Origin of the sequence: Larkinella soli (assembly GCF_003703975.1) — a bacterium.
In the GTDB taxonomy this organism is placed as follows: Bacteria; Bacteroidota; Bacteroidia; order Cytophagales; family Spirosomataceae; genus Larkinella; species Larkinella soli.
In genome coordinates, this window is the sequence record NZ_QTJY01000001.1 from 690,556 (window position 1) to 748,226 (window position 57,671).

The 57,671-nt window shown below is 57.2% G+C and carries 52 protein-coding genes (2 of these 52 only partly in view); 38 read left to right on the forward strand and 14 right to left on the reverse strand.

Annotation, left to right across the window (positions count from 1 at the left end; genetic code table 11):
* Together DX909_RS04900 and DX909_RS04905 are read left to right on the forward strand one after the other, a co-directional pair.
* Window positions 1–457, forward strand: partial view of a penicillin-binding protein 1A gene (locus DX909_RS04900; RefSeq protein WP_128543988.1) — the final stretch only. Its footprint begins 2,108 nt before the window's first position; 457 of the gene's 2,565 nt are visible here — the last part of the coding sequence; its start codon lies off the left edge, out of view; it ends in the stop codon at window positions 455–457.
* 113 nt (window positions 458–570) lie between these two features.
* Window positions 571–903, forward strand: a complete 333-nt coding sequence (locus DX909_RS04905; protein ID WP_128543989.1) for a hypothetical protein — start codon at window positions 571–573, stop codon at window positions 901–903.
* Window positions 904–964: 61 nt separating this feature from the next.
* Here the strand turns inward: DX909_RS04905 and DX909_RS04910 are convergent, their stop codons facing one another.
* On the reverse strand, window positions 965–2,725 hold the full coding sequence (locus DX909_RS04910; RefSeq protein WP_128543990.1) for an ABC transporter ATP-binding protein: 1,761 nt from the start codon (window positions 2,723–2,725) through the stop codon (window positions 965–967).
* Window positions 2,726–2,773: 48 nt separating this feature from the next.
* Between DX909_RS04910 and DX909_RS04915 the strand changes: the two genes are divergently transcribed.
* Window positions 2,774–3,391: a DUF4126 domain-containing protein gene (locus DX909_RS04915; RefSeq protein WP_229310955.1), complete on the forward strand. Its 618-nt coding sequence runs from the start codon at window positions 2,774–2,776 to the stop codon at window positions 3,389–3,391.
* Here the strand turns inward: DX909_RS04915 and DX909_RS04920 are convergent.
* The 5 genes from DX909_RS04920 to DX909_RS04940 form a co-directional block, all read right to left on the reverse strand.
* Window positions 3,388–4,467, reverse strand: coding sequence for a dipeptidase (locus DX909_RS04920; protein ID WP_128543991.1), 1,080 nt, complete (start codon window positions 4,465–4,467; stop codon window positions 3,388–3,390). The genes DX909_RS04915 and DX909_RS04920 overlap by 4 nt on opposite strands.
* A 63-nt stretch (window positions 4,468–4,530) precedes the next feature.
* Window positions 4,531–5,493: a phytanoyl-CoA dioxygenase family protein gene (locus tag DX909_RS04925; protein WP_128543992.1), complete on the reverse strand. Its 963-nt coding sequence runs from the start codon at window positions 5,491–5,493 to the stop codon at window positions 4,531–4,533.
* Between the two features lie 225 nt (window positions 5,494–5,718).
* The gene (locus DX909_RS04930) at window positions 5,719–6,441 is read right to left on the reverse strand and encodes a DUF4488 domain-containing protein (RefSeq protein WP_128543993.1); all 723 of its coding nucleotides are present in this window, start codon (window positions 6,439–6,441) and stop codon (window positions 5,719–5,721) included.
* Window positions 6,438–8,675, reverse strand: coding sequence for a xanthine dehydrogenase family protein molybdopterin-binding subunit (locus DX909_RS04935; RefSeq protein WP_128543994.1), 2,238 nt, complete (start codon window positions 8,673–8,675; stop codon window positions 6,438–6,440). The genes DX909_RS04930 and DX909_RS04935 overlap by 4 nt, the downstream gene beginning before the upstream one ends.
* 29 nt (window positions 8,676–8,704) lie before the next feature.
* Complete coding sequence (locus DX909_RS04940; protein WP_128543995.1) at window positions 8,705–9,193, reverse strand: (2Fe-2S)-binding protein; 489 nt, start codon at window positions 9,191–9,193, stop codon at window positions 8,705–8,707.
* Window positions 9,194–9,363: 170 nt separating this feature from the next.
* Between DX909_RS04940 and DX909_RS04945 the strand changes: the two genes are divergently transcribed.
* Both DX909_RS04945 and DX909_RS04950 read left to right on the forward strand, forming a co-directional pair.
* The gene (locus tag DX909_RS04945) at window positions 9,364–9,675 is read left to right on the forward strand and encodes a GNAT family N-acetyltransferase (protein ID WP_128543996.1); all 312 of its coding nucleotides are present in this window, start codon (window positions 9,364–9,366) and stop codon (window positions 9,673–9,675) included.
* A gap of 110 nt (window positions 9,676–9,785) precedes the next feature.
* Window positions 9,786–10,556, forward strand: a complete 771-nt coding sequence (locus tag DX909_RS04950) for an NYN domain-containing protein (protein WP_128543997.1) — start codon at window positions 9,786–9,788, stop codon at window positions 10,554–10,556.
* Between the two features lie 10 nt (window positions 10,557–10,566).
* On the opposite strand, the gene DX909_RS04955 is transcribed toward DX909_RS04950, so the two are convergent.
* Window positions 10,567–11,442, reverse strand: a complete 876-nt coding sequence (locus DX909_RS04955) for a sterol desaturase family protein (RefSeq protein ID WP_128543998.1) — start codon at window positions 11,440–11,442, stop codon at window positions 10,567–10,569.
* Between the two features lie 245 nt (window positions 11,443–11,687).
* On the opposite strand from DX909_RS04955, the gene DX909_RS04960 reads away from it, so the two are divergent.
* From DX909_RS04960 to DX909_RS04970, 3 genes are all read left to right on the forward strand, one after another.
* Window positions 11,688–12,716 carry a threonine aldolase family protein gene (locus tag DX909_RS04960; RefSeq protein ID WP_128543999.1) on the forward strand — a complete coding sequence of 343 codons (1,029 nt, stop codon included), beginning with the start codon at window positions 11,688–11,690 and terminating at the stop codon, window positions 12,714–12,716.
* Window positions 12,717–12,727: 11 nt separating this feature from the next.
* A complete protein-coding gene (locus DX909_RS04965) occupies window positions 12,728–14,323 on the forward strand; it encodes a bifunctional GNAT family N-acetyltransferase/carbon-nitrogen hydrolase family protein (protein ID WP_128544000.1) in 1,596 nt (531 codons plus the stop codon).
* 140 nt (window positions 14,324–14,463) lie between these two features.
* Entirely contained in the window at window positions 14,464–15,132 is a 669-nt protein-coding gene (locus tag DX909_RS04970; RefSeq protein ID WP_128544001.1) for a DUF1345 domain-containing protein, read from the forward strand.
* 25 nt (window positions 15,133–15,157) lie between these two features.
* Here DX909_RS04970 and leuS read toward each other — a convergent pair whose 3' ends face one another.
* From leuS to DX909_RS04985, 3 genes are read right to left on the reverse strand one after another with little or no spacing between them, the layout of a single operon-like run.
* Window positions 15,158–17,986: a leucine--tRNA ligase gene (leuS, locus tag DX909_RS04975; RefSeq protein WP_128544002.1), complete on the reverse strand. Its 2,829-nt coding sequence runs from the start codon at window positions 17,984–17,986 to the stop codon at window positions 15,158–15,160.
* A 42-nt stretch (window positions 17,987–18,028) separates the two neighbouring features.
* Window positions 18,029–19,567, reverse strand: coding sequence for a PQQ-dependent sugar dehydrogenase (locus DX909_RS04980; RefSeq protein ID WP_229310956.1), 1,539 nt, complete (start codon window positions 19,565–19,567; stop codon window positions 18,029–18,031).
* Complete coding sequence (locus DX909_RS04985; protein ID WP_128544003.1) at window positions 19,564–20,640, reverse strand: plastocyanin/azurin family copper-binding protein; 1,077 nt, start codon at window positions 20,638–20,640, stop codon at window positions 19,564–19,566. Before DX909_RS04985 ends, DX909_RS04980 begins: the two co-directional genes overlap by 4 nt.
* Before the next feature lie 318 nt (window positions 20,641–20,958).
* Between DX909_RS04985 and DX909_RS04990 the strand changes: the two genes are divergently transcribed.
* Window positions 20,959–22,188 carry a S8 family serine peptidase gene (locus DX909_RS04990; RefSeq protein ID WP_128544004.1) on the forward strand — a complete coding sequence of 410 codons (1,230 nt, stop codon included), beginning with the start codon at window positions 20,959–20,961 and terminating at the stop codon, window positions 22,186–22,188.
* On the opposite strand, the gene DX909_RS04995 is transcribed toward DX909_RS04990, so the two are convergent.
* Complete coding sequence (locus DX909_RS04995; RefSeq protein ID WP_128544005.1) at window positions 22,175–22,834, reverse strand: NADPH-dependent F420 reductase; 660 nt, start codon at window positions 22,832–22,834, stop codon at window positions 22,175–22,177. The genes DX909_RS04990 and DX909_RS04995 overlap by 14 nt on opposite strands.
* A gap of 296 nt (window positions 22,835–23,130) precedes the next feature.
* Here DX909_RS04995 and DX909_RS05000 point away from each other — a divergent pair, with 296 nt between their 5' ends.
* From DX909_RS05000 to DX909_RS05050, 11 genes are all read left to right on the forward strand, one after another.
* Window positions 23,131–24,195, forward strand: coding sequence for a sulfite exporter TauE/SafE family protein (locus tag DX909_RS05000; protein ID WP_128544006.1), 1,065 nt, complete (start codon window positions 23,131–23,133; stop codon window positions 24,193–24,195).
* 76 nt (window positions 24,196–24,271) lie between these two features.
* Window positions 24,272–25,474 (forward strand): trans-sulfuration enzyme family protein, encoded by a 1,203-nt coding sequence (locus tag DX909_RS05005; RefSeq protein WP_128544007.1) that lies wholly within the window; start codon window positions 24,272–24,274, stop codon window positions 25,472–25,474.
* A 1-nt stretch (window position 25,475) separates the two neighbouring features.
* A complete protein-coding gene (locus tag DX909_RS05010; RefSeq protein WP_128544008.1) occupies window positions 25,476–26,579 on the forward strand; it encodes a Gfo/Idh/MocA family protein in 1,104 nt (367 codons plus the stop codon).
* Between the two features lie 4 nt (window positions 26,580–26,583).
* Complete coding sequence (locus DX909_RS05015; protein WP_128544009.1) at window positions 26,584–27,297, forward strand: phosphoadenylyl-sulfate reductase; 714 nt, start codon at window positions 26,584–26,586, stop codon at window positions 27,295–27,297.
* A 19-nt stretch (window positions 27,298–27,316) separates the two neighbouring features.
* Window positions 27,317–28,228 (forward strand): sulfate adenylyltransferase subunit CysD, encoded by a 912-nt coding sequence (gene cysD / locus DX909_RS05020; protein ID WP_128544010.1) that lies wholly within the window; start codon window positions 27,317–27,319, stop codon window positions 28,226–28,228.
* A 9-nt stretch (window positions 28,229–28,237) separates the two neighbouring features.
* Entirely contained in the window at window positions 28,238–28,531 is a 294-nt protein-coding gene (locus DX909_RS05025; protein ID WP_128544011.1) for a nucleotidyltransferase family protein, read from the forward strand.
* Window positions 28,515–28,919 carry a HepT-like ribonuclease domain-containing protein gene (locus DX909_RS05030; RefSeq protein WP_128544012.1) on the forward strand — a complete coding sequence of 135 codons (405 nt, stop codon included), beginning with the start codon at window positions 28,515–28,517 and terminating at the stop codon, window positions 28,917–28,919. Before DX909_RS05025 ends, DX909_RS05030 begins: the two co-directional genes overlap by 17 nt.
* A 42-nt stretch (window positions 28,920–28,961) precedes the next feature.
* Window positions 28,962–30,215, forward strand: coding sequence for a sulfate adenylyltransferase subunit 1 (locus tag DX909_RS05035; protein WP_128544013.1), 1,254 nt, complete (start codon window positions 28,962–28,964; stop codon window positions 30,213–30,215).
* Window positions 30,216–30,390: 175 nt separating this feature from the next.
* Window positions 30,391–32,529 (forward strand): ferredoxin-like domain-containing protein, encoded by a 2,139-nt coding sequence (locus DX909_RS05040; RefSeq protein WP_128544014.1) that lies wholly within the window; start codon window positions 30,391–30,393, stop codon window positions 32,527–32,529.
* A gap of 28 nt (window positions 32,530–32,557) precedes the next feature.
* The gene (cobA, locus tag DX909_RS05045) at window positions 32,558–33,307 is read left to right on the forward strand and encodes a uroporphyrinogen-III C-methyltransferase (RefSeq protein ID WP_128544015.1); all 750 of its coding nucleotides are present in this window, start codon (window positions 32,558–32,560) and stop codon (window positions 33,305–33,307) included.
* A gap of 16 nt (window positions 33,308–33,323) precedes the next feature.
* Window positions 33,324–33,890 carry a precorrin-2 dehydrogenase/sirohydrochlorin ferrochelatase family protein gene (locus tag DX909_RS05050; protein ID WP_128544016.1) on the forward strand — a complete coding sequence of 189 codons (567 nt, stop codon included), beginning with the start codon at window positions 33,324–33,326 and terminating at the stop codon, window positions 33,888–33,890.
* A 21-nt stretch (window positions 33,891–33,911) separates the two neighbouring features.
* Here DX909_RS05050 and DX909_RS05055 read toward each other — a convergent pair whose 3' ends face one another.
* On the reverse strand, window positions 33,912–34,223 hold the full coding sequence (locus DX909_RS05055) for a hypothetical protein (protein ID WP_128544017.1): 312 nt from the start codon (window positions 34,221–34,223) through the stop codon (window positions 33,912–33,914).
* A gap of 78 nt (window positions 34,224–34,301) precedes the next feature.
* Between DX909_RS05055 and DX909_RS05060 the strand changes: the two genes are divergently transcribed.
* Both DX909_RS05060 and DX909_RS05065 read left to right on the forward strand, forming a co-directional pair.
* Complete coding sequence (locus tag DX909_RS05060; RefSeq protein WP_229310957.1) at window positions 34,302–34,772, forward strand: OsmC family protein; 471 nt, start codon at window positions 34,302–34,304, stop codon at window positions 34,770–34,772.
* A gap of 154 nt (window positions 34,773–34,926) precedes the next feature.
* Complete coding sequence (locus tag DX909_RS05065; protein WP_128544018.1) at window positions 34,927–35,721, forward strand: thymidylate synthase; 795 nt, start codon at window positions 34,927–34,929, stop codon at window positions 35,719–35,721.
* A 90-nt stretch (window positions 35,722–35,811) separates the two neighbouring features.
* Here the strand turns inward: DX909_RS05065 and DX909_RS05070 are convergent, their stop codons facing one another.
* Window positions 35,812–36,093, reverse strand: a complete 282-nt coding sequence (locus DX909_RS05070; protein WP_128544019.1) for a 2TM domain-containing protein — start codon at window positions 36,091–36,093, stop codon at window positions 35,812–35,814.
* 163 nt (window positions 36,094–36,256) lie between these two features.
* On the opposite strand from DX909_RS05070, the gene DX909_RS05075 reads away from it, so the two are divergent.
* From DX909_RS05075 to DX909_RS05150, 16 genes are all read left to right on the forward strand, one after another.
* Window positions 36,257–37,972: a helix-hairpin-helix domain-containing protein gene (locus tag DX909_RS05075; RefSeq protein WP_128544020.1), complete on the forward strand. Its 1,716-nt coding sequence runs from the start codon at window positions 36,257–36,259 to the stop codon at window positions 37,970–37,972.
* Window positions 37,973–38,082: 110 nt separating this feature from the next.
* The gene (locus DX909_RS05080; RefSeq protein ID WP_128544021.1) at window positions 38,083–40,485 is read left to right on the forward strand and encodes a TonB-dependent receptor; all 2,403 of its coding nucleotides are present in this window, start codon (window positions 38,083–38,085) and stop codon (window positions 40,483–40,485) included.
* Between the two features lie 3 nt (window positions 40,486–40,488).
* Window positions 40,489–41,574: a DUF4249 domain-containing protein gene (locus DX909_RS05085; RefSeq protein ID WP_128544022.1), complete on the forward strand. Its 1,086-nt coding sequence runs from the start codon at window positions 40,489–40,491 to the stop codon at window positions 41,572–41,574.
* Window positions 41,575–41,600: 26 nt separating this feature from the next.
* Window positions 41,601–42,680: a DUF4249 domain-containing protein gene (locus DX909_RS05090; RefSeq protein WP_128544023.1), complete on the forward strand. Its 1,080-nt coding sequence runs from the start codon at window positions 41,601–41,603 to the stop codon at window positions 42,678–42,680.
* Window positions 42,681–42,781: 101 nt separating this feature from the next.
* Window positions 42,782–43,777, forward strand: coding sequence for a glycosyltransferase family 9 protein (locus DX909_RS05095; RefSeq protein WP_128544024.1), 996 nt, complete (start codon window positions 42,782–42,784; stop codon window positions 43,775–43,777).
* Between the two features lie 107 nt (window positions 43,778–43,884).
* Complete coding sequence (locus DX909_RS05100; RefSeq protein WP_128544025.1) at window positions 43,885–44,757, forward strand: carbon-nitrogen hydrolase; 873 nt, start codon at window positions 43,885–43,887, stop codon at window positions 44,755–44,757.
* A gap of 8 nt (window positions 44,758–44,765) precedes the next feature.
* Window positions 44,766–46,394, forward strand: coding sequence for a hypothetical protein (locus DX909_RS05105; protein WP_128544026.1), 1,629 nt, complete (start codon window positions 44,766–44,768; stop codon window positions 46,392–46,394).
* A gap of 186 nt (window positions 46,395–46,580) precedes the next feature.
* Window positions 46,581–47,300, forward strand: coding sequence for a hypothetical protein (locus DX909_RS05110; protein WP_128544027.1), 720 nt, complete (start codon window positions 46,581–46,583; stop codon window positions 47,298–47,300).
* A 59-nt stretch (window positions 47,301–47,359) separates the two neighbouring features.
* Window positions 47,360–48,382 (forward strand): hypothetical protein, encoded by a 1,023-nt coding sequence (locus tag DX909_RS05115; protein ID WP_128544028.1) that lies wholly within the window; start codon window positions 47,360–47,362, stop codon window positions 48,380–48,382.
* Window positions 48,383–48,534: 152 nt separating this feature from the next.
* Complete coding sequence (locus tag DX909_RS05120) at window positions 48,535–49,581, forward strand: Ppx/GppA phosphatase family protein (RefSeq protein WP_128544029.1); 1,047 nt, start codon at window positions 48,535–48,537, stop codon at window positions 49,579–49,581.
* Window positions 49,582–49,811: 230 nt separating this feature from the next.
* Window positions 49,812–50,885 (forward strand): agmatine deiminase family protein, encoded by a 1,074-nt coding sequence (locus DX909_RS05125; RefSeq protein ID WP_128544030.1) that lies wholly within the window; start codon window positions 49,812–49,814, stop codon window positions 50,883–50,885.
* Window positions 50,886–50,900: 15 nt separating this feature from the next.
* The gene (locus tag DX909_RS05130; protein WP_128544031.1) at window positions 50,901–51,236 is read left to right on the forward strand and encodes an avidin-fold protein; all 336 of its coding nucleotides are present in this window, start codon (window positions 50,901–50,903) and stop codon (window positions 51,234–51,236) included.
* A gap of 11 nt (window positions 51,237–51,247) precedes the next feature.
* Window positions 51,248–51,925, forward strand: a complete 678-nt coding sequence (locus tag DX909_RS05135) for a hypothetical protein (protein ID WP_128544032.1) — start codon at window positions 51,248–51,250, stop codon at window positions 51,923–51,925.
* A 104-nt stretch (window positions 51,926–52,029) separates the two neighbouring features.
* A complete protein-coding gene (locus DX909_RS05140) occupies window positions 52,030–54,345 on the forward strand; it encodes a peptidylprolyl isomerase (RefSeq protein ID WP_229310958.1) in 2,316 nt (771 codons plus the stop codon).
* A gap of 93 nt (window positions 54,346–54,438) precedes the next feature.
* Window positions 54,439–55,800 (forward strand): peptidylprolyl isomerase, encoded by a 1,362-nt coding sequence (locus DX909_RS05145; protein WP_128544034.1) that lies wholly within the window; start codon window positions 54,439–54,441, stop codon window positions 55,798–55,800.
* 47 nt (window positions 55,801–55,847) lie between these two features.
* A complete protein-coding gene (locus DX909_RS05150; protein WP_128544035.1) occupies window positions 55,848–56,813 on the forward strand; it encodes an AAA family ATPase in 966 nt (321 codons plus the stop codon).
* 59 nt (window positions 56,814–56,872) lie between these two features.
* Here the strand turns inward: DX909_RS05150 and DX909_RS05155 are convergent, their stop codons facing one another.
* A protein-coding gene (locus DX909_RS05155) for a hypothetical protein (RefSeq protein WP_128544036.1) crosses the window boundary here: on the reverse strand, window positions 56,873–57,671 show its final stretch. Its footprint extends 869 nt past the window's final position; the window shows 799 of its 1,668 coding nt (coding positions 870–1,668); its start codon lies beyond the right edge, outside the window; it ends in the stop codon at window positions 56,873–56,875.

Consider the following 57,671-nt stretch of genomic DNA (forward strand, 5'->3'; position numbering starts at 1 on the left):
GGGCGGCACGTCGCAGAACCTGTGGTCGTACGACCTGTTCAAAAACAAAAATCAGGTGGGCGGCAAAACCGGAACCACCTCCAACAACTCCGACGGCTGGTTCATGGGCGTCACGCGTGACCTCGTGGTGGGAGCCTGGGTCGGTGGGGACGACCGGAGCATTCACTTCCGTTCGACCGACCTCGGAGAGGGAGCCAAAACCGCTCTGCCGCTGGTGGGCCGGTTCCTCGAACAGGTGTATAAGGACAAGTCCCTGGACGTGTATCAGGGGCCTTTTGCAAAACCCACCTTTACCATTTCGAAAAATTACCTGAATTGCCCCGGTGGGTATGAGGAGGAAGAAGACATGTCGGAGGAAGCCGACAGCACCGGCATCGAACCCCAGTCCGACTCTCTGGAGTTCGAACCGCCCACGCTGCCGGTCGAGCCGCCGGACACGACCCGGGCTTCCCAATAATTTCCTCTAAAGAAGCAGGCGGCTCCATGACCGGGCCGCCTGCTTCTTTTGGGTCGAATAAACACCTCGCCCCCGAATCGGGTTTTATTACTTTAACAATCAGCTCAACGATTATGACGCCATCACAAAATCCGAATCTCCATCCCCTGAAGGGGGTTCCGTCCGGGATGGACAATGACCCGAATGCTGATGAGGAGATCATCGACCAGACCGCCGTTACTCCCAGCAGTGAAGAAACGGAATTGGAGGCCAACGACCAGGCAGTAGGGAGAATTCCTTCTCAGCAAACCAGCGATCCGTCCAGTGATGAGTTTTTAAGTGAAAAGATCGCCTACGCGCTGGCGGGTGCCGAGCCTCCCATCGGCGACCCCGAACCCCGGAAGGTTACTCACGAAGGGATAACGGGAGCCTCTCCGGAAGATGAAGAAGAGGCCCTCAAAAGCTAAAAGAACGGGGCTGATTCGACCGGTTTTGGTCGAATCAGCCCCGTGAGTATATTCCTTCCGGTTAAACGACTTCCTTGTACTGCATCCGGTACAGGTTCGAGTAGAATCCCTCCTTCTGGAGCAGCTCCTCGTGCGTTCCCTGCTCCACAATCCGCCCTTTGTCGACCACGATGATCTTGTGCGCTTCCCGGATCGTGGAAAGCCGGTGGGCGATGACGATGGCCGTCCGGCCGGTCATCAGTTTCCGGATGGCCTGCTGAATCATCTCCTCGGTCTCCGTGTCTACGGAGGAGGTGGCTTCATCCAGTACGATGATGCGGGGATTCTGAACGATGGCCCGAACAAAGGAAATCAACTGCCGCTGGCCCACCGACAGCGTAGAACCGCGTTCCATCACATTGTAGTCGTAGCCGCCCGGCAGCCGTTCGATGAAATCGTGAACGCCGACCAGTTTGGCGGCTTCCACGATGCGTTCCCGGGTGATGGTTTTATCGCGCAGGTTAATGTTGTTTTCGATGGTGTCGGAAAACAGGAAAACGTCCTGCAAAACCACTCCGATGCTCCGGCGGAGGGCTTCCAGCCTGTACTCGTGGATTTTAACCCCGTCGATCAGGATTTCGCCCTTGTTGATGTCGTAGAAGCGGCTCAGAAGGTTGATGATCGAGGATTTTCCGGCCCCGGTGGCACCCACAAAAGCCACGGTTTCCCCTTCCTTCACCGAAAAGTTGATGTCCCGCAGAACGTATTCTTCCTCATTGTAGGCAAACCAGACATTTTTGAAGTCCACGTTGCCGCGGAAAGCCGCCGGTTCGTAGGTGCCGTTGTTGGGCGTAAAATCGTCGGAGTCGAGGAGTTTCAGAATCCGGTCGGTGCTGACGATCCCCATCTGTAGGGTATTGAAGCGGTCGGCGAGCATCCGGATCGGGCGAAAGAACAGGTTGATGAACATGATGAAGGCAGTGACGGTGCCATAGGTGACCTCCTGGTTCAGAATTTCTTTGGCCCCGTACCAGACCACCAGCCCGGTGGCGGCCGCCGAAAGAATATCGGCAACGGGATAGTAAACGCTGTAATACCAGATGGAGCGAATATTGGCTTTCCGGTGTTCGTGGTTGATCTGCCGGAACTTGTCGGCTTCGATCTGCTCACTTCCGAAAATCTGGACGATGCTCATCCCGGTGATATGCTCCTGGACGAAGGAGTTCAGATTGGCGACGGCCGTGCGGACTTCGTTGAACGATACCTTGATCTTTTCCTTGAAAATATACGTGCTGAGCAGCATCAGCGGGATCATCGACAGGCTGATGGCCGAGAGCCGCCAGTCGGTATAAAACATGACGCCGATAATCAGCACCAGCTGGAGAATATCCCCGGCGATGGCGGCCATGCCTTCACTGAATACGTCGGCCAGGGTTTCCACGTCCGAAATGGTCCGGGTAACAAGCCGGCCGATGGGCGTGTTATCAAAAAATTTCAGGCGAAGCTGAAGAATTTTTTCATACACCCGGACCCGGATATCCCGGATCACATTCTGTCCCAGCCAGCCCGACAGGTAGGTGTTGAGAAACTGGATCAGGCCCTGCAGTACCAGCACCCCGATCATCAGGGAAAGCATCCCGGTCAGACCGCCATAATCGCCCGCAGCTACCTCATTATCAATCGTATACTTGATCAGTAAAGGCAGCACCGGCGCCAGACACGCACTTAGAAGAATGACGAAGATCAGTAAATAAAATCTGGCCTGATATGGCTTTACGAAGGCATACAGCCGTCGCAACGTGACCCAGTCAAAGATTTGACCGCTCTTGGTTTCGTTACTCACAGGGGCGAATCGGTTGGAAGGTTTTTGTTGTAACAGAAAAAAACAATTATGAGTTTAGTAGACGGGGTCTTTTCACTCATCGTCCCCGGGTCCTTTATGGAATGGCTGGTTAGTCTTTGTCTCGGCCTCGGTCTGAGCGCCTGTTGCGGTTTCCGTATTTTTGTACCGATGCTGGTCGCCTGCCTGGCCCTCAAAGCCGGCTGGATCGATGCCACCCCCGGCTTCGAATGGCTGGGCAGCTGGACGGGCCTGTTTGTCCTGGCGACGGCCACGATCGCTGAAATCGGCGCTTATTATATTCCCTGGCTCGATAACGCGCTGGATACGGTGGCGACACCGGTGGCTTTCGTAGCCGGCACCATAATGACCACTTCTTTCGTGGACATCGACGCTCCGCTCCTGCGGTGGGGGCTGGGTATCATTGCCGGCGGGGGAACGGCGGGTCTGATTCAGGCCGGAACCAGCCTGCTTCGCATCGGTTCGACCGCCACCACCGGCGGCCTGGGCAACCCGGTAGTGTCCAGCGCCGAAAACATTCTTTCCTTCGGGCTGTCCTTCCTGACGGTCTTTCTGCCTCTGATTGCCGGATTTCTGGCTTTGGTGGTGGTCGTGTTCTTCATCCGCCTGCTGATCCGGCGCAGGCGGGTTCCGGCTCCGAAACCTTAGCTCCAGGCATTCCGGAGGAAGCGAAGCCAGTTTTTGTAGAATATATTTTCGATGTCTTCGGCGGAATATCCCCGAGTAGTCAGAATATCCTGCAACTTCTGCAGGTCGGCGATGGTATCGAGATCCGTGGGTGACTGCTCGGTACCGTACGTTCCATCGAGGTCACTTCCGACGGCGATATGCAGGCTGTTACCGGTCATCTGGCAGATATGATCGTAGTGATCCACGATGGTTTCGATGGTAATGCCGAAGTCGGCGGGGTTGCTTTTCCGCTGGGTAAATCCGGGCTTCATCATCCAGGCGTCGAAACAGCCGCCGATTACTGCGCCCCGCTCCACCAGCTGCCGGATCTGGTCGTCGGCGAGCTGCCGCTGGTGGGGTACCAGCGTTCGGCAGTTGTGATGGCTGGCCCAAACCGGCCCATGATACAGGGAGAGTGCTTCCGAGAAGCCTTCGTCCGTCAGGTGCGTCACGTCCAGAATGATTCCGAGCCGGTCCATTTCCTTCACCAATTCGCGACCCAGCGGAGTCAGCGGTCCGCTCAGGCCCGTTCCCGGGGCATACCGCCCGGTGCTGTAGTGGGCCGGGCCGAGTGCCCGCAGGCCATAGCCGTAGGCTTTTTCCAGGTAGGAAAGATCGATGAGCGAATCGGCTCCTTCCAGACTGAGAATGTAGCCTACCGGTTTTTCAGCATCCGAAACGGACGCATCGAGCCAGAGCCGGACATGATTTTCCAGCCCCGCGGCATCCTGGATCTGCACCATCTGACCGTCGGCTTCCATGGCCTGATACCACGCCAGCTGGGCCTGCGTGACCGCCCAGGCCTGATGCGGGGAGTTCCATCCGGCACCCGGCAGGTTGTCGTTGGTCTGATTGAATCGGGCAATCTGCGTCGCCACGACCAGCCCGATTTGACCCCGGCGAAGGTCCGGCAGGGACACCGTGCCGCGACCCCGGTCGATTTTGTCGGTCATGCCGCTTTCCGACTCCCGGATCTGGTGGGCCGAAAGGCGGTAGTCGCGGTTCCATTCGATGGCATTCAGGGCAATATCCAGGTGGGCGTCGATCAGAAACATGGAAGGGCGGTTTGAGGAAAAGCAGTTGGAAATTTCCTGCAAAAGTAACCCTTCCCGCCGAGATCAGAACGGTTTAAAACCGATCATTTTCCGTACCATGCCCTTCATCAGCGTCCAGAGACTGAAATTCTGGCTGATGGCATAGCGAAACTCCCCGGTGTTGATGGTTTCGATGGGGCGCCCGTTGAAGGTGTGCCGCACCTTCTCCCCCGTTCCGATGTGGATGACGTTCCGGAGGTTGAGGTTGTTGGTCAGCATGTCGGAGAAGCGCGGAGAGTAGTAAAGGCAGTCCCGGAAGTAATAATGGGTCACCTGCGACCAGCGGGTCGAATTTTCGACCCGAATGGGCATTCCGCCGTGGATCAGGTTCGAGGACCAGATCATGACGTCCCCCTTTTCGAGGTAAATCTCCTGTTTGGAAAACCCTTTGGCGGCCATGAACTCCTCGATGTAATCTTCGTAGCGGTCGTATTCCTCCTCGACGGACTTGCCCTGGATGCCCAGGTCGAAGTAATTGTATTCGGCCAGTTTATGGGATTTCGGGTAATAAAACAGAGGGCCGTTGCCCGGGTGGGTCGGTTCGAAGGCTACCCAGACGCCACACATATACCGGGCCGGGACACTGCTGAAGTGAATGGTGTCCGAATGGCCCCGCTGCTGGGTGCCGTACTTGAAATTCAGAGTCTGGAAGGGAATCGGGTCACGGCCGTAAAGAAAGGCGAGGATGGTTTGGACCGGCTCCAGGACGGCTATCTCCCGAACGGTATCGTATTTTTTCCAAAGGTCCTGATGCCGGATCGGCGGGACGTTCATCCGGTCGGGATATTCATGGCCGATCTGGGCGACGGCGCGGTCGATGAGGTCGTGGCTGACGGCCCCTTTCAGAATCAGAAAACCGTCCTCATGATACCGGATGGCCTGCTGCTTTAATGCTTCAGTGGGCGCTTTTTCGGTTAAAACCTCATAAAAAAAGGGTGACTCGATCCAGGGTAGAGTCATCGAATGGGCAACGGTATCGGTTTTCATAGCAGGATATAGTTTTCCGGTGTTGGATGGGCCGATTCGGCCGGAAACGCGCAAGTATACTCATTATTTGTATGTAAAAATAAATAAACAAAAAAAGAGGCCGCACAGAGGATCCGGCAACGGCTGAATCACTTGCTGCGCGGCCTCCTGCGGGTTTTGATTCTATCGAACCAATATACCTGGAAGTCCGGAAGATGAAAATAGTATTTTATGTACCGGTAAGACTTACTTCTCCCGGGTCCAGACTTCGCTGACCTTCCCGCCGGTGGAGCTTTCGCCCCGGTGGTGCCATTCGTCGGTTCCCTTCAGCTCGTCGGTGAACGTCAGTGACTTGCCGACCCGGCTGTTGTCGCGGGAAAAGAATTCGATGGTTTCGACGTATTTTCCGTCCTTAAAGGTGTAGGTTCCTCCCCCGGTGCCGGAGAACTGTTTGGTCTCGGGGTTGATGGCCGCCCACTGAAACCGGCCCGCCGTCAGCAGTTTGAGCGTTTTCCGGGGGCCGCGCTGCATCGGACTCATCTGCCCGTTGTTGCCTTCCCGGGCCGTAATCCGCCACAAACCGGCCAGCGGGGTCTGGGCCGTCGGCTGGTCGAACCGTTCGAACGTCTGTTCTCCGCCGTCGGTGCGCAGCACCATCCGGTTTCCGCTGAGGGAACCAATGGTATAGGTCTGGGTCCGGCCGACCTGCGTGCTGTCGTCGGTGGAAAATTCGAGGGTGATGCTGAGCGTTTTGCCGTCGGTTTTATACGTACCGCCCTGGGTCCCCATGAAGGAATTGCCCTGGTAAAAGGCCCCCATCATGTAGCCGTCCGACAGCACATACACCACCGGAGGGCCATCCCCTCCCACCGGCTTCCAGGCCCCCGCCAGCGAAGGCGCCGACTGGCGGCCGGCCGCACAGAAAATGCACACCAGTGCAGTCAGAATCAGGCTTTTCAAGGTGTTCATGACGGAAGATTGTTAAGGTCGAAAGGCAAGGTACGAATGCGTTTACCGGTCGCGGCAAAAATGGCATTGCAGAGAGCCGGAGCCACCGCAGGCAGACCGGGTTCGCCCACCCCGCCCGGCGCTTCCTCGTTCTCGATCAGGTGAATCTCGACCGCCGGCATTTCGTCCAGCCGGAGAACCTGATAGTCATGGAAGTTGGTCTGGTCGGCCTGGCCGTTCGTAAAGGTGATCCCGTTCTTGACGGCGGCCGTCAGACCGTACACGATATTCCCCTCGGTCTGCGCCCGGACATTATCGGGGTTGACGTACATCCCGCAGTCCATGACCGAAACCACGCGGTCGATTTTAACCCCGTTGCCTTTTTTGGTCACAAAAATGGCGTGGGCGCACTGGCTTCCGAACGAACGCGCAATGGCGACGCCTTTCCCCTGCCCTTCCGCCAGCGGTTTTTCCCAACCCGATTTTTCGCGCAGGACCTTCAGGACCTGGATGAACCGGTCGACCACCGGGATTCCCTTCTCCTGCCCTTCCGGTTTAGCGGTGCCTTTGGCCTTTTCCAGCATTTCCAGCCGAAGGGCCAGTGGGTCCTTGCCCCCGGCATGGGCCAGTTCGTCGAAGAAACATTCGTGTCCGAAGGGGGTATTCGACGCATAGACGGACCGCCACCAGACGATGGGAATGTCGGTTTTTACGTTATTGTATCCGACGTTGGCGTTCGGGAAACCATACGGACACTCCTTGTCGTTGATGGACTCCCCGACCCACTCGTCGGCCTTGTTGTCAATATTGGCTTTGAACACCTGCCGCTGGATGGATTCGCCGATGGCCTTGTGTTCGAAGGCCACGATGTTCCCGCCGGCGTCGACCGCCCCCCGCATGGCGCTGAGCATCCCGGGCCGGTAGGGGCCCTGCGTAATGTCGTCCTCGCGGGTCCAGACCAGCTTGACGGGGGCCTTCACCTGTTTGGAAATGTGAACGGCTTCCAGCACGAAGTCGAGGTAGGCTTTGCGCCCAAAGGCTCCACCCAGGAAGGGCACGGTTACCTTTACCTGCTCGGGTTTGATGCCCAGGTACTGGGAGACTTCTCCGATGGCGCCGTCCGGCCCCTGAACGGGCGCCCAGATCTCGCAGGAACCGTCGGGTTTGACGTGGGCCACCGCCACCTCCGGTTCCATGGGGGCATGAGCCAGGAACGGCGTTTCGTAGAAGCCCTCCAGCTTTTTGGGAGCGGCTTCATAGGCGGCTTTAAAGTCTCCGGCGGTATAGAAGGGAAAGGCGTCCTGTTTGCTCTTTTCCCGCATTTCCCGGAAATACGTTGAAGTGGTCATCGACTGGTCGTAGCCGGCCTTGTCCCACTGTACCTTCAGCGCCCGGCGGCCCTGCAGGGCGGCCCAGTAACTGGTAGCCACCACCGCCACGGCTTCGGCCTTCCGGTGCGGCATGGGGCGTTCGGTTTTCACGACGGCCTTCACGCCCGGTATTTTCTTCGTCGCCGAATCGTCGATGGAAACCACCTTTCCGTGGATGACGGGGCAGTGCTCGACGCTGGCATACAGCATTCCCGGAACGGTAACGTCCATCCCGAATACCGCCTTCCCAGTCACTTTGGAAGGGATATCGGGCCGCTGGAGGGGCTGACCGATCAGCTTGAAATCCTTTTTCGCCTTGAGCTGGACGGTTTTGGGTACCTCCCGTTTCGAGGCATCATCCACGAGTTCGCCGTAGGTCAGGCTTTTGCCGGAGGAGTGCTTCACGGTGCCCTTCTCGGCGTGGCATTCACTGACCGGAACGTTCCAGCGGGCCGCAGCCGACTCGATGAACATCTGGCGCGCGGCCGCACCGACTTCGCGCAGGCGTTTCCAGCCGGTCCGGACCGTGCTGCTGCCCCCGGACAGCTGGCTGCCGTATTTCCGCAGGCCGTCGGACTGACGGATGGTGATCTGGTCGAGGGTGACTTCGAGTTCTTCGGCGATCATCGTCGGCACGGCCTGCCAGGAACCCTGGCCCATGTCGGGGCGGTGATTGATAATGGTGATGTTGCCGGCGTTGTCGATCAGAATAAACGGGTTCAGTTCGAAGGCCACAAGGGCGTTCGGGTCAGCGGCTGCGTTCAGGTTGACGACCTGCGAGGTGCCGTTGGCGCGGGCCGTGAAGCCGAGCAGCAGGCCGGTGCCGGTCAGCCCGGCGGCTTTCAGGAAGGAACGACGATCTATGGAGGGAAGTTGAGGCTTCATCAATTACAGGAAATTTTGAACCGAAAGACTTATTTGCCGGAAGCCGAAGCGGTTTCCTTGGAGAGTTTGGCCGCGGTGTGGATGGCCTTGCGGATGCGGCCGTAAGTGCCGCAGCGGCAGATGTTTCCACGCATGGCCGCGTCGATGTCCGCATCGGTCGGGCTGGGCTTGTCTTTCAGCAGAGCGACGGCCGACATGATCTGGCCCGACTGGCAGTAACCGCACTGGGGCACCTGCTCCTCGATCCAGGCCTGCTGCACCGGGTGCAGATTTTTCTCGGTGCCGATTCCTTCGATGGTGGTGATTTTCTTTCCGGCTGCGGCCGAAACCGGGGTGGAACACGAACGGATGGGGGTCCCGTTCAGGTGGACGGTGCAGGCCCCGCACTGGGCGATGCCGCATCCGAATTTCGTACCTTTCAAACCTACCACGTCCCGGATCGCCCATAACAGAGGCATCTGGGGGTCTGCGTCGATGGTTTGTTTTTTGCCGTTGATGGTCAGTGAGAGGGAAGCCATAGGTATCATCGGTTTGGAAAGCGAACAATATGCTGAAAATGGAGGATTCCGGCAAGCGCTTTTATTTGAAGATGGCCTTTATTCGACAAACGGTAGGATTTACGGGATAAAATACCGGGTCGGGGAACACATTCCCCCCGGCCTTAGTTAGGCCTTTCAAACGACTTCTCATGAAAACCGCCAGTGAAACTTCCGTGACCATCAATTCCGAAGAAAGCCGTTTTGAGCTGAAAATCGACGGAAAAACCGCCTTCATGGTGTTCGTCCCCCGGGCAGAAAATGTTCTGCTGCTGACCCATACGGAAGTGCCGCCGAGTCTGGAGGGGCAGGGGGTCGGTACGCAGCTGGTGAAAGGCGTTTTCAATTACCTGGAGGAGAACAATCTCAAGATGGTTCCGCTCTGCCCCTTTGTAGCCGTCTATCTGAAACGGCATCCCGAATACAACCGGCTCGTGGCACCCGGTTATCAGGCCCGTCCGTAAGGGCCGGAGCAACCTGACCGACGCCGGTTTGTCGAAAAAATTCGGGCCGATGCGTCCGGTCCGGTTCCTGATTTGTTTAGGTTTACGGCCGTACGTTTTTCGTCACCTCCATGGATCGAATCAAAGACCTGCGGCTGGCCGTCCTGATCGACGCCGAAAATGTTCCCTATGCCAACATCAAGGAGATGCTGGAAGAAATTGCCAAGTACGGAACGCCGACCTTCAAACGAATCTATTCGGACTGGACCAGCCAGAAGGTTTCCGGCTGGAAATCCGTCCTGCTGGAACACGCCATCACGCCCATTCAGCAATACAGTTATACCTCCGGGAAAAATGCCAGCGATTCGGCCATGATCATCGATGCGATGGACATTCTGTATACCGGCCGGGTCGACGGCTTCTGCATCGTTTCGAGCGACAGCGACTTCACCCGACTGGCGACCCGGCTGCGGGAAGCCGGCATGAAGGTATTCGGGATCGGCGAAAAAAAGACGCCCACGGCATTTATTTCCGCCTGCGACAAATTCATTTACCTCGAAATCCTGAAGGCGGCCGAAGAGCCCGCCAAGTCGGACGTAACCTCCCCCAAAACTGAACCCGCTCCCAAGGCCCCGGCCTCAAAGTCCACCATCGGGAAAGTGGACCGGGCCCTGACCCGCCTGCTCATCGACAGCATCAACGACCTGGCCGACGAAGACGGCTGGACCTTTCTGGGCGAACTCGGCAACCTGCTGCTGAAGAAACAGCCCGATTTCGATCCCAGAAATTACGGGTTTAAAAAGCTGCTTCCGCTGATCAAGAGCATGGCCCGGTTTGAAATCGATGAGCGGAGTTCGGGAAAAGGCAACAACCTGCACGTCTACGTCCGGAACAAAAACTGATACCCGATTTTCAGGCAATCGGCGTTTTTTCTTCCTCGCGGAGATCCCGGGTGGTTTTCCGGGTTCCGTCGTGACTCCAGCCCGGCGGCCCGAACACGTACATAATGCCGTTTCGGAGGCTGCCGGCCTTCCAGGCATCCCGCCAGAGATCGGCCCATTCGTGGAAGGCGATCCGGACGGGATTGTAGGTTTCGATATTTTTGGTCAGGCCGTATTCGGGCCGCTCCTCCTCGGCCTGGAACGTTCCGAACAGACGGTCCCAGATGATCAGGATACCGGCATGATTCTTATCCAGGTATTGCAGATTGGAGGCATGGTGAACCCGGTGGTGGGAAGGCGTATTGAACACCGCTTCGATGAAGGCCGGGAAGCGCCGGATGTGCTCGGTATGAATCCAGAACTGATACAGCAGGCTGATCGACTGCATGGTCAGGACCGCCACCGGGTGGAAACCCACCAGCGGCATCCAGGCCCAGAACAGGAAAGCCCCGCTGATCGTACCGGTCCAGGTCTGCCGGAGGGCCGTACCCAGATTATACTTCCGGGAGGAGTGGTGAACCACGTGGGACGCCCAGAAATACCGGCTGCCGTGGCTGATGCGGTGAAACCAGTAATAACTGAAGTCGTCGGCGAAAAAGAGCAGAACCCAGCCCCACCACGCCGTCGGGTCGACGGTAAACAGCCGGTATTCATAGATCAGGTCGTAGACCCAGAGCATCAGCCCCTTCCCGACCAGCCCGATCAGCGCGTTGCCGATGCCCATCGCGAGGCTGCTGAACGTGTCCCGTTTTTCGTAATAGTCCTTCTGCTGAACGGCCGTAACGATCACCTCCGCCAGAACCAGGATGACGAATGCGGGAATGGCGTAATGGATCAGGTCGGGCATTGCAGGTGAAAATTTTCAAAAAACACTAAAAAGTAGGATGTTTTTCATAACAAAACTATGAAAAAACCGGGTATACCACACGACGTGCAACCGGTTTTTCCCTCCAAAAGCGGACCGCCGTCCGGACGGAAAGAATCAGGAGAAACGTCTACGGCAGAAAATCCGGAATATCTACACGCAATCCGGCCATCCGGATTTTTTGGTAGGTGTTCCGTAACGATCTTTGTATAAATTTTGAAGCTGGAATGAAGATCGATTTAAGAAGTGATACGGTAACCCGGCCCGTTCCGGGAATGCTGGAAGCCATGTTTCAGGCGGAGGTGGGCGACGACGTGCTGGGCGACGACCCGACCGTGCAGGCGCTGGAAACCAAAGCCGCCCGCCTGTTCGGGATGGAAGCGGCCCTGTTCTGTACGTCCGGGACGATGACCAACCAGATTGCCGTCCGGGTCCACTGCCGACCGGGCGACGATGTGATCTGCGACCAGCTATCCCACGTGTATCTGTATGAAGGCGGGGGCATTGCGGTCAACGCGCTGGCCTCGGTGAGTCTGGCGCAGGGCGTGCGGGGCAAGCTGACGCCCGACCTCGTGCGTGAACTGATTCAGCCCGACGACATTCACAAACCCCAAAGCCGGCTGGTCTGCCTCGAAAATACCGTCAACAAAGGGGGAGGCTGTTATTATACCGTGCCGGAAATCAACGCCGTCCGGAAAGTATGCGACCAGCACGGGCTGCGGCTGCACCTCGACGGGGCCCGCCTGTTCAACGCTCTGATCGAAACCGGCGAAAGCCCGGAAGCCTACGGGCAGCTGTTCGACTCGATCAGCCTCTGCCTTTCCAAAGGGCTGGGCTGCCCGGTCGGATCGCTGCTGATCGGCAGCGCGGAGTTCATTCACCAGGCCCGCCGGTTCCGGAAGCTCATGGGCGGGGGCTGGCGGCAGGCCGGTTACCTGGCCGCTGCGGGCATCTACGCCCTCGATCACCACATCAACCGCCTGAAGCTCGACCACGCCCGCGCCCGCAAGATCGGTCAACTGCTGGAGGAGCTGCCGGAGGTAGCGGAGATTTACCCGATCGATACCAACATCGTCATTTTCAGGCTTGAGCCGAACATCTTGGCCGCTGATTACGTTGAAGAATTAGCCGCCAACGGCATACTCGCCGTTCCTTTCGGAAAACATCTCGTCCGTTTCGTCACTCATCTCGATTTTACGGATGAGCACCTGGAGCGGCTGAGCGAATTGTTGTCCGAGCGGGTTCAAAGGAATTGAGATTCAGTATTATGCATATTCAGACCAGAACATTACAACGATCGGATTACGGCGACCTGCGGGAAGCCATGATCGAAGTGTACAGTGCCATCGGAGGGGATTACTGGGAAAAAAACCTGATCGACAAACTGCTCCGGATTTTCCCGGAAGGGCAGTTCTGCGTGGAGGTCGACGGCAAGGTCGTCGCCTGCGCTCTGGCGATCCGGGTGAAGTACAGTGATTTCGGCGACAATCATACCTACCGGGAGATTACCGGGAATTACACCTTCAGCACCCACAACCCCAAGGGCGACTGGCTCTACGGAATCGAGGTGTTCGTGCACCCGGAATACCGCGACCTTCGCCTGGGCCGCCGGCTGTACGATGCCCGCAAGGAACTCTGCGAGGCCCTGAACCTGAAGGGGATCATGGCCGGCGGACGGATTCCGAACTACGGAAAATATGCGGGAGAATTATCGCCCCGCGACTACATCGCCAAAGTGAAGCAGAAGGAGATCTACGACCCGACGCTGACCTTTCAGCTTTCGAACGACTTCCACGTCAAGAAAATCCTGCGCGGCTACCTGCCCGGCGACAGCGAATCGCTGGAGTTTGCGAGCCTGCTGGAGTGGAACAACATCTATTACGCCGACGAAAAGGACAAAAAACCGCATACGGATGCCATTATTCGGCTCGGGGTGGTTCAGTGGCAGATGCGGCCGTTCCGCAACCTGCAGGCCCTGCTCGACCAGGTGGAGTTTTTCGTGGACGCCGTCAGCGATTACAAGGCCGACTTTCTCGTGCTGCCGGAATTTTTCAACACGCCCCTGATGGCCGAGTATAACGAACTTCCCGAGCCGCTCGCGATCCGGAAGCTGGCCGATCATACGGCCGAGGTTCGGCAGCGACTGTCCCAGTTTGCCATTTCCTATAACGTCAACATCGTCGGGGGCAGCATGCCGCTGGTGGAGGAAGGCAAGCTGTATAATGTGGCTTATCTGTACCGCCGGGACGGTTCGTTTGAAGAATACCGGAAAATTCATATCACGCCCAACGAGGTGAAACACTACGGGATGGTGGGCGGCAACGAAATCCGGGTGCTGGATACCGACTGCGGCAAAATCGGAATCCTGATCTGTTACGACGTCGAGTTTCCCGAGTTGAGCCGGATTCTGGCAAGCCAGGGCATGCAGATTCTGTTCGTGCCGTTCCTGACCGATACCCAGAACGGCTATACCCGCGTGCGGAGCTGCGCGCAGGCCCGGGCCATCGAGAACGAGTGTTACGTGGTGATTTCGGGCTGTGTGGGCAACCTGCCCAAAGTGCATAACATGGACATCAATTACGCGCAGTCGGCGGTGTTTACCCCCTCGGACTTCCAGTTTCCGACCAACGGCATCAAGGCGGAGGCTACGCCCAACACCGAGATGGTACTGATTGCCGACGTGGACCTGTCCCAACTGAAGGAACTTCACGAATTCGGCTCGGTGCAGGTGATGAAAGACCGGCGGACGGACCTCTACGACGTGACCGTAAAACGGTCGGCGCGGACCCGGCCGGAAAAGAAGAAAGATCAGTCGAGCGCCGAGGAAATGAAGGTGAAGCCTTCCATCCTGATCGTCGAATAAAAGGCTTTAAACGCCCGGCAAGAAGCTTGCCGGGCGTTTTTTTATGGCCGTTCTGAGTCGGACCGGCCGCTTTTACGAAACCGTCCCGGGCTTTTCGAGGCTTTCCGTCTGATTCGAATACATTGCAACGATCCTTTTTCATGATGTACTGGCTGCACCGCCTGAGTAAACTCGACGCGCACCACCGCCTGATGGCCGCATCGGGGACCGCCCTGCTAACCGGTGTTTTGACGCAGTCGCAAGACAGGCTGACGACCCGAATCATCCTTATCTGGCTGGTCTTCGGTCTGACGTTGCTCCTGCTGAGCTGGGTCACCATCCTGCTCGCGCACCCGCGTAAGGTCGCGCAGTTTTACCGGCTTCAGGACGCCAGCCGAACGGCCCTGTTTGTTCTGGTGGTAGTGGCTGCCCTGGCGAGCCTGTTCGCCGTAATCGGGATGCTGGAAACCACCCAGGGCATGGACCGGGCGGAGGTCGACCGGCACATCTACCTGTCGGTTTGCTCGGTGCTGACCTCCTGGGCGCTGGTGCATACCATCTTCACGCTCCGGTATGCCCACCTCTGGAATGAAAAAGCCCCCAACCTGCCGGGTGGGGGACTGAATTTTCCAAACGACGACAATCCGGACTTTCTGGATTTCGCCTATTTCTCCTTCGTAATCGGCATGACCAGTCAGGTTTCGGACGTGGGTATCTCCTCGAAAACCATCCGTCGGCACGCCCTGTTTCACGGCCTCATCTCCTTCCTGTTCAACGCGGTCATCGTCGGGCTGACGATCAACCTGCTGTCCGGGCTGCTGAAACCGTAAGCAGGTGCCGACGACGCTTGTCGCCTTAAACCACCACGTTCACGATCTTTTTCGGCACCACGATCACCTTCTTGGGGGGTTTGCCTTCCAGCCATTTCTGCACCGTCTCATTGGCCAGCACCTCCTTCTCGATGTCGGAAGCCGCCGTGTCGAGCGGGAACGAGAGCGTGGTCCGGACCTTGCCGTTGATCTGCACCGGGTATTCGACGGCGGCTTCGACCAGATAAGCCGGGTTGAAGGCCGGGAAGGCGGTTTTGCTCAGCGTGCCGGGTTCATTACCCAGTGCGGCCCAGAGTTCTTCGGTGATGTGGGGCGCAAACGGCGCCAGAACAACGACCAGATCCTGAAGAATAGCCTTTTTATTGCATTTCAGGGCCGTCAGTTCGTTGACGCAGACCATGAAGGCACTCACCGACGTATTGAAAGACAGGTTCTCGATGTCTTCGGCCACCTTTTTAATCACCTTGTGCAGCGACTTCAGTTCGGCAGGGGTCGGATCGCCGTCGGTCACCAGCCACTTGCCCGCCCGGATGTCGGTGCCCTCGTCGTAGAAAAGCCGCCAGAACTTTTTCAGGAAGCGGTACACCCCGTCGATGCCGTTGGTGTTCCAGGGTTTGGCGTCGGTCAGCGGGCCGAGGAACATCTCGTACAGCCGGAGCGTATCGGCCCCGTAGCGATCCACGATCGTATCCGGGTTGACGACGTTGAACTTCGACTTCGACATCTTTTCGATTTCCGTCCCGCAGACGTATTTGCCGTCTTCCAGAATGAATTCCGCGCCCTCCGCCAGATCCGGGCGGGCCTGCCGGAACGCTTCGATATCCAGCACGTCGTTCTCCACAATGTTGACGTCTACGTGCAACGCCGTCACCTCATACTGGTTCCGCAGGCCGGCAGACACGAACACGGGCGTTTTCCCCTCTCCCACCGAATCCTTTACCCGGTAGACGAAATTGGAGCGCCCCTGAATCATGCCCTGGTTGACCAGCTTTTTAAACGGCTCCTCCTCCGGCACGTAGCCCCGGTCTTTCAGAAACTTGTTCCAGAACCGGCTGTAGAGCAGGTGGCCCGTCGCGTGTTCGGAGCCGCCGATGTAAAGGTCCACGTTCCGCCAGTAGTCGATGGCGGTTTTGTCGGCAAATTCACGCTCGTTGTGCGGGTCCATGTAGCGGTACCAGTACCAGCTCGAACCGGCCCAGCCGGGCATCGTACTCAGTTCATATTCATACTGCCCCTTGTATTTCCAGCCCTCGGCGCGGCCCAGCGGGGGTTCACCGGTTTCGGTCGGCAGGTATTTATCGACTCCGGGCAGTTCCAGCGGCAGGTCGGCCTCGTCGATCAGGTACGGCAGACCATCCCGAAAATATACCGGCACGGGTTCGCCCCAATACCGCTGGCGGCTGAAAACGGCGTCGCGCATCCGGTAGTTGATTTTGGCCTTTCCCAGCCCTTTTTCTTCCAGAAACCGGATCAGCACCGGCAGGGCTTCCGAAAAGGTCAGCCCGTCGATGATGCCGGAGTTGACATACCGGCCTTCCTTCGTGGGGTCGGCTCCCTGGTCGATGTCCTGCTGGGCATCCAGAATCGGGATAATGGGCAGGTTGAAATGGCGGGCAAACGTCCAGTCGCGCTGGTCGCCTGAAGGAACGGCCATAACGGCACCGGTTCCGTAGCCGGCCAGCACGTAATCGGCCAGCCAGATGGGCACGGGCTGCCCGTTGAACGGGTTGAGACAGTAGCTACCCGTAAAGACTCCGGAAACGGTTTTGGCGTCGGCCATCCGGTCCCGCTCCGAACGCATCCGGGCCGCCGAGACGTAGGAATCGACGGCGGCTTTCTGTTCGGGCGTGGTCAGGGAGGGCACCAGTTCGTGTTCCGGCGCCAGTACCATGAAGGTGACGCCGTAGATCGTATCCAGACGGGTCGTAAAGACTTTGATGCCGGGATTCCCCGCTCCGCCTTCCAGGTCCTGCGCCAGCGGGAAGGTCACCTCCGCGCCGGTCGACTTGCCGATCCAGTTCCGCTGCTGTTCCTTCAGCGACTCCGACCAGTCGACCTCCTCCAGCCCCCGGAGCAGACGGTCGGCGTAGGCGGTGATGCGCATCATCCACTGCCGCATCAGCTTCTGTTCGACGGGATAGCCGCCCCGCTCCGAAACCCCATCCTTCACCTCGTCGTTGGCCAGCACCGTCCCCAGCGCCGGGCACCAGTTGACGACGGCGTCGGCAAGGTAAGTCAGGCGGTATTTCAGGGTGATTTCATATTGTTCCCGCTCGCTCATGGCCTTCCACTCGCCGGCGGTAAAGGCCGGAGCTTCCTCATCGCAGACGGCTTCCAGCCCTTCCGTGCCGTGCTGCTCAAAATGGGCCAGCAGCGTTTCGACGGGTTCGGCGCGGTCGGTTTTGCGGTTATACCAGCTGCGGAACAGCTCCATGAAAATCCACTGGGTCCATTTATAGAATTTCGGGTCGGACGTGCGGACTTCCCGGCTCCAGTCATAACTGAACCCGATATTTTTCAGCTGTTCGATGTACCGGGTGATGTTCTGTTCGGTATTGATGGCCGGATGGACGCCGGTCTGGATGGCATACTGCTCGGCCGGCAGCCCGAAGGAGTCGAAACCCATCGGATGCAGCACGTTGAAACCCTTCAGCCGTTTGTAGCGGGTGACGATGTCCGAAGCGATGTAACCCAAAGGATGGCCGACGTGCAGGCCCGCTCCCGACGGATACGGAAACATATCCAGGATGTAATATTTTGGTTTCCCGGCGATGTTTTCGGTTCGGTACGTCTGGTTATTTTCCCAGTAGTCCCGCCATTTTCTCTCAATCTCCCGATGGTTGTATTCAGACATAAGCTGCCGGCTAAATTAATTTTCCGCAAAAATAGGATTTTCTCACGGATTCGAGGGCCGGTCGCCTTTTTTAAGGCGGTTCAGGGTGTAGCAGACCAGCCGGTTCATGAGTTTCTGGTTGGTCGCCGAGCGGATCGGCCCCATTTCCAGTTCATAGATATAACCCGGTTTCATTTCCGCCAGGGTAAGGCTGGCGGTTTTTCCGTCTGCCGAAAGCCGCACGGCCGTCACCGGTACCGGCTTCAGATCGAACTGCTTCGAGCCGTAGGCCTGGTGGTATTCGTAGTAATACCGCTTAAACTGAAAATTGATCACCTCGGAAGCCGTGGCCGGGTCGAGCGGCTGGGTGAAGGTCAGATCGAAACCGGTCGGGGTCAGCTTCATATCGGCCACCTCCATCGGGACTTTCCCTTTCCAGCGGATGCGCTGAATGCCCCGGGCGCCCGCCCAACCATGGTCGGTCTGACCGACGTACAGGCTGCCGTCCGGCGCAAAGGCCAGACGGTTGTTGCCCCGGCGCAGGGCGGTTCCCGCCAGAAAAGGGGCGCAGGCCCCCTGCATCTGCCCGTCGACGGTTTCGAGCATCAGCCGGATCAGGTAAGGGTGATCCATCTCGCCGATCAGCATTTTCCCGGCAAACGGCCCGAACTTCCCTCCGGTCTCATCCAGCACCGGCTGGGTGGGCGAGTTGGCGATACGGCTGTGGGGAAAGGCGATGGATTCCACCGTCCGCAGGCTGTCCAGTGCCCGGACGGGAAGCGTCAGCGGGTTGATGTCGGGAAATCCCTCCTTCCAGACCAGGCTGGCCGGGTGGCCGTAGTGTTTCCCCTCCTGCACGTGATACAACTTGCTGGTCCCGAGCCAGTCGCCCTGATTGTCGGCGGCATACAGGTTACCGGCGGCATCGAAACCGATGCTGTTCGGTGAGCGGAACCCGCTGGCGAAAGGATGCAGTTTGCCGTCGGGGGTCAGTTTCATAATCCAGCCGCGGTACGGTACGCAGGAATACATCCGGCCCGGACGGCCCAGCGTATCCAGTCGGCCCCGAACCTCCGGGAAAATACCGGCCCCGTTGGATGCGGTATTCAAAGCGATGAAAATATTGCCCTGCTTATCGCGGATGGGCCCGAACGCAAACTCATGGTAATTCCCGGACAGGCCGAAGTCGTCGGTAACGGTCTGGTAGTCATCCGCTACCCCGTCCCCGTTGGTATCCCGGAGCCGGGTCAGTTCCGGGCGCTGCATGACCAGCATTTCGCGGGGGCTGATCGCCAGGAGACCCAGCGGGTCGTGCAGGCCTTCCGCGAACAGCTTCCAGGCTTTGGATTTCGGGTCGTAGATCATGACCTCCCCCCGGTGGAAACAGGCCACCAGCCGCCCGTCCGGCAGCACGTCAAGGCCCCCGGTTTCGGCGGTCAGCCCTTTCGGCAGGGCAATGTTCTCGACTTCGTAATAGTCCGTGATCGTGTCGGCGGGAAAGTGCCTGGAAGCCGCTGACGGCAGCGAAAACAAAGCCGCTACGACCAGCGGGAGCAGTCGCCCAAACCGGGTGCTGAGGGAGGCAGTGGGCGGCTTTTTCATTCGGCGATCATGGTGATGGTAAACTGTTTCGTTCCGGTGGGCAGGCGCATCAGGCCGCCTTCGATCTTCCCGACCGATGGCCGGTATTTCACCCCGTCGCCGGGTTTGCAGACAAAATAGACCGGACCGGCCACCGGCCCCAGGCTGAACTGCCGCACCAGCCCACGGCCTTTTTCCAGCGGTTTGATGAGTTCCCGGACTTCGATGCCGTTGGCGATATACCGGAACTCCGGGTATCGGTTTACGAGTCGGTATCCCTTGAATTTCACCTGCGGTTCGACGATCGTATTGCTGAACCGGATCGGAAAACCGGCTTTATCACGGAAATACACGTCGCCGATGACGTGGGTCGGCTTGCGTCCGTTGCCGTCCCACTGGTCGGTCATGTCCACGAAGCCACCCGACCACGCATAGCGCAGCCGGCAGGCGCCCGCATCCCAGCAATACGACTGGTTGCCCGGAAGCCCGACGGCAATGCCGGCCGGGCCGCAATCAGGCATAAAGGTCCGGTACAGGGTCGGAAAGGTGGGTTCATACGGATGAGCGGGCTGGTTGTGACCGGCGTGGGCGTCGCCGTTTTCGGAGCGGTTGGCGGCAATATTAGGGTCTTTTTCCAGCGGGGGAACCGATCCCGGCCGGCGGGTAACATACAGGGCGCCGTACATGACGTAGCCGTGGCCCGGATACGTGCAGACATACGGATAAACGCCCTCCTGCTGCACCACGAAGCTGATCTTTTCGGCTTTTCCCGGTTCGACGACGGCGGTATGAGCCACCACATCCGGCGTCCGGGGCACATAATTCAGTTTGACCGCCTGATCGCTAAGGTTCAGGGCGGTGTTGACCACCCGAAGGCGAGCGCCCGGCATCGTCAGGACGAAGTTATGGGCCATGTCGTCATAGTTGTCGACGGTCAGATGGACGCGGGTGCCGGGCCGGACGACAAAGCGGGGAACGTCGAATTTGAGCCCTTCGATGGCCCGGATGGTCAGCGTAGTGTCCTGAGCGAGGGCGGCCACCGACGAAAGCAGACCCAAAACCGCAGGCGTACAACGGATTAAAAGTTTGTTCATGCAGGCAAATTATAAGCGAAAAAGGAATCTTCCGGGTTTGTCTACTGTTTTCAAAACAGACCCGCAACCTATAAAAATGTCCGTTTCCAATCAATGGGAATACAATTTCGGGAACCGCTTTACGTTGAATGTACAGTTCCCAGAACGATAATTATCCAGTACCCTATCGACCTACCATTACGTTCGGATCGCTGTCCGGCTTAGCCGGAACCTGGTAATTCAGGACCGCCGTTCGGCGATGGTTTCCCCCTTTTTATCTCTGACTGACTGAATCAAACCCATATCGACGGATGTTTACAGGCATCCACTGCTACCCTTATGCGCCTGAAAACTGCTGCGGCACTGTCGCTGAATGCCGCCTTTCTTGCCTTCCTGATCGGTTGTCAGTCCGATCAGGACGCGGTCGAACCGGCACCGGACTGTCTGGTGAAGGCCGCATCCACCAACGGACAGGTGGTTCCCGGCTCCTACCTGGTTACCTACAAAACTGAAGAACTGCCGGTGGCCCCGGGTGCCCGCGTCGGCGCCGGGTTCGAAATGCTGCTGACCCGGAACCGGCTTGCGGACCCGAACGCGCAGGTTCTCTTTTCGGGAAAGGAAACGAGCTTTCTGGCCCACCTCAGTGCCCGGGAAGCCGAACAGCTGAAAGCCGATCCGGCCGTCGAACTGGTTGAACCGGACCGGATCATTTCCATGTGCAGCTGCGTGGACGTGCAGGCTACCACCACCGTAACCTGGAACATCCGACAGACCGGATTCGGGCGGGGCGATCTGAACATCAACCTCCAGAAAACCGCCTGGATTCTCGACACGGGCATCGACCAGGATCACCCCGACCTCAACGTGGATACTGGCCGCAGCCGGTCGTTCGTGACGGGAAAGACCCCGGAAGACGAGAACGGCCACGGCACGCACATTGCCGGGATCATCGGCGCCAAAAATAACAGCATCGGCGTTACCGGGGTGGCCTCGGGTGCGCGGCTGGTGGCGCTGAAGGTGCTGGACAATGAGGGTGAAGGGCGGCTTTCGGTGCTGGTGCAGGCCGTTACGCATGTGTATCAGAACGGAAAGGCCGGCGACGTGGTCAACATCAGCATCGGGGGCGAAGGCACCTCGGCTACGCTTGAACGGGTCATCCGGCAAACCGCCGACCGCGGCATCTACTTTGCGATTGCCGCCGGCAACGAGGGGGAATCGACGGAGAAATACTCTCCGGCCAACATCGACCATGCCAATGTGTTTACGGTTTCGGCCATGGACCGGAACGATAACTTCGCTTCGTTTTCCAACTACGGCCCGGACGTGGACGTGTGTGCCTATGGCGTCCGGATCTCCTCGACCTACAAGGACGGCGGCTATGCCACCCTGTCGGGAACCTCGATGGCGACTCCGCACGTGGCCGGCCTGCTGCTGATCCGGGGCCGGAGCATTCCGACCGACGGCTACGTCAACAATGACCCCGACGGCCAGGCCGACCCGATTGCGCGGGAAGCAGCCAATAAGCAAAATGGCCGGAAACCCGGCCATTTTGCGTTTACTTTCCTCTGACGATCTTCCAGGAGAACATCGGGTTCTGGGTTTGCATGTACACCCGTACCCACAGGGGAAGGATCATCTCCATGGCCCGGGCGCCGGTCAGGTCGCCGAGATCGATCACGTCGTCCCAGCCCCAGGGTTTCAGAAATTGCTCCGTGACGAACTGCCGGGCTTCTTCCTCGTTGCCGCTGATGAACATGGTTCCCTTCTCGCCGGGAGCCGACAATCCGGCGTCGACCATGACGGCCGTGGTGACGATGTTCAGGGTTTTCACGACTCTGGACTGAGGAAAAGCCTTTTGAATCTGTTCGGCCAGGGAATCGGTGTTGCCGACGAACAGGGACGGGGGCATTCCTTTGGAGAAGTCGAGCGGATTCGAGATGTCCACGACGACCTTTCCGGCCAGGTTGTTTTCACCGGCCTGCCCGAGGGCTTCCAGACTGCCTTCTCCCTTCGTGCAGTTGAAAATAACTTCTCCGAAAGCGGCCGCATCGGCGAAACTGCCCTGGGAGGCTGCGCTGCCGTTCTGTGCCACCCATTGGGCGGCTTTTTCGTTGGTAGCCGACCGGCTGCCCATTCTGACCTCATGTCCGGCCCTGATCAGGGCCGATCCGATGGTGTTTCCGACCACCCCGGTACCAAGTACACCAATTTTCATAATTTTCCGGATGTTTAGGGGATGTATGCCCCATCAACTAAAGACCTTTGGTTTTAATTCCAAAAGCCGCACGGGGCCTGCCGGAAGCGGGTTCGGCCGGGTAAAGCAGGGAGCCGCCCCAATTGGAAAAGTAATACTGCAGGAAGCGACTCATTTTATAAATGGCTGAAAACTCTTGCTTTAGTCCAACAGATTGTCCAAATTTGCTGCGGATTTGAATGGCTTCCCGACGGCACCGCGAACGTGCCGTTTTTCGTAAAGATAATTACCTACTAAGTATATATACTAAATTAGTTATGCAATCCATTTCGGCCTCCGACTCTCCGACCGATTCGGCCTTTCCTGCCGGATTGAATCTGAACGGCCTGAAAATCACGGTTCAGGGCGAGACGGCTGCGGAGCAGGCCGAAGTTCTGAAAGCGGGCTTCCCCCAGGCCGAGATCGAGGTATTCGCACCGCCTTTGGGCGCTCCCCGTCATCTCCTGCTCCGCCGTCGCACGCGGACGGAAATTGCAGTGTATGTATTTGCGGCTCTGGCCCTGATGGTGGTCGGACACCTGACGTTCAGTTACCTGACCCTCGACCGGCTGACGCTGCTGATGTCGACGCTGGAGCTGAACAACGACATCTGGTATTACATCCTGGGGGGCTTCATTGCCCAGATGATCGACGGGGCGCTCGGCATGGCCTACGGTGTTACGGCCACCACCCTGCTGCTGACCGTGGGCGTCAGCCCGGCTGCGGTCAGTGCCAGTGTCCACACCTCCGAAATCTTTACCAGCGGAGTCAGCGGGTATATGCACCTCCGGTTCGGCAATGTCAACAGCAAACTGTTCAAGGTGGTATTGATCCCGGGCGTCATCGGGGCCTGCCTCGGGGCCTACGTGCTGGTCTCCCTCGAAGAGTATTCCGCCTACATCAAGCCCATCGTGGCCGTGTACACGGCCATTCTGGGCATCCTGATTATCCGGAAGGCGCTGACCAAAAAGATCAAGAAAAAGCCGATCCGGAAGATCGGTTTGCTGGCCTGGTTCGGCGGAACGATGGACGCCATCGGCGGTGGAGGCTGGGGACCGATCGTCTCCTCGACCCTGATCGCCAGCGGTCGTCACCCCCGGTATACCATCGGGTCGGTGAACCTCGCCGAGTTTTTCGTATCCCTCTCCAGTTCCCTTACCTTCGTGACCCTCATCGGCTTTACCCACTGGCAGGTGGTGGTCGGCCTGATTCTGGGCGGTATGATTGCCGCGCCCATTGCCGCCATCCTGTCGACCCGGCTTCCGATAAAAGCGATGATGATCATGGTCGGGGTAGTCGTAATTATCGTAAGTTTGCGGAATATTATCACGGTTATTTTTTAGTGACCCGTCGGGAAACCGTTGCCGGGGCCTGGGCTGGGAAGTCGTGGCCCGGCGGCTGCCGATATGAGTACATCCTATGAAAAAGCAAACCAAAGCCATCCGGATTCAGACCAGGAAGTCGCAGTACCGCGAGCATTCGACGCCGTTGTTCCTGACTTCCAGTTTTACGTTTGAAAGCGCCGAACAGGGCAAGGCCCTGTTCGAAGAATCGGAAGAAGGGAATATTTACTCTCGGTTTTCCAATCCCAACGTATCGGAATTCGTCGAAAAGGTCTGTATGCTCGAAAATGCCGAGGAAGGCATTGCGACCGCGACGGGGATGGCTGCCGTTTTTGCCAGTATTGCGGCTCTGGTCCAGGCCGGTGACCACATTGTAGCCTGCCGGGCTCTGTTTGGTTCCGCCCACCAGATTATCTCTCAGATTCTGCCTAAATGGGGCATCACGCATACCTACGTGGACGCCACGGCCACCGAGGCCGAGTGGGAAGCCGCCCTCCGGCCCAACACCCGGATGGTCTATCTGGAGACGCCCTCCAACCCCGGGCTGGAGATGGTCGATCTGGAGATGCTGGCCCGTCTGAAGGCGAAACACGGGTTTATCCTGAACGTCGACAATTGCTTCGCCACCCCGGTGCTGCAAACGCCCATCGACTTTGGCGCCGACCTCTCCGTGCATTCGGCCACGAAGTTCATGGACGGTCAGGGACGAGTACTGGGCGGGGTCATCGTCGGATCATCGGAGCTGATTGCCCCGATCCGGTTCTTCGCCCGTCATACCGGCCCGTCGATGTCGCCGTTCAACGCCTGGACGCTGTCGAAGAGTCTCGAAACGCTTTCGCTGCGGATGGAACGGCATAGTTCCAACGCCCTAAAGCTTGCCCAGGCTCTGGAAGCGCACCCGGAGGTCAGCTCGGTCAAATATCCGTTCCTCCCCTCCCACCCGCAGTTCGAACTGGCACAGCGCCAGATGTCGGCCGGCGGTGCCGTCATTACCTTCGAGGTGGAAGGCGGTTTCGAGCGGGTGAAAGCCCTGTTCGAATCGCTGGAAATCGCTTCGCTGTCGTCCAACCTCGGCGACACTCGAACCATTGTGACCAACCCGTTCACGACAACCCATTCCAAACTGAAGCCGGACGAGAAAAAGGTTCTGGGCATTACGGAAGGGCTGATCCGGGTATCGGTGGGACTGGAAGACGTCGATGATCTGATCGCCGATTTCAACCAGGCCGTCAGCCAATCCGCCGAGGTCGTAAAATCGACGATTACTTCCGAAGACTGATATGAAAACCCTGGTTTCCATCGCCCTGTTGATCATGACCCAGCTTGCCGCCGGCACCGCCCGGGCGCAATCGGTCAAGAAACCCGTTCGGGTGGGCGTGGCCGGACTGGTTCACTCGCACGTCCACTGGATTCTGGGCCGGGCCAAACAGGGTGATATTGAAATCGTGGGCATTGCCGAACCCAACCGCGGGCTGGCCGAACGTTTCCTTAAGCAGCATAACCTGCCGATGAGCCTCGTCTACCCGACGCTGGAGGAGATGATCGAGAAGACCCGTCCCGAAGCCGTCACCGACTTCGGCCGGATCATCGATCACCTCAGAACCGTCCAGGTCTGTGCGCCGAAAGGCATTCACGTGATGGTCGAGAAACCGCTGGCGGTCAGCCTCGACCATGCCCGGCAGATGGAAACCCTGGCCAGGAAGCACAACATTCATCTGCTGACCAATTACGAAACCACCTGGTACGGCAGCAACCACCGGGCCTATGCCCTCGTCAACGGGGAAAAAGCCCTCGGAGACATCCGGAAGATCGTGGTCCACGACGGCCACCAGGGACCGAAAGAAATCGGGGTCAATAACGAATTTCTGGAATGGCTGACCGACCCGGTTCTGAACGGAGCCGGTGCGCTGTTCGACTTCGGCTGTTACGGGGCCAATCTGGCGACCTGGCTGCTGAAGGGCCAACGACCGCTGACCGTGACGGCCGTCACCCAGCAGATCAAACCGGACATTTATCCGAAGGTCGACGATGAAGCCACCATCATCCTGACGTACCCGAAAGCGCAGGCCGTGATTCAGGCCTCCTGGAACTGGCCGTTCAGCCGGAAAGACATGGAGGTTTACGGCCAGACCGGCTACGTCTTTACGTTGGACGGTAAACGGATGCGTCTCCGGCTGAAGGACGACAAAACCGAACAAACCGCAGAAGCCGCTCAGTCGGAGGCACCTGCTCCCGACCCGTTTGCCTATCTGGCTTCGGTGGTGCGCAATGAAACTAAATCGACGGATGATTTGTCATCCCTGCAAGTGAATCTAATCGTCATGGAAATTCTGGATGCCGCCCGTCGGTCGGCGAAGGAAAACAGACCCATCGCTCTGAAGTAAGCATATGATCGCAGAATCTGCCTATACACTCGAAAGTCTTTCCGGTTTGCTGGCAGGCAAAAATGAGGTGGAAAGCCTTCGGACGCTGGCCGAATTGTTTCCCGGTCAGGTCGTGTTCTCGACCAGCCTCGGTTATGAAGATCAGGTCATTACGGATATGATCTTTTCCAACAACATTCCGATCCGGGTCTTTACGCTCGACACGGGCCGGATGTTCGGCGAGACCTATCAGGTCTGGCAAAAGACCAACAGCCGCTACGACACCAAAATCGAAGCCTACTACCCTAAACAGGAAGCCCTCGAAAAGCTGCTTAACGAAAAAGGCCCGTTCAGCTTTTACGACTCCGTCGAAAACCGCAAGGAATGCTGCTTCATCCGGAAAGTGGAGCCGCTGAACCGGGCGCTGGCCGGCAATAAGATCTGGATCACCGGGATCAGGGCCGAACAGTCGCAGAACCGTCAGACGATGACGCAGGTCGAGTGGGATGAGAGCCATCAGCTGTTCAAATTCCATCCCCTGATGAACTGGTCCTTCGAGGAAGTGAAGGAATATGTTCACCGGAACAACGTTCCGTATAACCCCCTGCACGACCGGGGCTTCGTCAGCATCGGCTGCCAGCCCTGCACGCGCGCCATCCGCGAAGGGGAAGATTTCCGGGCCGGCCGCTGGTGGTGGGAAGACAATTCAAAAAAGGAATGCGGTCTGCACGCTCGTTGATCCTTAGAGACTTACCGATATGAGTACGTATAAGTTAGATTACCTCGACCAACTCGAATCCGAAGCGATTCACATCATGCGGGAGGTTGCCGGACAATTCGAACGGCCGGCCCTGCTGTTTTCGGGCGGGAAAGACTCGATTACGCTCGTCCATCTGGCCCGCAAAGCCTTCCGCCCCGGAAAATTCCCCTTTCCTCTGGTCCACATCGATACCGGTCATAATTTCCAGGAAGCCCTGGATTTCCGCGACTGGCTGGCCGAAAGTCTGGGCGAAAAGCTGATCGTCCGGTACGTCGAGGATACCATCCGTGAAAAGAAACTGAAGGAACCGACCGGCCGAAATGCCAGCCGCAACGCCCTGCAAACTTATACCCTGCTGGATACCATCGAGGAATTCGAGTTCGATGCCTGCATCGGCGGAGCCCGCCGGGATGAGGAAAAAGCCCGCGCCAAGGAGCGGATTTTCTCGTTTCGGGACGAATTCGGCCAGTGGGACCCCAAACGCCAGCGTCCCGAACTCTGGAACATCTACAACGGAAAGATTCACAAGGGCGAGAACGTCCGGGTGTTCCCGATTTCGAACTGGACCGAACTCGACGTATGGAATTACATCCGGCGGGAAAACATTGCCCTGCCCGGCATTTATTTCGCCCATGACCGGGAGCTGATCCTGCGCGACGGTCGGTATCTGGCCACGGCCGGGAACGTCATCCAGCCCGAACCGGACGACCAGATCGTTAGGCGAAAAGTGCGGTTCCGGACAGTGGGGGATATTTCCTGTACGGCCGCCGTCGAATCCACCGCCGAAACGCTCGATGCGGTCATCGATGAGATTCAGGCCACCCGCATCAGCGAACGGGGCGAAACCCGCATCGATGACCAGACCTCGGAAGCCGCCATGGAAGACCGGAAAAAGGGCGGTTATTTCTGATTTTTACCGATGGAAAGCATCCGGAACTTTCAAACTTTTCAGGATTATCTGCGTGAAAAGCAGGTGTTTGATCGTTTTGGCCTTTCCCGAATCGGAGTTTTTGGTTCTTTTGCTCGTGGTGAAGCCTTTCGGGACATCGACCTGCTGATCGAAGACGACGTACCTTATAAAAAGTTGATCCAGCTTCGGGATGATTTGCAGCAGGACCTTGGAGTTCAGGTCGATATCATGCTGAAACCATTTGCCGAACCCATCATTCTGAATCGGGCCCTGAAAGATATCCGGTATGCGACAAGACAGTAAAAACGATCTTGTCTATTGCCTGAGAGTCCTGGAAGCCATTGGTAAGATTCGTCTCTATGCAAAGGATTTTGAGGACCCCTATTCGTTTTTTCAGGCAAATGATCAAAAAGAATTCAACGCCTGCCTTCTGCAGCTGATCCACATCGGTGAGCAGTCTAACCGGATCAGTGAGGCCACCAAAGGCAGATACCGTGAAATACCCTGGAACCAGATTCGGGGCTTCAGAAACCTGATTGCTCATGATTATGTCGGCATCGATAAATTGATCGTATTCGACCTGATTCGATTTCATCTGGATGAACTGAGGCAGTCAATGGCCCACCTGATCCGGACGGAGGTGCAGCGGGGGAGAGTTTTCAGAAAAGGAATTCGATCTGTCGAAAAATAGCGAGTTCTACAAGCATATTGATTTTAAATGAATTATCTAACAATGGATCTTTTACGTTTTATAACGGCCGGCAGTGTGGACGACGGCAAGAGCACGCTGATCGGACGGCTGCTGTACGATTCCAAATCCATTCTGGCCGACCAGCTGGAGGCCATCGAACGGGCCAGTAAAAGCCGGGACGACGGTGAAATCGATCTGGCCCTGCTGACCGACGGCCTTCGCTCCGAACGCGAGCAGGGAATCACCATCGATGTGGCGTACCGCTATTTTCAGACACCGAAACGGAAATTCATCATCGTCGACGCCCCGGGCCATATCCAGTATACCCGTAACATGGTGACGGGCGCTTCCAATTGCCAGCTTGCCATCGTTCTGGTCGATGCCCGCCATGGGGTGGTCGAACAGACCCGCCGGCACTCCCTGATTGCCTCTCTCCTCGGCATTCCGCACCTGGTGGTCGCCATCAATAAGATGGACCTGATGGGTTATTCCGAAGACGTCTATTCGAATATCTGCATCCAGTACAACGAACTGGCCCGGAAGCTGAATGTGAAAGAAGTCACCTACATTCCGATGAGCGCCCTGAACGGCGACAATGTGGTGGACAAGTCGGCCAATATGCCGTGGTATGAGGGCGACCCGCTGCTTACCTACCTCGAAAACGTGCAGCTGGATCAGGACGAGAATCTCACCGACGCCCGTTTTCCGGTCCAGTACGTCATCCGGCCCCAAACCGCCGACCTGCACGACTATCGTGGGTACGCCGGAAAAATCACGAGCGGTATTTTCCGCCGGGGAGATGCCGTGACCGTGCTGCCCTCGGGTGAGACTTCGACGATCGACGCCATCGAAATTGCCGAATTTCAGTTTGAGGAAGCCTTTGCGCCCATGTCGGTCGTGCTGCATCTGGCCGACGATGTGGACGTCAGCCGGGGCAATCTGATCGTGAAAAGGGAAAACCAGCCCATCGTCAGCCAGAATGTGGAGGCCATGCTCTGCTGGATGGATACCAAAGAACTCAAAATCGGTAGTAAATACACCCTCCAGCACGGCACGTTCCGGACCCGCTGCGTGATTCGTAACATCGTATACCAGCTGAACGTCAACACCTATGAGGAAACCGAAGGCGTCGAAAGTCTGAAGCTGAACGATATCGCCAAAGTGGTGCTGAAATCCGCCCAGCCGGTCAGTTTCGATCCCTATGCGGTGAACCGGGTCAACGGAGGGGCTATTCTGATCGACGAAACCTCGAACGTAACCGTTGGCGCCCTGATGTTCAGCGGGGAAGCCGAATAACTTCAGGTTATTACGAATAATTAAAAGTAACACCCCGCCCCTAACCATAGGGAACCGTTTAGGGTTTACATTTGTATGTCAATCATACCCCCGAAACGCCGGGCAGACTCCGGCGTTTTCTTCTAAAGAAAAGTCTTTTAATTCCATAGACTTCAATCATTAACAGGAAAGCCTTATGTCTGTGCAATTCACCGAAAACGTCAGTAAAGCCGCCCGTCGGGACATTCTTGAGCTTCAGAGCAAGATCGGCAACTTCGCCAACGGCGAGATGACCGACGAGCATTTCCGGAAGTATCGTCTGGCGCGGGGTGTTTACGGCCAGCGTCAGCCGGGAGTTCAGATGATCCGGATCAAGCTGCCCCACGGCCGTATTACCACTGCCCAACTGGTTCGGATTGCCGATGTTTCGGACAAATACGCCACCGGTAACCTTCACGCCACGACCCGGCAGGACATTCAGCTGCACTTCGTCAAGCTGGGCGACTCCCCTGCCCTCTGGTCCGAACTGGAAGACGTCGGAATTACGCTCCGGGAAGCCTGCGGAAACACGGTCCGGAACGTGACGGGGTCGGCCCTTGCCGGAATCGACCCGGAAGAACCGTTCGACATTACTCCCTATGCACAGGCGGTTTACGAATATTTTCTCCGGAACCCGATCTGCCAGGAAATGGGCCGGAAGTTCAAGATTTCCTTTTCGTCCAGCGAAAGAGACAATGCCTACGGCTATATGCACGACGTGGGGCTGGTTCCGCGCATTCGGGACGGGAAACGCGGCTTCAAGGTCATGCTGGGCGGTGGCCTGGGTGCGCAGCCCTACGCGGCCGAAACCGCTTACGAGTTTCTGGAAGAAGAAAAGATTATCCCGATGATCGAAGGCGTCATTCGGGTCTTCGACCGCTACGGTGAAAGAACCCGGCGTCACAAGGCCCGGATGAAATTTCTGCTTCAGGACATCGGGCTGGAAGAACTCGTCAAACGGGTTCAGGAAGAATATCCGGCCCTGAAAAACAAGACGTACGAAGTCCCGGACATCACTACGGCCGTTCCTGCCGATCTTTCGCAGACATCCGGTGTCGATCCGTTCACGCTCAGCAACGCGGCCGACTACCAGGCCTGGCTGAAAACCAACGTGTTCGAGCAGAAGCAGAAAGGCTGGTATGCCGTTCAGCTCCGTGTGCTGCTGGGGGATATGAAATCGGATACGGCCCGTCAACTGGCCCAGGTTATTAAAAAGTATGCGGCCGACGACATTCGGGTGACCGTCAACCAGGGCTACCTGCTGCGGTTTGTCCGTCCGGAAGACCTCCCGGCAATTCATGCGGAACTGGCTGCCCTCGGTCTGGCCGACCCCGGTTTCGACTCGACCGCCGACATTACGACCTGCCCCGGTACGGACACCTGTAACCTCGCTATTTCGAGCAGTTACGGCATCACCCGGGCGCTGGAAAAAATGATGAAGGCCGATTTTCCGGAACTGATCTACAACAACGACATTAAAATCAAAATCTCCGGCTGTATGAACGGCTGCGGGCAGCACTCGGTCGCCAATATCGGCTTCCACAGCAGTTCGGTGAAAAACGGAGCGCTGGTCTTACCGGCCCTGCAGGTGCTGCTCGGCGGTGGCTTCAACGGAAAAGGGGAAGGGCTGATCGGCGACAAAGTCATCAAAGTCCCGACCAAACGCGGTCCTGAAGCCCTCCGGGTTCTGCTGAACGATTTCGACGCCAATGCGTTCGACGGCGAATATTACAGCGATTACTACGCACGCCAGGGCAAGAATTATTTCTATACCCTGCTGAAACCGCTGGCCGACCTGAAAACGCTGTCGCAGGAAGATTATTCGGACTGGGACCATACGGAGCAGTTCGTGACCGAAATCGGAGTCGGCGAGTGCGCCGGGGTGATGATCGATCTTGTAGCCACCACGCTCACCGAAGCCGAAGATAAACTGAACTGGGCACAGGAAGCCCTGGCCGAAAGCCGCTGGGCCGACGCCATCTACCACGCCTACAACGTCTTCATCACTTCGGCCAAAGCCGCTCTGATGACGAAGGAAGTCTCCACCAATACCCAGCACGGGATCGTCAACGATTTCGATAAGAACTTTATCGGGGAAGGCTTCCATACCGGGGAAGGTGAATTTAAAACGCTGGTTTTCAGCATCAGCAAGAACGAACCGTCCGAAGATTTCGCCCGCGTTTTCGTGGAGAAGGCCGACCGGTTCCTGATCGGCATCCGGGCCTACCGCGAACGCCAGATTGAACTGGAAGGACTTCCTGAACTTCAGGAGCTTACGACTGCCAAAGACAGCTGATTGACGAACCGCAAGGGGAGAAAAAAGAATGAAATTAACATTGGTTGGAGCCGGACCCGGTGATCCGGAATTGATTTCCCTCAAAGGAGTGAAGGCGCTGCAGCAGGCCGACGTGGTCATGTATGACGCTTTGGTGCATCCGGACTTGCTGGATTACTGCCGGCCCGGTGCGCTGAAGGTTTACGTGGGCAAACGGCTGAACGAGTACTCCTGCACCCAGGAGGAAATCAACCCGCTGATCGTTCACTATGCCCGGACGTACGGCCACGTAGTCCGGCTGAAGGGCGGAGATCCATTCGTATTCGGCCGGGGGTATGAAGAACTGGAATTTGCCCGTCGACATGGCATCGAAGTTTCCGTGGTGCCGGGTCTTTCGAGCAGTTATTCGGTTCCGGCGCTCGCCGGTATTCCCCTGACCACCCGCGGCATCAGCGAAAGTTTCTGGGTGGTTACCGGGACGACCAAAACCGGACACCTTTCGTCCGACCTGCAACTGGCGGCCCAATCGACGGCGACGGTGGTCATTTTGATGGGAATGCACAAACTTGCGGAAATCATGCAGGTCTTCGGCGAATGCGGCAAGGGCGAAACGGCGGTTGCCATCATTCAGAACGGCTCCCTGAGTGAAGAACAGGTAGTGACCGGCCAGGTGACCACGATCGTCGACCGCGTGGCCGATGCCGGCATCGGCTCGCCGGCCATTATCGTCGTCGGAGAAGTCGCGCGCCTTCGGGAAGCCTCGCTGGAAGCCATTCAGGACGCCGTCAAACTGGACTGATCCCCAGCGAAACCGGATGAACACGCTCTTTCCGATTTTCGTCAAGATTGAAAACCTCCGGACCCTGGTGGTGGGAGGTGGCTACGTGGGCCTCGAAAAACTCAACGCCCTGCTTTCCAATGGCCCGGCGGCTCCGGTTACGCTGACCGCTCCCGAAATCCGGGACGAAATTGTGGAAATGGCCGGAGCGCATCCCCACGTTCAGTTACTCTACGAAGCCTACCGACCCGGCCATCTCGAAGGCCACGATCTGGTCATTGTCGCCACCAACGATAAAGCCGTGAACCGGCAGGTGCAGGAAGACTGCAAAGCCCGGAAAATCCTGGTCAATGTGGCCGACACCCCCGACCTCTGTGATTTTTACCTCAGTTCGGTTGTCCGCAAAGGCGACCTGAAAATTGCCGTTTCCACGAACGGCAAATCGCCGACCTTCGCGAAGCGGTTCCGTGAAGTGCTGGAAGAAATTCTGCCCGAATCCCTTCAGGATACCCTCGATAACCTTCAGAGCATCCGCAACCGGTTGAAGGGTGACTTCCAGGAAAAGCTCGAAAAGCTGAATGAGATTACCAGGGTGCTGAAGTAAACTGCCGGTAGCCCGTAAACGTCAGAAAAGGGGATCTTTTCGGAGGATGAAAACATACACCAGACCGGCCAGAACCACGTAGCTCAGAATCAGCCATTTTTTCTTCTGTTCGAATTCGGCCGGATGATGGTGATAATCATAATACATGCCCGCCGACAGGCCCATCACCATCAGGAAGAAAGAGAAGATTCCGCAGTCGGTCCGATAACTGTTGACATCCTGCAGAAAACGGGCGCCCATCAGGATGTAGAACAACCAGCAACCGAAGCCTGCCCGGTAAAGGTAGACGCTCATCCGCCGGTCGTTTTTAAGGTCAAAAAGATTATCGGACATGTTCGGCAGGAATTTATTTAGGTGAAATTATGTAATTAACGACAAACATCCAATTATTATTCCTTGAATCACAGAACCATGCAACCTGAATCACCTGCCGCTACCCCACCGAAAACCAATACCATGAAGGTAGAACTGGCCCGTGTCGACGATGCTTTTCATTTTGAGGCCACGGGTGTTGCCAACGTTCCGGTGCATATCGACGGAGCCGTCGGCATCGGGGGTCATAATGCCGGCGCCCGCCCGATGGAACTGCTGCTGATGGGACTGGCCGGGTGCAGCGCCATCGACGTCGTGCTGATTCTCCAGAAACAGCGCCAGCGGGTGGACGACTTCCGGATTACAGTGGAAGGCCGGCGGCCGGCGGATGTTACCCCCTCCCCTTTTGAGTCCATTCATCTGCATTACTTTTTGAAAGGGGATCTCAGCGAAGATAAAGTCCGGCGGGCCATCGACCTTTCCATGGATAAATACTGCTCGGCTACGGCCCAGCTTCGGCCCAGCTCGGAGATTTCCTACTCGCTTACGGTGGAACCCGCCGATGGGTAAGGATCCCTTTTCCCTGTGTTTCAAAAAATCCCATAGCCGACCTGCCGGGCGTTTCAAACCCTGCGGGTCTTTTTTTGTCGAATGGGAAAACTCGTTTGCGAATTCAGCCTACAGTATCGATTTTTGACTAACTTGATGAGAGCAACGACACCCCATGAAGCAGTATCACGATCTTCTCCGCCATATTCTTGAAAACGGAACCCGAAAAACGGACCGGACCGGCACGGGTACCCTGAGCGTCTTCGGGTATCAGATGCGGTTCGACCTCACGGAAGGCTTCCCGCTGGTGACCACCAAAAAAGTACACCTGAAATCGGTAATCCACGAACTGCTCTGGTTCATTCAGGGCGATACGAACATCAAATACCTGAACGACCACGGCGTCAGCATCTGGGATGAATGGGCCGACGACAACGGCGAACTGGGGCCGGTGTACGGCAAGCAGTGGCGCAGCTGGCAGGCCCCTGACGGACGGACCATCGACCAGCTACAGGATGTGCTGAAACAGTTGAAATACCGGCCGGATTCACGCCGGATGATCGTTTCGGCCTGGAACCCGCCCGATGTTCCCAATATGGCCCTCCCGCCCTGCCACGCGCTGTTCCAGTTTTACGTGGCCGAAAACCGGCTTTCCTGCCAGCTCTACCAGCGCAGTGCCGACGTTTTTCTGGGCGTCCCGTTCAACATCGCATCGTATGCCCTGCTGACGATGATGATCGCGCAGGAATGCGGGTATGAGGCTCATGAATTCATCTGGACCGGTGGAGATACGCACCTGTACCTGAATCATCTGGAGCAGGTGCACCTGCAGCTGTCCCGCGAACCGCGGCCGCTGCCGACCATGGTCCTGAACCCGGCGGTCAAATCAGTTTTCGATTTCAGATACGAGGATTTTTCCCTGAAAAACTACGATCCGTACCCGGCCATCAAGGCGCCGGTGGCGGTTTAATCCGGAAGAAAAAGAAGAAAGGGGATCGGGTAGGTGCCAGTTTCGGTGGCCGCTTACCCGATCCCCTTTTTGGATCTTTTCCTTTATGAATTACAGTTGTTTCTGCCGTAACCGCTCATACTCCCTTTCGGCCAGATTCTTCTCGTTGAAGCCGTGATAAACGCTGAAATAATGAGAAATCAGACCGATCCCCCACCCGAGTGTCGACCAGATGGGCCATGGATACTGGCCCCAGTTTTCCCGAAATACCAATAGCATAATCAACCAAATCAACCAAAGCACACCATTGACAAAAACATAGGTTCGCAGGTGCATTTTGAAGCCGGCACGAGCTTTCGCCTGTTTCCAGAGATGGGGGTCACGTGTATCCATGTAAAGGGTTACAATTGTTGGAAAGTTAAGTTAGTGACATTCCGAACATTATCCATAATTTATCCGCTTTTTCTTTTGTAGGGCCGCCCTTTGCCCGCTTTTCCCGGCGAAGAAAGTATGCCCCGGATATGCTATCTTGCCTCAAAAAGCTGAACCGTTTCCCATGACCAATACCGAAATCGTCGACATCCTGGAACTGACCGCCAAACTGATGGAACTGCATGATCAGGATGCCTTCAAAACGAAGGCGTTTCAGGCGGCCGCTTTCAACCTCGACAAATCCACCGAAGACCTGACCCGGCTTTCCTTTCCGCAACTGATCCAGCTGCCGGGCGTGGGCAAGGCGGTGGCCGGCCGCATTCAGGAGATCCTCGAAACCGGAAGGCTGAAGGACCTGGACGACCTGCTGGCCCAAACCCCGGAAGGCGTTCTGGAGATGTTCCGGATCAAGGGGCTCGGGGCCCGAAAAATCAAGGTGATCTGGCACGAACTGGGCCTCGACAACCTCCGCGACCTGCGGCTGGCCTGCGAGAAAGGGGAAATCGCGAAAATCAAGGGATTCGGGGAGAAAACCCAGCAGGCCATTCTTGAATCGCTGGTATTTCTGGAACATCAGTCGGGCAAGGTGCGGATGGACAAGGCCAAGGCCCTGGCCGACCTGCTGTTCGACGAACTCGAAAAGGAATTCAGCCGGGTGGAGATCACCGGCCAGGTCCGACGGAAGATGGAGGAAGTCGATACCGTTCAGTTTGTGGTCAGCACGTCCAACGCGCCGGCGGCCCTCAATTACCTGAATTCCCTTCCCTACCTGGAGCAGAACGAAATCGAATCGTCGCCCTTCATCTGGCGGGGTACGGCCAACGGCTACGACATCGGCATCGAAATCATCACCACCCCGCCGGATGCCTTCACGTCCCGGTATTTTATCCGTTCCGCTGCGGAAGACCACCTGACCACCCCCGGATCGAACGGGGTCACCCTGCTTCAGACGGCCCTGACCTATCCGGCCGAATCCGAGGAAGCCATCTATCAGCGGGCCGGGCTGCCCTATGTGGTTCCCGAAATGCGGGAAGGGTTGTTCGAATTCGACTGGGCCCGCCATCACCAGCCCAACGACCTCATCACCTGGGACGGCCTGCGCGGCATCCTGCATAACCACAGCACCTACTCCGACGGCAAACATACCCTCGAACAAATGGCGGGCTACTGCCGGGAACTGGGTTTCCAGTATTTCGGCATTGCCGACCACTCCCAGACCGCTACCTATGCCAAGGGCCTTGCTCCCATCCGGGTCCGGCAGCAGCAGGAGGAAATCGACCGCCTGAACGGGCAGTTCGGCGGCTCCTTCCGCATCTTCAAGGGAATCGAATCCGATATTCTCGGCGACGGGTCGCTGGACTATGACGAGGAGATCCTGGCGTCCTTCGATTACGTGGTGGCTTCCGTACACCAGAACCTGAATATGAGCGAGGAGAAAGCCACCGCCCGCCTTCTGAAGGCCATCGAAAATCCGTTCACCACCATTCTGGGCCACCCGACCGGTCGCCTGCTGCTGGCCCGTTCCGGCTACCCGATTGATTACAAGGCGGTGATCGATGCCTGCGCCGATCACGGGGTGGTCATTGAAATCAATGCCAGCCCCTGGCGGCTCGACCTCGACTGGCGCTGGTTCCAGTATGCCCTCAACCGGGGCGTCATGCTCAGCATCAACCCGGATGCCCACGAAATGGCCGGTTTCCACGACATGCACTACGGCGTGGCGATGGGCCGAAAAGGGGGCCTGACGCGGGAAATGACCTTTAACGCTCTCTCCCTTGCCGACATGGAAGCGTACCTTCAGGCCAGAAAGAGCCGTCGGCTCTCAGCGAGTGGGGTTTAACACCTGCCGGATAGAAACAAACGAAGTAAAAAGTTTCAACTATATTCGTAATTGTTCATATAATATTCGATATTTAGCCCTCATTCCTGAACCCTGACGACCTGATATTCATGCGTTTACTGTACCTGGCTTTTCTGTGCAGTTGGTTTTGTCATTTCCCTGCGTTTGCGCAACCCAAATCCGATACGGACTCCTACTCGCTGACCGGCTATATCCGGCAGGCCGGCACCAACCAGCCCATCCAGGGAGCCAACGTGTTCATCATCGAAAACCGGAGGGGCGTTACGACCGGCCGCGACGGTTTTTTTGTAATTCCGTTGCCCTCAGGCACCTACACCGTCAAGTTCTCCCATATCGGGTTCCGGCCCCAGACCGTCTCCATCACCCTCAACCGGACGCAGTTAAGGGAGATTTATCTGGAAGACGATTCGAAAGATCTTGAAGAAGTCGTCGTGACGACCGAATCGCCCGACCGGAACGTTCGAAAGGTAGAATTGGGCGTTACGCAGCTCAGTATCAAAAACATCAAGCGAATCCCGGCATTCATGGGCGAGGCCGACGTGGTTCGGAGCCTGCTGCTGCTGCCGGGCGTCACCACGGTCGGTGAAGGGTCGCCGGGCATCAACGTCCGGGGCGGCAGCACCGACCAGAATCTGGTGCTGATGGACGATGCTCCGGTTTTCAACTCCAGCCACCTCATGGGTTTCTTCTCGGTGTTCAACCCCGACGTGGTGCGGGATGTAACGCTGAACCGGGGCGGCATCCCGGCCGGGTACGGCGGGCGGGCCTCCTCCGTTCTCGACATCCGGGTAAAGGAGCCGGAAGGGGAAAAATGGTCGGTCAACGGCGGCATCGGCATCGTTGCCAGCCGGCTCGGCATCGAGGGGCCGGTGATTTCCAAAAAAGTCACCTTTCTGCTGGCAGGCCGGGCTTCATTCAACGATTTTCTGTTCAAACTGGCCCCGAAAAGCATTCGGGATACCAAAGCCAGCTTTTACGACGTAACGACCAAACTGAAGTTTCAGCCCAACGAGCACCATACGGTCACATTTACGGGTTACACGAGCATGGATGCCTTTAAACTGGCCTCCGATTCCCTTTCCACGGTGGAAGTGAATGCCTCCTCGACCCGGTTCGAATACGGCACCCTGAACGGAACGCTCAAATGGAATTACTTCATCAACAACCGGTTCAACCTGACCACCACGGCCGTCTGGGCCCGATACCGGCCCGAATCGTCGTCGGCGGATTCGGCCAACGCCTTCCGGCTGACCTCGGAAGTGCTGCAACGTCAGTTAAAAACCGACCTCACCTTTGCCCTGAACGAAAACCACCAGTTTCAGAGTGGTGTCAGTCTGATCGATTATTATGTTCAGCCTAACAGGCTGATCCCCGGTTTTCAGTCCAACGTCCTGCCCAAAATCCTGCCTGAGGAGCGGGCCTACGAACTGGCGGCCTACTTCCAGGACGAATGGCGTCTGAACGATGCCGTGTCGGTGATGCTCGGCCTGCGGTATTCCCGGCTCATGAACCGGGGTCCGGCCGAAGTGGCGATCTATCAGGAAGGGGTTCCGCGCGAGCCGGAAACGGCCACGTCCTCCAGCAATTATGAAAAAGGCCGGATCTATCACCAGACGGGCGGCTTCGAACCCCGGCTGGCGGTGCGCTGGAGCCTGTCGGACGGGCAGTCGGTCAAGATAGGATATAACCGCCTGCGTCAGTATATTCACCAGATCACCAATACCACGGCGGCTTTACCGGTTTCCCGCTGGAAGCTGAGCGACCCGTTCATCAAACCGCAGATCGCCGATCAGTGGTCGGTCGGATATTTCCGCAATACGAACGAAAACGCCTTCGAGACGTCGGCCGAAGTGTACTATAAAACCCTGCAGAATGCCGTCGATTACAAGGACGGCGCCGACCTGCTGCTGAGCGAGACCCCGGAAACCGACCTCCTCCAGGGCAAGGGGATCGCCTACGGTCTGGAAACGCAGTTCCGGAAAAACAAAGGCCACTGGATCGGCTGGATCAGCTATACCTACTCACGGTCGCTGATGTCCATCAACGGCCCGTTTCCGGAAGAACGGGTCAACAACGGAAAATGGTATCCGGCTAATTTCGACAAGCCGCACACCTTCAACGCCATGACGACTTTTCGGCCCAACGGCTGGGTGAATATTTCCTTCAATTTCACCTACAGCACCGGCCGGCCCGTAACGCAGCCCTACGCCCGCGCCCGCGTCAACGGCATCATCGTCCCGATCTACGTCAACCGGAACCAGCAGCGCATTCCGGACTATCACCGTCTGGATTTCGCGGTGGAGTTCAACCAGAACCCGGCCAAAAAACACCGGTGGCAGAGCAGCTGGGTTTTCTCGATTTATAACGTCTACGCCCGGAAGAACGCCTACTCGGTCTTTTACAAGCTGAACTCGGCTTCGCTGACGGATGCCTATAAACTCTCGGTTTTTGGTTCGGCCTTTCCCTCGCTGACCTACAATTTCAAGTTCTGAGCCGTGAAAAAGCTGCTGGACACCGTGTTCTCCCGTTTAAAAGCCGCCGGCCTGCTAAGCCTGACGCTGGCGGGTTCCTGCATCACGCCCTACAACAGCGAGGTTCAGACCATCGGGCGGGCGCTGGTCGTGGAAGGCATGATTACCGACCGGCCGGGGCCCTACACCGTCCGGCTTTCCCGGACCGCCGACTACAACTACAACGGGCTGAACCTGCTCGAACCGCAGGCCCGGGTCACGCTCTCCGATAATGCCGGCCATCAGGAAGTGCTGACCGAAACCGAATACGGCGTCTACCAGACCCGGGCGGGCGGCATCCAGGGCCAGGCCGGACGAACCTATAAAATCTCGATTCGTACCCGCGACGGAAAAACCTACGAGTCTTCAACGGAACTGCTGAAAGCCGCCCCGCCGATTCAGAAGCTGTATTATGAATACCAGTTTCATCCGCTGGAGTTCACCAACGACAAAAAGAACACCTGGGAGGTCTACCTCGACTCCCGGGACCCGGAGACGCCGGGGGATTATTATCGCTGGAAATGGACCCATTACGAACAGGCGATCGCCTGCTTTCTGAACCCGGACGCGGATATGCTGACCGGTTTTTTCATGGGAGTACCCTGCTGCGGAAACTGCTGGGACATCAGTCAGTGCTACAGCAACTGCATTACCATCAGTTCGGACGCCACCGTCAACGGGAAAGCCTTCACCCGCCAGTATATCCTGAGTGTTCCCTATACCTCCACCTCGACCTACTATGTGGAGGTCGAGCAACAACTGATCAGCGCCGGGGCGTATCGTTTTTTCAAAAGCGTCGATAAACTGGTCAATAATTCGGGCGGGCTGTTCGATTCGGCACCGGCTGCGGTCGGCGGCAACCTGAAAAGCCTATCCAATCCGGGCGAACCGGTCTACGGCTATTTCGGGGCCGCCGGCATAGCTGAAATGGCCCTGAAGGTCGACCGGACGCGGGATGCCGTCGGATTGCCGTTCGGCAAAAAGATCAGTCTGTTTCCGGGTGCCCGCTGTACGCCCTGCGTCGAAAGCCAGTACCGGACCCAGGTCGAACCCCGCTGGTGGAATCAATAACCTGAACCAACCTGTAAACCGAACCGATGAAGCGCGTTTTTCAACTGTTTGTTACCCCTGCCCTGATTTTTATTTTCCTGTTCCTTTCCTGCGTTACGCCTTACAACAGCGAGGTTCAGTCCATCGGGCGGGCGCTGGTCGTGGAGGGTATGATCACGGACCAGCCCGGGCCTTACCTGGTTCGGCTTACCTATACCGCCGACTACACCTATACCGGACTCAATTTACGGGTGACGGGGGCGACGGTCACCATTTCGGATAATACCGGCCTCAGCGAGGTTCTGAAGGAAACCGAAGAGGGCACCTACATCTCCAGCGGAAACGGCCTGCGGGGCATTGCGGGACGGACCTACACCCTGACGATTCGGACCCGTGAGGGAAAACAATACCGCTCCGATCCGGAACTGCTGAAAGCCGCCGTCCCGATCTCTAAAATCTATTCCGAATACGAGTATGATTCGAGGGGCGGCTCTCCCGACAAAAACAACCAGTGGAATGTCTACGTCGATCTGAAAGACCCTGAAACGCCCGGCGACTATTACCGCTGGCAATGGGTTCATTACGAGTTTACGGCCGCCTGCAGCACCGTGGTCCGGCATCCGGTCAACAACCCCCTTCCGGTCTACGACGATTACCCCTGCTGCACGTACTGCTGGGATGTAACCCGGTGTTATGAGTGCCTTACGATCGGGTCGGACGTCAACATCAACGGGCGCTCGCTGAGCCGCCAGCCGGTGGCGGTGGTGCCTTTCACCTCGACGCGTAAATACTACCTTGAGGTCGAGCAGCAGTCGATCAGCAAGGGAGCCTATCTTTTCTTCGCCAGCGTAAAAAAACTGATCAATAACTCGGGCGGGCTGTTCGATACCGCCCCGGCCGCCGTGGTCGGCAACATCCGCAGCCTGAGCAACCCCGACGAGCCGGTCTACGGATACTTCGGGGCGGCCGGAACCACCGTGATGCCGATTTATGTCGACCGGACCAACGCCGTCGGTGCCCCTCAGACGATGCGCCAGTTCGACTTCGGCAACCCGCTCCGTCCGTGCCGTACCTGCGACAACCTCCCCTACCGGACCTCCGTCCAGCCCCGCTGGTGGGAGTGGTAAACGTTTGACCTTACCGGTAAATCGGTTTCCGGAAATGCAGTTTCAACGGCGTTGTTCGTTTTCATGAAAATCTGCCTCCATTGCAGTAATTTTGTGAATTGATGCCAACAAAGCCGTTAAAATTTCTGGTAATCCGGTTTTCGTCGATCGGCGACATCGTCCTGACGACTCCGGTAGTCCGTTGCCTGAAACAGCAGGTGCCGGACGCAGTGGTCCATTTCTGCACCAAAAGGGCCTTTCAGTCGATTGTGGAGAACAACCCCAACATCGACGCCGGTTTTTACCTCGACGGCTCGCTGAACGCCCTGATTCGCCAGCTCCGGGCCGAACGGTACGACTACATCATCGACCTTCATCACAACCTGCGGACGTCGATCATCAAATTCCGGCTGGGCGTTCCTTCCCGCAGTTACGAAAAATTGAACTGGGAGAAGTGGCTTTACGTTCGATTTAAGGTCAACCAGATGCCGCCGGTCCATATCGTGGACCGATACATGGCTACCGTGCAGCCTTTTGGGGTAAAAAACGACGAAAAGGGGCTGGATTATTTCATTCCCTACAAGGATATGGTCGAGCCGGAATGGCTGCCCACCTCCCACCGGAACGGGTTTGTGGCCTATGCCGTGGGCGGGCAGCACGCCACGAAGAAACTTCCGGTGCCGCGAATGATCGAACTCTGCCGGAAAATCAATTATCCGGTAGTTCTGCTGGGCGGAAAGGAAGATTTCGATGCGGGGGAAGCGGTTCGGCTGGAACTCGGCGACCGTAGGATTTACAACGCCTGCGGCAAGTATAACCTGAACCAGTCGGCCTCGCTGCTGCAGCAGTCCACGCTCGTCTTCAGCCACGACACCGGCCTGATGCACATTGCGGCCGCCCTGAAAAAGAAAGTTTATTCCATCTGGGGGAATACGACGCCCCAGCTGGGCATGTACCCCTATAAAACGAGTTTCGTTCTGCTCGAAAAAAACGGTCTGAAGTGCCGTCCCTGTTCCAAAATCGGATACGAACGGTGTCCGCTCGGCCATTTCAAATGCATGAACGAACTGCCCCTGGATTTTGATCTGGTGGAGCTTAGGTTGAAGCAGAAGAAATAAATGAATTGTGGAATAAATGAATGATTGAATGATGCTCCGCAGTGCTGAATCGGCAGCGCACCATTCAATCATTCACTTATTCCACAATTCATCAATCGAACACCCGCATGTCTAAAAAAATAAATATCGGCCTCGTGCAGATGGCCTGCACGGAGGATCTGGAAGCGAATCTGGAGAAGGCGATTGCCGGAATTCGCGAAGCCGCGGCCAAAGGTGCCCAGATCGTTTGTCTTCAGGAACTGTTCAGGTCGCTGTATTTCTGCGACGTGGAAGACCATCATAACTTTTCGCTGGCCGAAGCCATCCCCGGTCCGACGACTGCGCGGCTGGGTGAGGTGGCCCGCGAAACCGATACCGTCATCATTGCTTCCCTCTTTGAAAAAAGAGCGCAGGGGCTTTATCATAACACCACGGCGGTCCTCGATGCCGATGGGAGTTACCTCGGAAAATACCGCAAAATGCATATTCCGGATGATCCGGGCTATTACGAAAAGTTTTACTTTACCCCCGGTGATCTTGGTTACAAGGTTTTTGAAACCCGGTATGCCAAAATCGGCGTGCTGATCTGCTGGGACCAGTGGTATCCCGAAGCCGCCCGCATCACCTCGCTGATGGGTGCCGAAATCCTGTTTTACCCGACCGCCATCGGCTGGGACACCAACGAAACCGACCCCGCCGTCGATCAGGAGCAGTATAACGCCTGGCAGATGATCCAGCGCGGGCACGCCATCGCCAACGGGGTCCACGTGGTGGCCGTCAACCGGGTCGGGCGGGAAGCGGAGCAGCAGTTCTGGGGCGGGTCCTTCATCTCCAATCCGCACGGATCATTGCTCTACCTGGCCCCGCACGATCAGGAAGTGGTTCATGTTCAGGAAGTGGACCTGGATCTGACCGATAAATACCGAACCACCTGGCCTTATTTCCGGGACCGCCGAATCGACTCCTACCAGCCGATTACGAAACGGTACCTGGACGAATGACCAAACGTATGAAACTGATTCTTTCGGCCTTACTGACCGGCACGCTGGGCGCCGGTTTCTGGTTGGTGCGATCCCTCGGCGACGAAGCGCCGGAAGGGATCGCACAAATCGGCCCGCTCCCCCTCCAGACGCCCCTGAAACCCATCCCGAGGCAGACCTTTACCCCCACCACCCGGAAAGGCTACTGGAACCCCGATGTTGTCGGCGATTTTAAGCTGCCGGCTACCAAATCGGCCACCTTCAGCGGAGCCGGCCGGAACCTGCACGTGCAGCAGGACTGGTCCAAACTCTTCCGCCGTGGTTTTTCATCGATCGACAAAACCCGGATGGCGCCGGAGGAATACCGGAGCGAATGGAACCCCAAGCCGGAAGGATGGACCAGCCGACTTAAACCGTCCCAGCGGACCCTGACCATCGGACAGGGCTATATGGCGGAAGCGCCCTTCCATATCAACTGGGCCAGAAGCTCGGACCGGGCCGCCGAAACCTGGTATATCCGCCCCTACGGCGACCAGCAGTTCAAGAACAGCGTTAACTGGGCCATGCTCGAACTGAATGGCGGCTGCGTCAACTTCGGCGACTGCCCGCCCGGGAAAAGCCTCAGCACTTTCAGCAAAATTTATTTCGATATTGAAAACGAAGGGGTCGGCAATGCGGGCGTTCGGCAGGATCAGGCCAACCTGTATGTTTTTATGGTGAAGGCGCTGCGGGAATGGGTGAGTCCGTATACCGAAATCGGGTCGATTGCACCGGTACCCCGCAACAGCTACGGATACTCCCGCGCCCGTGACTACAACGCCGAGCCCGACTGGCTCTGGAACATGCCGGCCCGCCAGACCCCGGCCTCCCGCCTGCACGGGATGCCCAATGACATCGTCGGAAAATCCTTTGCCGATGTGGTTGATTTTCAAATGCCGGGAACCTACTACGTGTACCCCGACTTCGATTATTCCATCCGTCATGACGCCGACGGCGACCGTCACTGGCTGGCGGGGCTGCTGCACGAGCAGGAGGTCAATCAGAAACTTTCGTCCAGAAAGCGTATTGCCTGGCAGTGGCTGTTCAACACCCAGAGCAGCGATTTTCCCAACAGCGAAAAGGCCAAAAATCCGGCCCCTCCGGCCGTTGCCGAGGGTATGGCGGTATTTCTCTGGTTTACCGGAGCCTATGGCGTCATCCTGTGGGACGACGCGATCGACCTGAAACCCGACCAGCCGACCCCTTCCGACCCGGCCGGTCAGGGCATCGGCAACGACCGGAATTACGCCTGCTACGAACACTACGTCCACGGCCTCTGGCGCCTTTTCCGACACAACGCCGACCTGTTTACCGGCCGCGAAAAGTATCTGAACGACCAGACCGAATGCTCCTACGATAACGGCCGCACCTGGTTTAAATACAACGCCAACCAGCTGAAAACCCGCAATCTGCCTTTTGTTCGGGCCATCGTCGGCGGCAATCAGATCCTGGTGGCTGCCACCAGACCCTACGCCCGGCCGGACCAGACCTCCAGAGTGATGATCCGCTACACCGCCGACGGCTACCGGTTCTATTCGACCATCACCCTGAAGGGCGACGAAATCTACCTCGGCCGGGCAACTATGCCGAAAGTTTCTACGGCCCGGAAGAAAGCCTGAGTCGGTTCCTTTGAATGGATTTAACCGGCCTCGTCAAACCCGACGGGGCCTTTTTGTGTATTGACATATAGTTCGGCCCGTTTTTTTTCCTTACAGGCCATGCCGGAACCGTTTGGCTTAAATTCTTTATTTTATCATCTTAAGCCCCAGTTATTTTGTTCCGTCTTTCATCAATACCCAAACAAGATGGCAGAACAAGAAAAGAATTCGGGACTCGATACTCTCGGACGTAAAATCCTGAGCCTGTTTATTAAAGAGGAATCGGCAGCGGCCCCGGCGGCAACGGCTCCGGTCAACGCACCGCCTGCCGCCAGACCCGCGCCGGCCCCAATCCAGCCGATTCAGCAGGTGCCCCAGGCGCCGTCGGCTACGGGCGGGAATGGAACGGTCGACAACAAGTTCGTCGAACACCTGGCCTCCGTGCTGGCAAAGTCCAACCCGCAGGGCCCGGACTATTTCGAGTTCAGGGAGGCCCTGAAGAACCTGGCGAACCTCGATCTGAGCGAAGACAAGCAGTATCAGGCCGCCTGGGCCAGCTTCAAGGCGATGGGCGGTTCACCGGACGTTTCGCTGCTGGTCAATTCGGCCAATCAGTATCTGACCGCCCTGAACGCCGACCGGGAGGCCTTCGCCAAAACCGTCGATGGGGCTATGAACGACCGGGTAGGCGGACTGAGCAACGAGCAGAACCAGCTGAAAGCCGAAAACGAGCAGCTGGCAAAGCAGATTCTGGAACTCCAGAAACGCATCGACACCAACAACGAACGGCTGACAAAAATCGGCGGTGAACTGGAAGAACAGCGACAGAGAATCCTGCAGAACCGGGATAATTACGAGGCCACCCTGGCGGTTTTTGTCGGCCAGATCAAGCGCGACCTCCTGAAGCTGGGCGAATACATTAAATAAATCGACAGGCTGCCCGGTATTCGGGCGGTTTCAAACACAATAAACCTAACACGATTGACATGGCATCAACTCCTGATTTTTCGCAACTGGGCGGCCGAAGCGACGACGGTGACAAACGGTCGTTCTGGAGCCGGCCCGAAGGCCTCGTAGGTCTGTTTTTCCTGGCGGCCATCGGCGCCCTCGGCCTGGTCTATTTCAACCGGGTCGTGGAGTTTCTGATCCGGGTTACGGAAAATACGCTCTATCTGGCGGGACTGCTGGCGGTGCTGGGCTTTCTGATCTTCCTGTTTACGAGCCGCGACGTCCGGACGGCCGTTTTCTTCCTGTATAAAACGCTGATGCGGAAAATTACCGGCATCGTGATCCAGCTCGACCCGATTGCCATCATGAAGATCTATATCGACGATCTGAAGGACAAGCGCCGGAAGATGCAGGGCCAGATCGACACGCTGGCCGGGCAGCTGGTCAAACTGAACCGCAAGATTTCGGAGAATAACGAGGTCATCAAGCAGAAATTCGCGGAAGCCAATAAGGCCAATGCCATGACCGACAAACCGGGCATGCGGGAGGCCGCTTCCCTGGCGACCATCGAAGGGGCCGGCCTGCAGGAAATGAACGAAAAGCTGTTCCCGCTCCAGCGCAATATGAAGACGGTGCTGGAGTTCATGGAAAAAGTAAACAAAAGCGCCGACTACATCATCAAGGAGACCGAGATCAAGGTGAAGCTCAAGGAAGCCGAATACCAGATCGTGAAGGAAAGCTCCAACGCGCTGCGTACGGCCGTGAGCATCTTCAAGGGCAATCCGGACAAGAAGTTTTACTTCGACGAGTCGATGGAATACATTCAGGACGACATGAGCAAAAAACTCGGAGAAATGAAGCGGGCCATGGACCTTTCGATGGACTTCATCAACTCGGTAGACATCCAGAACGGTGTGCTTTCGGACAAAGGCCAGGCCCTGCTCGAAGCGTACAACAAAGGCGAGTTCCGGCAGATCCAGCTCGACGGCCCGGCGACGGCCTCCCCAAACCGGCAGATCAACCCGCCGAAGGACGAAGGCTATCGAAGCCTCTTAGAATAATCGAGTGATTGAGTTGTTGAATGACGGTTCGCCGTTGCGATTGAATTGGCTCCGCAGTGCTGAAAATGGCAGCGCCCATTCAATCATTCAACAATTCCACTCCCCGCGAAGCGCATTCAATCATTCAACAATTCAACAATTCAACAATTCCTATGCAACGCTTAACCGTAGCCGGAAGGCTTTTGATTACGGCTCTGATCTTGGCCGCTGTCTACTTTGGTTTCAAATACGTGGGCGGGGTGGACCTGCTGAAAAAGCTGGCCCCCAAACAAACCGCCGACCAGACGACCGGCTCGAGCAGCGCGCCGTCGGGAACAGCTGAGGAATCGACGGATGCCCCGGAGAACGACGAAGCCTCGTCCTCCTCCGGGAACGAACCAGCCGCCACCGGCGAGCGTCAGACTTTCACGTACACGGCTCCTGTGCCGCAGGGCGGCAAACTTAAGGGGGTGGTCGAACTCGGAGCGAGTGGTTTCAACTCCTTCATCGTCCGGATCGACGACCAGAAAAACTGGAAACTCGAAAAGGCCGAGTTCGGCAACAGCCTCGTGCTGGAGAACATGGCCACGGATCAGGACGTCCGGGAAGGGCTGAAGGAGTACATCAGCAAGATGCTCAACTTCGGCGTCGGCGGTCGGGATATTCATTTTGTGGTCAGCTCAGGTGCCGTGAAGGCGGAGAATACCCAGAAAATCATCAAGGCCCTGAAGTCTCTGAACTATGTGGTCAATACGGTAACGCCCGAGCAGGAAGGCCGCCTGGCCCTGCGGTCGGTTCTGCCGAAAGATTTTGAAGAGTCTTCATTCGTGGTCGACATCGGCTCGGGAAATACTAAAATTTCCTGGAAAAACGGAAGCAAGACCTCGGCTATCGAAACCTATGGTTCCAAATATTTCCAGAACGGCGTAGACGACGCCAAAGTCTTCGAAGAGGTGAAGGCCGTGGTCAAACAGGTGCCGGAAGCAAACCGCAAGACGGTGTTCATCATCGGCGGGGTTCCTTTCGAACTGGCCAAGGAGGTTCGTCAGGGCAAGGAGCGCTATACGGTTCTGAATACGCCTTCCGCTTACAATTCGACGGAAGCCAAGACCAAAGCCGGCGTCAACATCTATAAAGCCATCGCCGAAGGCACAGGCAGTAACCAGTTCGTCTTCGACTGGGACGCCAACTTTACGATTGGGTACCTGCTGACGTTGTGAGAAGGGTAGTTTAGGAGTGGAGGAGTTTAGGGGTTGGGGAGTTAAAGTGTGAGGGGTTTGTCATCCCGGGGAACGACAAAACCAATCCCTTCCCCTATTCCTCCACCTCCAAACTCCTCCACCCCAAACCCCATAACCCCCAAACTCCTCCACTCCTAAACTTCCATTCTCTCCTTCTCCCCGATTAATTTTTGTAGTTTTGCGGTTCTATTGGAAATGACCGCATGACTATGCAATCCCTTCGGCTCGACGCCGACTCTCATTTTATCCCCGCCCGGCACGGCTTTTTCTTTCCGGCCGAATGGCATCCTCACGTCGCCACCTGGCTCACCTGGCCCCATACGGAAGCTTCCTGGTCGCATGAGCGGCAGGAGCGGATGTTTCCGGCGTATATCGAGTTTATCCGCACGATCAGTGAGGGCGAACAGGTCTGCATCAATGCCCATAACGAAACCGTCATCCAGTCGGCCCGGATGCGGCTTTTGCTGGCCGGAATCGATATGAACCGGGTCACGCTCCTTCCTCATCCCTCCAACGACTCCTGGTGCCGCGACCACGGACCGGCTTTCCTGATCAACCGGGATGAGAAGGACCGGATGATCGTGAACTGGGAATACAATGCCTGGGGCGGCAAATATCCACCCTATGACCGGGACGGGCTGATTCCGGTAGAGATTGCGCATTACCGCGGCTTGAAATACGTGAACCCGGGGATCGTTATGGAAGGCGGGGCCGTCGAATTCAACGGAAAAGGCACCGTCCTCACCAGCAAGGCCTGCCTTCTGAACCAGAACCGGAACGCCCACCTGACCCAGTCCCAGATCGAAACCTACCTCCGCGAGTATTATGGGGTGGAACAGGTCCTCTGGGTGGAGGAAGGGATCGTCGGCGACGATACCGACGGTCACATCGACGATACGGTTCGGTTCGTCAATGAAGATACCGTCGTGGTTTCTACCGAAACGAACCCCAATGACGACAATTACGAGTTCCTCCAGGGCATCCACCGGGACCTGAAGGAGATGCGTCTGCTGAACGGCAAACCGCTCAACATCGTCAATCTGCCCATGCCCGAGCCGGTGCTGAGCGAAGGACTGCGGCTGCCGGCTTCCTACGCCAATTTTTACATTTCCAATGCCGCGGTGATCGTCCCGACGTTCCGCTGCGACAAGGACCAGATCGCCATCGAGATTCTGGAACGGTGTTTCCCGAACCGGAAAGTGGTCGGAATCGACGCGACGGAAGTGGTCTGGGGGCTGGGTACGTTCCACTGCCTCAGCCAGCAGGAACCGGCAGTGGTTTGATAGTTGGGAGGGATCATGTACGACGGTAAGCTATTCAGGTCGGTGACCAATACCGACAACGGGGAAGTCGATGCGGCCACCACGTTTCGGTATCACCAGGAAAACAGCCTGGTCTGGGCGGACTACTCGGGCGGTTCCATCGTGAAGGGTTTCCTGATGGCGAAGGTGGGGGAAGACGGCTCCCTCGACATGGTCTACCAGCACCTCAACACCGACGGCCGGTTTCGGAATGGAATTTGCCGCTCGACTCCCGAAGTTCTGCCCGACGGGCGCTTGCGGCTTCACGAACGCTGGCAGTGGACCAACGGCGACGGGTCTTCGGGAGAGTCGATCATTGAAGAATGCCGGTAAACATGCCTGGAATGAAACTACGAAGTCTGCTCATTATCTTTCTGCTGGCGGCCTGCTCGCCCTCGAAACCGCTGACGGCCGAGATGAAGCTCAACAGCCTTAAAGCGGTGAATCTGGAGGAAACGCTGTCGCGGAAGGACGAGGTCATGATGGCCTGGTCGCTGACGGCCTTCGACAACCGCAACCGTCTGGTCGGGGTGATCAGCAATGGGTGGGGTGTCGAAAAAATGGAGAAGAACCGCGCGGTTTCCTTTACCGATCAGGCACCGGTTTTGCTGGAAATACCGAAAAACGGCAAGGTGGTGGCCTCGCTGATCCTGGTGGAAGTGGACGATTACAGCCGGGCGCAGCAGTTTCTCAGCCGCATTCGCGACGTCAACCGCTGGATTCAGGTGCCGGTCGGCTTTTTTGAACTGGGGTCGGAGCTGCTGACTCCCCTGAAATACGTGACCACCGCGCTGGCGGCCGCCGGCCTGGGGGTGCAGCTGGCCGACCGGCTCGATGCCGACGATCTGCTCGGCCAAAGCAGCGTCGAGCTGCGGTATGATACCCTGGTCAAAAACAAGACCTCGGTCGTTCATGTCCCGGCCCGGTTTTCGGGGAAACATCTGCGTGACTCTTTTGCCTATGAGGTTGAGTATGACCTCCGGCTGAAACGAATGAAAATAAAGCCGGCCACCCAGCGTTAGAATCGTAACTAATTCCGATAAATCTCTGTTTCTGAGTACGTATAGTGTTAAATCTCATGCCAGTTGACCGTCCGACGGACCATGCAACGCAATCTTTTCCCGCTTTGACATCTTCTGCTTTCCTTAAAATGGCGCTCGGCGGGTTGCTGCTGGGCTCGGTCCTTTCAGGCTGTAAGACGGTCCCGAAAGTAACGGCCCCGCCGGAACCCGTCATTCTGAAACTGGGGAACAAATCGTTTACCACCGACGAGTTCTTTCAGTCGTTTACCAAAAACCAGATCAGCGGGGATTCTACCCGACGGACCGACATCCGGGAGTACTTCGATCTGTATACCAATCTCAAACTCAAAGTACTGGCCGCCGAGCAGGAAGGCCGGGACACCACCGAAGCCTTCCGGGAAGAAATCGCCACCTACCGCCGGCAGCTGGCTCAATCGTATCTAAACGACAAGGAAGTCATCGAACGGCTGACCGCCGAGGCTTACGAACGGATGAAGCAGGAGGTCAGCATTTCGCACATTCTGTTTGCCGTTTCGGAAGACGCGGCCCCGGCCGATACGCTGGCGGCTTACCAGGCGGCCGTCAGCCTCCGGAATCAGCTGCTTCAGGGCGGGGATTTTGCCCAGGCCGCCCGCCAGTTCTCCAAAGATCCGACCGTTTCGACCAACGACGGAAACCTCGGTTATGTGACGGTGTTTCAGGTACTTTACCCCGTCGAGACGGCGGCCTACACGACGCCGGCCGGAAGCATTTCGATGCCGGTGCGGTCCCGCTCGGGCTACCACCTCGTGAAAGTGCTGGATAAACGACCGAGCCGGGGCAAGGTTCAGGTGGCCCACATTCTGGTCCGGATCAGCCCCAGTGCCGCAACCTCCCCGGTCGGTGACGAAGGCCAGAGGGCCGCCAAAGCCCGCATCGACGAGGTGTACAGCCGTCTGCAGAAAGGCGAGCCGTTCGACGCCCTGGCCAAAGAGTTTTCGGACGACCGCGAATCGCGCAATACCGGCGGCCTTCTGCCGGTTTTTGGGGTTGGGCAGATGGTTCCGGCCTTCGAGGAAGCGGCCTACAGCCTGACCCGGGCGGGAAGCTATTCGGCCCCCTTCCGGACCAACTACGGCTGGCACATCGTCCGGCTGGTCGAACGGCTGCCGCTGGAATCTTTCGACGGTATGGCCCCGATCATCCGGCAGAAGGTGGTGACCGATACCCGGGCGGAGGTGGTTCGGGGTGCACTGACTCAACGGCTTCGGAGCCTTTATACCATCACCGAATCTCCGGCCGTTCTCAACCAGACGCTGGCGCTGGCCGATACGAGTCTGGTCCGCGGAAAATGGAAGATGCCGGTACCCCTCCCGGCAGCCCTCGACAAAAAACCGATCGTACTGGTCAATAAAAAGCCGTACACGGTCAACGAATTTCTGGAGACGGTGTACCGCCGTCAGCAGCCCCGGCCGGCCGGGTCCTCTCCCGTGGTGATGATGGAGCGCCTGTTCCGCCGGTTTGTCGACGATAAGCTGATCGAGCAGGAGGAAGCCGGTCTGGAACAGAAATACCCGGACTTCCGGGCGCTCATGAACGACATCCGCGACGGGGTACTGCTCTCGCAGGTGATGGAAACCAACGTCTGGGAAAAATCCCTGACCGACTCGCTCGGCCAGCGAAGCTTTTACGAGCAAAATCGGGAGAAATACCGGTATGACCAGCGGGCGGTGGCCTCCATTCTGGTCGGCACCAGCCAGGAAACGCTCGATCAGGCTACGGAGATGCTCGCGAAAAGCCCCTATCAGCTCCGGCGGTCGGTGGAAGATCTGGACTATGGCGTGAACCAGACGGCCCTGAGTCCGAAACACCGGGAGTCGCTGTTCGACCTGCTGGTGCTGATGATCAAGAACCCGGATTACCTGGTGGAAGTATCCGGTTCGGCCGACGGCCCCGAGCGCGACACGGTATCGGCCGGACGCATCCGGACGGTCGTCAACTTCCTGACGGCGAACCGGATCCCGGTAATCAGGATCATGGAGAAAGACCACGGCAAATTCCGGCCGGGCGTCAAAGGAGAAAAGGCGCGCCGGGTCACGTTTCAACTATTCTCTACCTCGAAAAAAGATGTGGAAAAGATCCTGAACGCCAAAACACCGGGCACCATTTCCATGACGGAAGGGACTTTCTCCAAAGGGGCGAACCCGTTCCTGGATGCGGTTCCCTGGCAGCCCGGCACCCATACCGCCCGGCAGGCCGGCAAGGTCGGCGTGGTGAAGATCGAGCGGATCGAGGCCCCGCGGGTGAAAACCTTCGAGGAAGCCCGGGGCGCGGTCATCAACGACTACCAGGCCCTGCTGGAAAAACAGTGGCTCGACCGGCTGAAACAGCAGTATCCGGTACAGGCCAACGACGAGGAAGTACGGAAACTGGTAAAATAATTTTAACATGATTTAACAGATTGCGACCCGCACTTTAGCGAAAAATCGTCCCGAAAGCGTTAATATTGAATAGTAAACCTGAATGATATTTTGATGAAGTATTTCATTCCCAGATTATTTTCCCTAACGGCCCTGCTGCTTCCGGCGGCCATCCCGGCCTTTTCTCAGGGACAGCCCTACAGCCTGAACAAGATCATTGCAAAGATCGATAACTACTACGTACTCAAATCGGATCTTGAACAGGCCAAACAGTCGTACGTCCAGCAGAACCAGACGCCCCCGGCGGACTGCCAGCTGCTGGAGAGCCTCGTTGTCCAGAAAATGCTTCTGGCCAAAGCCGAAATCGACTCCGTAACGGTGGAAGACAAGATGGTGGAGAACCAGATGGACAGCCGGATGTCGTACATGATCCAGCAGTTCGGCTCGGAAAAGAACCTGGTGGAAGCCTACGGGAAAAGCATCGAATCTCTGAAAAGTGAACTCCGTCAGGAAGTGAAAGAGCAGATGCTCGGCCAGCGGATGCAGACCAAGATCACCGACGACGTCAAGGTCAGCCCGAGCGAGGTCCGGAAATTCTTCAACAGCATCCCCAAAGACAGCCTTCCCTACATCCCGGCGGAAGCGGAAATCGCCCACATCGTCCGGTTTGCCAAGGTAACCCGGGAACAGAAGGATGAACTGCGCAAACGCCTGCTCGCCCTGAAAGAACGCGTTCAGAAGGGAGAAGATTTTGCCAAACTGGCCGGCGAATTCTCGGAAGACGTCGGCTCGGCCCAGAAGGGCGGTGACCTCGGCTTCGCCAAACGCGGGATGATGGTGCCGGAATTCGAAGGAGCGGCCCTCAAACTGAAACCGGGTGAAATGTCGGATATCGTCGAATCGGACTTCGGCCTGCACCTGATCCAGCTGATCGAAACCCGCGGGGCCGAATACCACGCCCGGCACATCCTGCTCCGGCCGGATTATAACCGCCTTGACGTGACCGACCCGACCCGTTTCCTCGACAGCATCCGGACCCTGATCCTTACCGATACGCTCAAGTTTGAAAGAGCCGCCAAGGATTTTTCCGAAGACAAAGGGACGGCGGACGCCGGCGGTATTCTCCGCGATCCCCAGACCAACAGTTCCCTAATGGCCCTCGACGGCACGATGGATTATTCGCTGTTTATGACGCTGGACACGATGAAGGTCGGAGCGGTCAGCCCGCCGTTGCCCTACCGGACGGAAGACGGCAAGAGCGCCGTGCGGATTTTGTATTACAAACGGAAAGTGAACCCGCATACGGCCAACCTGAAAGACGATTATGAAAAGATCGGCAACATCGTCATGGCGAATAAAAAGAACAAAGCGATCGATGGGTGGTTTAAAAAGGCAGTGGGCGACGTTTACATCAAGGTCGATCCGGAATACGAAAGCTGCCGGATCATCGGGACCCAGAAAACCGAAGGCCCCTGACAGCCGCCGGCCTGAAATAATTCTCAACACCTAACTCTTCACACTCTGTGGTACAGTACAATTCCGACGTTGCGGCTGCTGAAGCGCTGAATGAAGCGTACAAACGACTGAAAAACGAAATCGGCAAGGTGGTGATCGGCCAGGACGAGACCGTAAGGCTCCTTCTGACGGCCATTTTCTGCCAGGGTCACTGTCTCCTCGTGGGTGTGCCCGGCCTGGCGAAAACGCTGCTCATCCAGACCATCGCCGGTGCCCTCGACCTGAGCTTCAACCGGATACAGTTCACCCCGGACCTGATGCCGTCCGACATCCTCGGTTCCGAAACGCTCGACCAGGAACGGCGGTTCAAATTCATCAAAGGCCCCGTTTTCGCCAACATCATCCTGGCCGACGAAATCAACCGGACTCCGCCCAAAACCCAGTCGGCGCTGCTCGAAGCCATGCAGGAGTACGCCGTGACGATTGCGGGGCAGAAATACCCGCTGGGCCGGCCGTTCTTCGTTCTGGCCACGCAGAACCCCATCGAGCAGGAAGGGACCTACCCTCTGCCGGAAGCCCAGCTCGACCGTTTCATGTTCAACGTCTTTCTGGACTATCCCTCCTACCAATCCGAACTGGACATCGTGAAATCGACTACCTCCGACGAGCGGTATCAGGTTCAGAAAGTGATCTCCGGCGAGGAAATCACCACCTTTCAGCACCTGGTTCGCCGGGTTCCGGTGGTCGATAACGTGGTGGAATACGCCGTTAAACTGGTTCACAAAACCCGGCCCAATACGGAATTGGCCGCTGCGGATTCCAATACCTACCTGGAGTGGGGTGCCGGACCGCGGGCCTCGCAGGCTCTGATTCTGGCCGCCAAGTGCAACGCCCTTCTCAACGGCAAATACTCCCCTGATATCGAGGACGTTCGGGCGGTTGCCTACCCGATCCTGCGCCACCGCATCGTCCGGAACTTCAAGGCGGAAGCCGAAGGCATCACGGTCGATCAGTTGATCAAACGAATGCTTTAAAACGGTATTGCCATCCCCCTCTTTCCTGAAAAAGCCGGTTTTGGAACCGGCTTTTTCGTTTAATTGCCGGTAAGGGTAATAATGGAGGCAGCCGGCAGCAGCAGGGTTTTCCCTGGCGAAAAGGCTTCTTTGGCCGCACAGTCGTCGTCCGAAGTCGTTCGAAACTGCTTCCATTGGGCAGGCAGACCGGTACCGGTGATTCTTACGGCCCGGTCGGTATCGCCGGTATTGATCAGAACCAGGGTTTTCTGGCCGGTTTCCGGATGGGAGAAAGCCAGCGGCAACACTTCGGAAAGGTCGGAATCGGCCTCGTTGCGGACGGCTCCGGGCCGGATATAGCGGTAGAATTGTTTCGAGGTATAAAACCGTTTGCTTTTCACCCCGGCCGAATTCATCAGGCTGTATTCATCCAGCGTGCCCGTGCTGAGGGTCCAGAACAGCCAGGCCGAACTGTTGCCGAAGCGCAGGGCCGTATACATGGCCGACGCCAGCCGGACGGCCCCTTTCATGTCGTTAGAATAGCCGGAGGTCTCGGTCTGCCAGAGCGGCAGCCGGTACGGCGCGCCCCAGTTATACATCGTCTGCCAGGTTTGGGCATCCTGCGAACCGGCCGTCACCCCGTCCAAAGCGTAGCCGTGTACCGCCACGAACCCCACGTACTGCCGGGCTTCAGGATCGTTCAGGGTCGGCTGGGTCATGGATCGGACGCCATCGAGCCAGCCGACGTCCTCGGGCAGAAACAGCCGGGTAGTGATGCCCTCCTTCCGGAAACGGCCGCCGACCGTTTTAATCAGGTCCCGAAGGGCTTCGCCATTATAGACGCAGGATTGATAAAACTGCGAAAACCGGGGTTCGTTC

What these genes read in the sequence shown, in the direction of transcription:
- DX909_RS05005 (WP_128544007.1), top strand. Translation starts at nt 24,272, where the DNA reads ATGAAAAAGCAAACCAAAGCCATCCGGATTCAGACCAGGAAGTCGCAG.
- DX909_RS05120 (WP_128544029.1), top strand. Translation starts at nt 48,535, where the DNA reads ATGCAACGCTTAACCGTAGCCGGAAGGCTTTTGATTACGGCTCTGATC.
- DX909_RS05080 (WP_128544021.1), top strand. Translation starts at nt 38,083, where the DNA reads ATGCGTTTACTGTACCTGGCTTTTCTGTGCAGTTGGTTTTGTCATTTC.
- DX909_RS05015 (WP_128544009.1), top strand. Translation starts at nt 26,584, where the DNA reads ATGATCGCAGAATCTGCCTATACACTCGAAAGTCTTTCCGGTTTGCTG.
- DX909_RS04915 (WP_229310955.1), top strand. Translation starts at nt 2,774, where the DNA reads ATGAGTTTAGTAGACGGGGTCTTTTCACTCATCGTCCCCGGGTCCTTT.
- DX909_RS05090 (WP_128544023.1), top strand. Translation starts at nt 41,601, where the DNA reads ATGAAGCGCGTTTTTCAACTGTTTGTTACCCCTGCCCTGATTTTTATT.
- DX909_RS05060 (WP_229310957.1), top strand. Translation starts at nt 34,302, where the DNA reads ATGCAACCTGAATCACCTGCCGCTACCCCACCGAAAACCAATACCATG.
- DX909_RS04920 (WP_128543991.1), bottom strand. Translation starts at nt 4,467, where the DNA reads ATGTTTCTGATCGACGCCCACCTGGATATTGCCCTGAATGCCATCGAA.
- DX909_RS04955 (WP_128543998.1), bottom strand. Translation starts at nt 11,442, where the DNA reads ATGCCCGACCTGATCCATTACGCCATTCCCGCATTCGTCATCCTGGTT.
- leuS (WP_128544002.1), bottom strand. Translation starts at nt 17,986, where the DNA reads ATGTCTGAATACAACCATCGGGAGATTGAGAGAAAATGGCGGGACTAC.
- DX909_RS04995 (WP_128544005.1), bottom strand. Translation starts at nt 22,834, where the DNA reads ATGAAAATTGGTGTACTTGGTACCGGGGTGGTCGGAAACACCATCGGA.
- DX909_RS04950 (WP_128543997.1), top strand. Translation starts at nt 9,786, where the DNA reads ATGGATCGAATCAAAGACCTGCGGCTGGCCGTCCTGATCGACGCCGAA.
- DX909_RS04990 (WP_128544004.1), top strand. Translation starts at nt 20,959, where the DNA reads ATGCGCCTGAAAACTGCTGCGGCACTGTCGCTGAATGCCGCCTTTCTT.
- DX909_RS05145 (WP_128544034.1), top strand. Translation starts at nt 54,439, where the DNA reads ATGAAGTATTTCATTCCCAGATTATTTTCCCTAACGGCCCTGCTGCTT.
- DX909_RS05075 (WP_128544020.1), top strand. Translation starts at nt 36,257, where the DNA reads ATGACCAATACCGAAATCGTCGACATCCTGGAACTGACCGCCAAACTG.
- DX909_RS04965 (WP_128544000.1), top strand. Translation starts at nt 12,728, where the DNA reads ATGCATATTCAGACCAGAACATTACAACGATCGGATTACGGCGACCTG.
- DX909_RS05030 (WP_128544012.1), top strand. Translation starts at nt 28,515, where the DNA reads ATGCGACAAGACAGTAAAAACGATCTTGTCTATTGCCTGAGAGTCCTG.
- DX909_RS04905 (WP_128543989.1), top strand. Translation starts at nt 571, where the DNA reads ATGACGCCATCACAAAATCCGAATCTCCATCCCCTGAAGGGGGTTCCG.
- DX909_RS05130 (WP_128544031.1), top strand. Translation starts at nt 50,901, where the DNA reads ATGTACGACGGTAAGCTATTCAGGTCGGTGACCAATACCGACAACGGG.
- DX909_RS05035 (WP_128544013.1), top strand. Translation starts at nt 28,962, where the DNA reads ATGGATCTTTTACGTTTTATAACGGCCGGCAGTGTGGACGACGGCAAG.
- DX909_RS04940 (WP_128543995.1), bottom strand. Translation starts at nt 9,193, where the DNA reads ATGGCTTCCCTCTCACTGACCATCAACGGCAAAAAACAAACCATCGAC.
- cobA (WP_128544015.1), top strand. Translation starts at nt 32,558, where the DNA reads ATGAAATTAACATTGGTTGGAGCCGGACCCGGTGATCCGGAATTGATT.
- DX909_RS04925 (WP_128543992.1), bottom strand. Translation starts at nt 5,493, where the DNA reads ATGAAAACCGATACCGTTGCCCATTCGATGACTCTACCCTGGATCGAG.
- DX909_RS05010 (WP_128544008.1), top strand. Translation starts at nt 25,476, where the DNA reads ATGAAAACCCTGGTTTCCATCGCCCTGTTGATCATGACCCAGCTTGCC.
- DX909_RS05125 (WP_128544030.1), top strand. Translation starts at nt 49,812, where the DNA reads ATGCAATCCCTTCGGCTCGACGCCGACTCTCATTTTATCCCCGCCCGG.
- DX909_RS04960 (WP_128543999.1), top strand. Translation starts at nt 11,688, where the DNA reads ATGAAGATCGATTTAAGAAGTGATACGGTAACCCGGCCCGTTCCGGGA.
- DX909_RS04970 (WP_128544001.1), top strand. Translation starts at nt 14,464, where the DNA reads ATGATGTACTGGCTGCACCGCCTGAGTAAACTCGACGCGCACCACCGC.
- DX909_RS04980 (WP_229310956.1), bottom strand. Translation starts at nt 19,567, where the DNA reads ATGAAAAAGCCGCCCACTGCCTCCCTCAGCACCCGGTTTGGGCGACTG.
- DX909_RS04930 (WP_128543993.1), bottom strand. Translation starts at nt 6,441, where the DNA reads ATGAACACCTTGAAAAGCCTGATTCTGACTGCACTGGTGTGCATTTTC.
- DX909_RS05100 (WP_128544025.1), top strand. Translation starts at nt 43,885, where the DNA reads ATGTCTAAAAAAATAAATATCGGCCTCGTGCAGATGGCCTGCACGGAG.
- DX909_RS04945 (WP_128543996.1), top strand. Translation starts at nt 9,364, where the DNA reads ATGAAAACCGCCAGTGAAACTTCCGTGACCATCAATTCCGAAGAAAGC.
- DX909_RS05055 (WP_128544017.1), bottom strand. Translation starts at nt 34,223, where the DNA reads ATGTCCGATAATCTTTTTGACCTTAAAAACGACCGGCGGATGAGCGTC.
- DX909_RS04985 (WP_128544003.1), bottom strand. Translation starts at nt 20,640, where the DNA reads ATGAACAAACTTTTAATCCGTTGTACGCCTGCGGTTTTGGGTCTGCTT.
- DX909_RS05040 (WP_128544014.1), top strand. Translation starts at nt 30,391, where the DNA reads ATGTCTGTGCAATTCACCGAAAACGTCAGTAAAGCCGCCCGTCGGGAC.
- DX909_RS05050 (WP_128544016.1), top strand. Translation starts at nt 33,324, where the DNA reads ATGAACACGCTCTTTCCGATTTTCGTCAAGATTGAAAACCTCCGGACC.
- DX909_RS05025 (WP_128544011.1), top strand. Translation starts at nt 28,238, where the DNA reads ATGGAAAGCATCCGGAACTTTCAAACTTTTCAGGATTATCTGCGTGAA.
- DX909_RS04935 (WP_128543994.1), bottom strand. Translation starts at nt 8,675, where the DNA reads ATGAAGCCTCAACTTCCCTCCATAGATCGTCGTTCCTTCCTGAAAGCC.
- DX909_RS05065 (WP_128544018.1), top strand. Translation starts at nt 34,927, where the DNA reads ATGAAGCAGTATCACGATCTTCTCCGCCATATTCTTGAAAACGGAACC.
- cysD (WP_128544010.1), top strand. Translation starts at nt 27,317, where the DNA reads ATGAGTACGTATAAGTTAGATTACCTCGACCAACTCGAATCCGAAGCG.
- DX909_RS05110 (WP_128544027.1), top strand. Translation starts at nt 46,581, where the DNA reads ATGGCAGAACAAGAAAAGAATTCGGGACTCGATACTCTCGGACGTAAA.
- DX909_RS05105 (WP_128544026.1), top strand. Translation starts at nt 44,766, where the DNA reads ATGAAACTGATTCTTTCGGCCTTACTGACCGGCACGCTGGGCGCCGGT.
- DX909_RS05115 (WP_128544028.1), top strand. Translation starts at nt 47,360, where the DNA reads ATGGCATCAACTCCTGATTTTTCGCAACTGGGCGGCCGAAGCGACGAC.
- DX909_RS05000 (WP_128544006.1), top strand. Translation starts at nt 23,131, where the DNA reads ATGCAATCCATTTCGGCCTCCGACTCTCCGACCGATTCGGCCTTTCCT.
- DX909_RS05070 (WP_128544019.1), bottom strand. Translation starts at nt 36,093, where the DNA reads ATGGATACACGTGACCCCCATCTCTGGAAACAGGCGAAAGCTCGTGCC.
- DX909_RS05135 (WP_128544032.1), top strand. Translation starts at nt 51,248, where the DNA reads ATGAAACTACGAAGTCTGCTCATTATCTTTCTGCTGGCGGCCTGCTCG.
- DX909_RS05095 (WP_128544024.1), top strand. Translation starts at nt 42,782, where the DNA reads ATGCCAACAAAGCCGTTAAAATTTCTGGTAATCCGGTTTTCGTCGATC.